Source organism: Neobacillus niacini (assembly GCF_000759675.1).
Lineage (GTDB): Bacteria > Bacillota > Bacilli > Bacillales > Cytobacillaceae > Neobacillus > Neobacillus niacini_A.
The window spans coordinates 230,685-288,355 of the sequence record NZ_BAWM01000021.1 but is presented as its reverse complement, the minus strand read 5'-3'; the positions used below and the strand labels follow the sequence as shown (position 1 = coordinate 288,355).

51 protein-coding genes, 4 pseudogenes and 1 riboswitch (1 of these 56 only partly in view) are annotated in these 57,671 nt (G+C 37.6%); of the genes and pseudogenes, 16 read left to right on the top strand and 39 right to left on the bottom strand.

What is annotated here, in order from left to right; translation table 11 throughout:
* Positions 1-382: 382 nt before the first annotated feature.
* Positions 383-1,375 (top strand): DUF3231 family protein, encoded by a 993-nt coding sequence (locus tag TR08_RS14025; RefSeq protein WP_045519042.1) that lies wholly within the window; start codon positions 383-385, stop codon positions 1,373-1,375.
* 563 nt (positions 1,376-1,938) lie between these two features.
* On the opposite strand, the gene pdxA is transcribed toward TR08_RS14025, so the two are convergent.
* From pdxA to TR08_RS14005, 4 genes are all read right to left on the bottom strand, one after another.
* The gene (gene pdxA / locus TR08_RS14020) at positions 1,939-2,934 is read right to left on the bottom strand and encodes a 4-hydroxythreonine-4-phosphate dehydrogenase PdxA (RefSeq protein ID WP_045519041.1); all 996 of its coding nucleotides are present in this window, start codon (positions 2,932-2,934) and stop codon (positions 1,939-1,941) included.
* A gap of 2 nt (positions 2,935-2,936) precedes the next feature.
* Complete coding sequence (locus tag TR08_RS14015; RefSeq protein WP_045519040.1) at positions 2,937-4,226, bottom strand: four-carbon acid sugar kinase family protein; 1,290 nt, start codon at positions 4,224-4,226, stop codon at positions 2,937-2,939.
* 188 nt (positions 4,227-4,414) lie between these two features.
* Positions 4,415-5,407 carry a 2-keto-3-deoxygluconate permease gene (locus tag TR08_RS14010; protein ID WP_045519039.1) on the bottom strand — a complete coding sequence of 331 codons (993 nt, stop codon included), beginning with the start codon at positions 5,405-5,407 and terminating at the stop codon, positions 4,415-4,417.
* 201 nt (positions 5,408-5,608) lie between these two features.
* Positions 5,609-7,297, bottom strand: a complete 1,689-nt coding sequence (locus TR08_RS14005) for a sigma-54-dependent transcriptional regulator (protein WP_045519037.1) — start codon at positions 7,295-7,297, stop codon at positions 5,609-5,611.
* Between the two features lie 243 nt (positions 7,298-7,540).
* Between TR08_RS14005 and TR08_RS31040 the strand changes: the two are divergent.
* The 5 genes and pseudogenes from TR08_RS31040 to TR08_RS13980 form a co-directional block, all read left to right on the top strand.
* A pseudogene (locus TR08_RS31040) lies at positions 7,541-7,870 on the top strand (Rrf2 family transcriptional regulator); the annotation flags it as partial.
* Between the two features lie 181 nt (positions 7,871-8,051).
* A complete protein-coding gene (locus tag TR08_RS13995) occupies positions 8,052-8,477 on the top strand; it encodes a hypothetical protein (protein WP_045519034.1) in 426 nt (141 codons plus the stop codon).
* 332 nt (positions 8,478-8,809) lie between these two features.
* Positions 8,810-9,037, top strand: a pseudogene (locus tag TR08_RS31035) (IS110 family transposase); the annotation flags it as partial.
* A 775-nt stretch (positions 9,038-9,812) separates the two neighbouring features.
* A complete protein-coding gene (locus tag TR08_RS13985) occupies positions 9,813-10,859 on the top strand; it encodes a Kiwa anti-phage protein KwaB-like domain-containing protein (RefSeq protein WP_045519030.1) in 1,047 nt (348 codons plus the stop codon).
* A gap of 26 nt (positions 10,860-10,885) precedes the next feature.
* The gene (locus tag TR08_RS13980; protein WP_045519029.1) at positions 10,886-11,506 is read left to right on the top strand and encodes a hypothetical protein; all 621 of its coding nucleotides are present in this window, start codon (positions 10,886-10,888) and stop codon (positions 11,504-11,506) included.
* 692 nt (positions 11,507-12,198) lie between these two features.
* Here TR08_RS13980 and TR08_RS13975 read toward each other — a convergent pair.
* Positions 12,199-12,966: a SurA N-terminal domain-containing protein gene (locus TR08_RS13975; RefSeq protein ID WP_045519028.1), complete on the bottom strand. Its 768-nt coding sequence runs from the start codon at positions 12,964-12,966 to the stop codon at positions 12,199-12,201.
* A gap of 319 nt (positions 12,967-13,285) precedes the next feature.
* Positions 13,286-13,395: riboswitch (SAM riboswitch) on the top strand.
* A gap of 103 nt (positions 13,396-13,498) precedes the next feature.
* Between TR08_RS13975 and TR08_RS13970 the strand changes: the two genes are divergently transcribed.
* Both TR08_RS13970 and TR08_RS31030 read left to right on the top strand, forming a co-directional pair.
* Positions 13,499-14,752, top strand: a complete 1,254-nt coding sequence (locus tag TR08_RS13970; protein WP_052427466.1) for a homoserine dehydrogenase — start codon at positions 13,499-13,501, stop codon at positions 14,750-14,752.
* Between the two features lie 705 nt (positions 14,753-15,457).
* A complete protein-coding gene (locus TR08_RS31030; protein ID WP_202964970.1) occupies positions 15,458-15,907 on the top strand; it encodes an SDR family NAD(P)-dependent oxidoreductase in 450 nt (149 codons plus the stop codon).
* Positions 15,908-16,097: 190 nt separating this feature from the next.
* Here TR08_RS31030 and dat read toward each other — a convergent pair whose 3' ends face one another.
* The 9 genes from dat to TR08_RS13920 all read right to left on the bottom strand — a co-directional run bounded on the left by dat (position 16,098) and on the right by TR08_RS13920 (position 26,407).
* Positions 16,098-16,928, bottom strand: coding sequence for a D-amino-acid transaminase (gene dat, locus TR08_RS13960; RefSeq protein WP_045519027.1), 831 nt, complete (start codon positions 16,926-16,928; stop codon positions 16,098-16,100).
* 13 nt (positions 16,929-16,941) lie between these two features.
* Positions 16,942-18,015 carry a DmpA family aminopeptidase gene (locus tag TR08_RS13955; protein WP_045519026.1) on the bottom strand — a complete coding sequence of 358 codons (1,074 nt, stop codon included), beginning with the start codon at positions 18,013-18,015 and terminating at the stop codon, positions 16,942-16,944.
* Positions 18,016-18,043: 28 nt separating this feature from the next.
* A complete protein-coding gene (locus TR08_RS13950) occupies positions 18,044-19,795 on the bottom strand; it encodes a sigma 54-interacting transcriptional regulator (protein ID WP_052427463.1) in 1,752 nt (583 codons plus the stop codon).
* A 48-nt stretch (positions 19,796-19,843) separates the two neighbouring features.
* Complete coding sequence (locus TR08_RS13945) at positions 19,844-20,809, bottom strand: ABC transporter ATP-binding protein (RefSeq protein ID WP_045519024.1); 966 nt, start codon at positions 20,807-20,809, stop codon at positions 19,844-19,846.
* A gap of 3 nt (positions 20,810-20,812) precedes the next feature.
* Positions 20,813-21,802, bottom strand: coding sequence for an ABC transporter ATP-binding protein (locus tag TR08_RS13940; protein ID WP_045519022.1), 990 nt, complete (start codon positions 21,800-21,802; stop codon positions 20,813-20,815).
* An 18-nt stretch (positions 21,803-21,820) separates the two neighbouring features.
* Entirely contained in the window at positions 21,821-22,678 is an 858-nt protein-coding gene (locus tag TR08_RS13935) for an ABC transporter permease subunit (protein ID WP_045519079.1), read from the bottom strand.
* A 65-nt stretch (positions 22,679-22,743) separates the two neighbouring features.
* The gene (gene gsiC, locus TR08_RS13930) at positions 22,744-23,664 is read right to left on the bottom strand and encodes a glutathione ABC transporter permease GsiC (RefSeq protein ID WP_045519020.1); all 921 of its coding nucleotides are present in this window, start codon (positions 23,662-23,664) and stop codon (positions 22,744-22,746) included.
* A 76-nt stretch (positions 23,665-23,740) separates the two neighbouring features.
* Positions 23,741-25,360 carry a glutathione ABC transporter substrate-binding protein GsiB gene (gene gsiB, locus TR08_RS13925; protein WP_045519017.1) on the bottom strand — a complete coding sequence of 540 codons (1,620 nt, stop codon included), beginning with the start codon at positions 25,358-25,360 and terminating at the stop codon, positions 23,741-23,743.
* Positions 25,361-25,399: 39 nt separating this feature from the next.
* Positions 25,400-26,407 (bottom strand): asparaginase, encoded by a 1,008-nt coding sequence (locus TR08_RS13920; RefSeq protein WP_045519015.1) that lies wholly within the window; start codon positions 26,405-26,407, stop codon positions 25,400-25,402.
* A 153-nt stretch (positions 26,408-26,560) separates the two neighbouring features.
* Between TR08_RS13920 and TR08_RS13915 the strand changes: the two genes are divergently transcribed.
* Positions 26,561-27,379 carry a M55 family metallopeptidase gene (locus TR08_RS13915; RefSeq protein ID WP_045519013.1) on the top strand — a complete coding sequence of 273 codons (819 nt, stop codon included), beginning with the start codon at positions 26,561-26,563 and terminating at the stop codon, positions 27,377-27,379.
* Positions 27,380-28,105: 726 nt separating this feature from the next.
* Here the strand turns inward: TR08_RS13915 and TR08_RS13910 are convergent.
* From TR08_RS13910 to TR08_RS13880, 8 genes and pseudogenes are all read right to left on the bottom strand, one after another.
* Positions 28,106-28,486: a hypothetical protein gene (locus TR08_RS13910; RefSeq protein ID WP_045519011.1), complete on the bottom strand. Its 381-nt coding sequence runs from the start codon at positions 28,484-28,486 to the stop codon at positions 28,106-28,108.
* A gap of 259 nt (positions 28,487-28,745) precedes the next feature.
* Positions 28,746-28,817, bottom strand: a pseudogene (locus tag TR08_RS33940) (YjcZ family sporulation protein); the annotation flags it as partial.
* 59 nt (positions 28,818-28,876) lie between these two features.
* Positions 28,877-29,008 (bottom strand): YjcZ family sporulation protein, encoded by a 132-nt coding sequence (locus tag TR08_RS31985; RefSeq protein WP_152597426.1) that lies wholly within the window; start codon positions 29,006-29,008, stop codon positions 28,877-28,879.
* A 154-nt stretch (positions 29,009-29,162) separates the two neighbouring features.
* A complete protein-coding gene (locus TR08_RS13900; protein ID WP_045519007.1) occupies positions 29,163-29,588 on the bottom strand; it encodes a VOC family protein in 426 nt (141 codons plus the stop codon).
* Positions 29,589-30,007: 419 nt separating this feature from the next.
* A complete protein-coding gene (locus TR08_RS13895) occupies positions 30,008-31,204 on the bottom strand; it encodes a Ger(x)C family spore germination protein (protein WP_045519003.1) in 1,197 nt (398 codons plus the stop codon).
* Entirely contained in the window at positions 31,197-32,303 is a 1,107-nt protein-coding gene (locus TR08_RS13890; RefSeq protein ID WP_045519002.1) for a GerAB/ArcD/ProY family transporter, read from the bottom strand. Before TR08_RS13890 ends, TR08_RS13895 begins: the two co-directional genes overlap by 8 nt.
* Positions 32,304-32,306: 3 nt before the next feature.
* Positions 32,307-33,875: a spore germination protein gene (locus TR08_RS13885; protein ID WP_152597422.1), complete on the bottom strand. Its 1,569-nt coding sequence runs from the start codon at positions 33,873-33,875 to the stop codon at positions 32,307-32,309.
* Positions 33,876-34,260: 385 nt separating this feature from the next.
* On the bottom strand, positions 34,261-34,473 hold the full coding sequence (locus TR08_RS13880) for a hypothetical protein (RefSeq protein WP_045519000.1): 213 nt from the start codon (positions 34,471-34,473) through the stop codon (positions 34,261-34,263).
* Positions 34,474-34,969: 496 nt separating this feature from the next.
* Between TR08_RS13880 and TR08_RS13875 the strand changes: the two genes are divergently transcribed.
* A complete protein-coding gene (locus TR08_RS13875) occupies positions 34,970-35,227 on the top strand; it encodes an aspartyl-phosphate phosphatase Spo0E family protein (protein ID WP_045518999.1) in 258 nt (85 codons plus the stop codon).
* A 60-nt stretch (positions 35,228-35,287) separates the two neighbouring features.
* On the opposite strand, the gene TR08_RS33605 is transcribed toward TR08_RS13875, so the two are convergent.
* The 3 genes from TR08_RS33605 to TR08_RS13865 form a co-directional block, all read right to left on the bottom strand.
* Complete coding sequence (locus TR08_RS33605; RefSeq protein ID WP_274521010.1) at positions 35,288-35,413, bottom strand: hypothetical protein; 126 nt, start codon at positions 35,411-35,413, stop codon at positions 35,288-35,290.
* Between the two features lie 18 nt (positions 35,414-35,431).
* Positions 35,432-35,674 carry a hypothetical protein gene (locus TR08_RS13870; RefSeq protein ID WP_052427461.1) on the bottom strand — a complete coding sequence of 81 codons (243 nt, stop codon included), beginning with the start codon at positions 35,672-35,674 and terminating at the stop codon, positions 35,432-35,434.
* An 885-nt stretch (positions 35,675-36,559) separates the two neighbouring features.
* A complete protein-coding gene (locus TR08_RS13865; RefSeq protein WP_045518997.1) occupies positions 36,560-39,463 on the bottom strand; it encodes a carboxypeptidase-like regulatory domain-containing protein in 2,904 nt (967 codons plus the stop codon).
* Between the two features lie 328 nt (positions 39,464-39,791).
* Between TR08_RS13865 and TR08_RS13855 the strand changes: the two genes are divergently transcribed.
* Positions 39,792-40,637, top strand: a complete 846-nt coding sequence (locus TR08_RS13855) for a hypothetical protein (protein ID WP_238579138.1) — start codon at positions 39,792-39,794, stop codon at positions 40,635-40,637.
* Positions 40,638-40,943: 306 nt separating this feature from the next.
* Positions 40,944-41,819 carry a sulfite exporter TauE/SafE family protein gene (locus tag TR08_RS13850; protein WP_045518994.1) on the top strand — a complete coding sequence of 292 codons (876 nt, stop codon included), beginning with the start codon at positions 40,944-40,946 and terminating at the stop codon, positions 41,817-41,819.
* Between the two features lie 220 nt (positions 41,820-42,039).
* On the opposite strand, the gene TR08_RS13845 is transcribed toward TR08_RS13850, so the two are convergent.
* The 4 genes from TR08_RS13845 to TR08_RS13830 are packed head-to-tail and all read right to left on the bottom strand — an operon-like array spanning position 42,040 to position 45,679.
* A complete protein-coding gene (locus tag TR08_RS13845; protein ID WP_045518993.1) occupies positions 42,040-42,852 on the bottom strand; it encodes an ABC transporter permease in 813 nt (270 codons plus the stop codon).
* Positions 42,849-43,826, bottom strand: a complete 978-nt coding sequence (locus TR08_RS13840) for an ABC transporter ATP-binding protein (protein WP_045518992.1) — start codon at positions 43,824-43,826, stop codon at positions 42,849-42,851. Before TR08_RS13840 ends, TR08_RS13845 begins: the two co-directional genes overlap by 4 nt.
* A gap of 15 nt (positions 43,827-43,841) precedes the next feature.
* Entirely contained in the window at positions 43,842-44,651 is an 810-nt protein-coding gene (locus TR08_RS13835) for an ABC transporter permease (RefSeq protein WP_045518991.1), read from the bottom strand.
* A complete protein-coding gene (locus tag TR08_RS13830) occupies positions 44,651-45,679 on the bottom strand; it encodes an ArsR/SmtB family transcription factor (RefSeq protein ID WP_045518990.1) in 1,029 nt (342 codons plus the stop codon). The genes TR08_RS13835 and TR08_RS13830 overlap by 1 nt, the downstream gene beginning before the upstream one ends.
* A 171-nt stretch (positions 45,680-45,850) precedes the next feature.
* Here TR08_RS13830 and TR08_RS13825 point away from each other — a divergent pair, with 171 nt between their 5' ends.
* The 3 genes from TR08_RS13825 (at position 45,851) to TR08_RS13815 (ending at position 47,364) form a co-directional block, all read left to right on the top strand.
* Positions 45,851-46,324 (top strand): GNAT family N-acetyltransferase, encoded by a 474-nt coding sequence (locus tag TR08_RS13825; RefSeq protein ID WP_045518988.1) that lies wholly within the window; start codon positions 45,851-45,853, stop codon positions 46,322-46,324.
* Between the two features lie 154 nt (positions 46,325-46,478).
* On the top strand, positions 46,479-46,856 hold the full coding sequence (locus TR08_RS13820; protein ID WP_045518987.1) for a VOC family protein: 378 nt from the start codon (positions 46,479-46,481) through the stop codon (positions 46,854-46,856).
* Between the two features lie 61 nt (positions 46,857-46,917).
* Positions 46,918-47,364: a GyrI-like domain-containing protein gene (locus TR08_RS13815; RefSeq protein ID WP_045518986.1), complete on the top strand. Its 447-nt coding sequence runs from the start codon at positions 46,918-46,920 to the stop codon at positions 47,362-47,364.
* 182 nt (positions 47,365-47,546) lie between these two features.
* Here the strand turns inward: TR08_RS13815 and TR08_RS13810 are convergent, their stop codons facing one another.
* Together TR08_RS13810 and TR08_RS13805 are read right to left on the bottom strand one after the other, a co-directional pair.
* Positions 47,547-47,972 (bottom strand): SRPBCC family protein, encoded by a 426-nt coding sequence (locus TR08_RS13810; RefSeq protein ID WP_045518985.1) that lies wholly within the window; start codon positions 47,970-47,972, stop codon positions 47,547-47,549.
* 206 nt (positions 47,973-48,178) lie between these two features.
* Positions 48,179-48,724, bottom strand: coding sequence for a cupin domain-containing protein (locus TR08_RS13805; RefSeq protein WP_045518983.1), 546 nt, complete (start codon positions 48,722-48,724; stop codon positions 48,179-48,181).
* A 160-nt stretch (positions 48,725-48,884) separates the two neighbouring features.
* Between TR08_RS13805 and TR08_RS13800 the strand changes: the two genes are divergently transcribed.
* On the top strand, positions 48,885-50,246 hold the full coding sequence (locus TR08_RS13800; RefSeq protein WP_045518981.1) for a D-serine ammonia-lyase: 1,362 nt from the start codon (positions 48,885-48,887) through the stop codon (positions 50,244-50,246).
* A gap of 354 nt (positions 50,247-50,600) precedes the next feature.
* On the opposite strand, the gene TR08_RS13795 is transcribed toward TR08_RS13800, so the two are convergent.
* From TR08_RS13795 to TR08_RS13765, 8 genes and pseudogenes are all read right to left on the bottom strand, one after another.
* Positions 50,601-51,182, bottom strand: a complete 582-nt coding sequence (locus TR08_RS13795; RefSeq protein WP_045518979.1) for a cysteine dioxygenase family protein — start codon at positions 51,180-51,182, stop codon at positions 50,601-50,603.
* 29 nt (positions 51,183-51,211) lie between these two features.
* A complete protein-coding gene (locus TR08_RS33600) occupies positions 51,212-51,346 on the bottom strand; it encodes a hypothetical protein (protein WP_274521009.1) in 135 nt (44 codons plus the stop codon).
* Between the two features lie 646 nt (positions 51,347-51,992).
* Entirely contained in the window at positions 51,993-52,370 is a 378-nt protein-coding gene (locus TR08_RS13790) for a RidA family protein (RefSeq protein WP_045518976.1), read from the bottom strand.
* A 144-nt stretch (positions 52,371-52,514) separates the two neighbouring features.
* Positions 52,515-53,318: pseudogene (locus TR08_RS13785) on the bottom strand (sulfite exporter TauE/SafE family protein).
* Between the two features lie 63 nt (positions 53,319-53,381).
* Positions 53,382-54,827, bottom strand: coding sequence for an MBL fold metallo-hydrolase (locus TR08_RS13780; RefSeq protein ID WP_045518975.1), 1,446 nt, complete (start codon positions 54,825-54,827; stop codon positions 53,382-53,384).
* 27 nt (positions 54,828-54,854) lie between these two features.
* Positions 54,855-55,436, bottom strand: coding sequence for a hypothetical protein (locus tag TR08_RS13775; protein ID WP_045518973.1), 582 nt, complete (start codon positions 55,434-55,436; stop codon positions 54,855-54,857).
* A 26-nt stretch (positions 55,437-55,462) separates the two neighbouring features.
* Positions 55,463-56,662, bottom strand: coding sequence for an FAD/NAD(P)-binding oxidoreductase (locus TR08_RS13770; protein WP_045518969.1), 1,200 nt, complete (start codon positions 56,660-56,662; stop codon positions 55,463-55,465).
* Between the two features lie 323 nt (positions 56,663-56,985).
* Positions 56,986-57,671 carry the 3' portion of an amino acid ABC transporter ATP-binding protein gene (locus tag TR08_RS13765; RefSeq protein WP_045518967.1) on the bottom strand. The gene runs 58 nt beyond the window's last position, so only the last 686 of its 744 coding nucleotides appear in the window; the start codon falls outside the window, past its right edge; its stop codon occupies positions 56,986-56,988.

The window sequence follows — 57,671 nt, the reverse complement described above, 5'->3', positions numbered from 1 at the left end:
ATAACTTTGATTTTGTAGGGGTACGGAAAAAGATAAGTTGGTGTAAACGAGCTTTCTGCAGTTTTTTATTATGAATATTAACGATTTGTGAGTTTGTGAAGAATTGTACTTAAATTAACGGAGTGCTTTAGTGTAAAAAAGGGTTGCTGCGGCAGCTCTTTTTCTTGTTCCACTAACTGGCAGTTTAGTGGAAGAGTTCTGTTTGATCTTTGTTCAGCAATCGGGCCAGATTATAGAATATGATGCAATAAAGCTCCAAATATTTTTTCTATGCTTAATTAACTTCCAACAAGCCATTCATAGAAACCTCGAATTTTACGCATAATGTTATAAAGGGAAATTATATTAAAACGAAGTTCAATCTTTGGAAGGAGAAGGGGCAATGAATAACAAGCATGAGGTCGGTTTTACATCAACAGAGATTGGGGCGCTATGGACAACTTATATTAGTGATAGTATGAACGTATGTTTATCGAAATATTTCTTAAAACACCTTAAAGATGAAGAATTAAGACCATTACTTTCTGAATCTTTGAATACCACTCAAAACTATCTCGAAGAGATTAAGAACATGTTTATTCAAGAAAAGTTCCCTGTTCCAAGGGGATATACGGAGGAGGATGTAAACTTATCTGCACCCCCTTTATTTTCCGATCCTATTTCACTTAGTTATTTATACAGTATGTGCAAGATTGCGATTATGAATGATGGCATGTTGTTGACAAGTGTAGCCCGTGAAGACGTACGCTTGTTTTTTTCAAAACGTATAACTTCTTTTTTAGAGTTTTATAATCAGTCAGTCCAGATGATGCTTACAAAAGGAATTTATGATAGGCCTCAATTTATTCCCTATCCAGATCGCATCGAATTCTTAAAAGAAAAGGGAACTATTTTATCTAAATGGTTTGTACCCAGTCGGCCATTAAATGTTTTAGAATTAACTGATATATTTTTCAATAGTGAACGTAACCTGCTTGGCAAAACTTTTTTAACGGCATTTATTCAGATTGTCAAAGATGAAAACATCAAAAATTATCTAATTCGAGGAAAGAAACTGGCCCAAAAGCAAATAGAGTTTTTAAACGATACTCTAACTAAAGATGATCTTCCAGAAAACTCAATGATTAATGCTACAGTATCTTTATCGACCTTACCCCCCTTTTCAGATCGACTCATTATGGGGATGATTACATTGGCTAATTCAACCGCCATTACCTATATCGGCCACGCAATTTCCACAGCAACGAGAATCGACTTGGCCACGCAATACTCCAAATTTCTTATTGAGATCATGATTTACGGTAAAGATGGAATAGAAATGTTGATTGAACGAGAATGGATGGAAGAACCTCCTCATACACTCGATCGAAAATAGATTGCTAAGAAATAAAAAAATTAGGTGTCTGTACTCATTCACTTGAACGGAAAGAATAAGGTATATCTCTTGAAGTAATAATCCCTATACATATGATCATTCCTGATATATCTTTATTGAATTATTGTACGCTTTTCCGGAATAGGTAAAGCGTCTTTTTGTAATGAGTTAGATTCTAGAACTTATGTTAACATGTATAAGAGATTGTGAAGGTTTCTACTTAAACTATTGGGTTCTTTATCACAATAAGGAATACAATTAAAGAGCCTAAAATATGCAAGTTTTTATGCACTATTTGCGTATTTTGGCTCTTTTTACATTCAAAAGAGATACTGCCGTTTATAGCATTTTTTAATTGCCAAATACAATATATAACAGAATCAACTTAGGATTTGAAAATGCCTTTGGTAAGTCAGAAAACTCTCCATTCAACCTTCTATTCCAACTAATTTTGGGGTAATTTAATCGGGGAGTGACAGGCACGGGAATTCAACCAAAAAGCCGATTTTCCTCTTAGGAATATCGGCTTTTATCATTTGAGCAATTTAGAACTAATTTTATTATTATCTCTTCGGTGCCAACTCAATGGCTGAACGGATTGCAGCTAACATGCTTTTTTCGTCGGCAATATTCTTTCCAGCAATATCAAAGGCTGTGCCGTGATCGACAGATGTTCGAATAATACCACCTTTTAATCCTACTGTAATATTTACGCCCTCTTCGATTCCCATTACTTTGATTGGGGCATGTCCTTGGTCATGATAACAGGCAACTACGATATCAAAATCTCCTCTTCCTGCTCTAAAAAACAATGTATCAGCAGGGAGTGGGCCCGTTACATTTATTCCTTCAGATTGTGCCTTTTCAATCCCAGGCATTAATTTTTCTTCTTCTTCTCCATTGCCAAACAACCCATTTTCTCCAGCGTGTGGATTGATTCCACAGACAGCTATACTTGGATTATGGAAGCCTGCTTTTGAAAGAGTATCGTGTGCTAATTTTATAACTTTATATGTTCTTTCTGGATTAATGCTTTCTATTGCTTTAATTAATCCCATATGAGTGGTTAAATGGATAACTCTTAAGTTCGGTGTAGTGAGCATCATAGAAAAGTCTTCGGTATCCGTCAATTCAGCAAGAATTTCAGTATGTCCAGGATATAAATGACCACCCTTATGCAGAGCCTCTTTATTCAAAGGAGCTGTACATATAGAATCGATCTTTTTCTCTTTCGCTAGATCTACTGCTTTTGCTAAATATTGAAACGCAGCGTCACCTGCAGTAGCTGAAACTTCTCCAAAAGGTAGGTCGATAGGTAAAAGATCTAAATCAATCACATCGATTGTACCGTATTCAAATTTCGCTTCAGATGGATCTTTAATAGGATTTATCTGTAATGTTAATTGCACAATAGGTTTAACTTTTTCTAAAATTTTCGCATCCCCGATTACTAAAGGATGACAATTTTGATACACTTCTTTGTGATCAAGGGCTTTAACAATAACTTCTGGACCAATACCTGCTGCGTCCCCCATTGTAATTCCGATTATTGGTTTCATTCTTAATTGACTCCCTTCAATTTGTTTAGAGCATTTATGAAAACATCGTCTGAACCAAATCCGCCAGCTTTTGTTACCACATACAGGTCATCTTTTCCTAAAAACTTAGAGATTGGAACACCGATTTCTAGTTCGTCTAGTAATTCAAACCCCTTGATATCCCATAAAGAACAAATTTGTTTAGCTGTATCTCCGCCCGTCATTGAAACACCTTTGAAATAGCCTTCTTCTAAAAGAACAGCACAAACCGTACCCATGGCTTTTACAATTTCATTGCTAATTTCAGTATGGCTAAGGCCCCTTGATGCCCCTGTCACCCATGCTTTTTCAATATCTTCTTTTTCCGCTGTGGAATAGATGACAACATCTTGACCTTCCTGTGCCTTTTGTACAGCTTCATGATACACCTTTCTGATCTCACTTGTTCTCTCTGTATCATCGGTAACTGCTTTGTAGGATTCAAAAGGGATTGCATGGACATTTGTATTCTCTAGTAACACTTTCAACTGTGCTCTAGAGTTTTTATTCACACTACCAATCACCGTAAGAATGGGAGTAGAGGTAGTAGGAATAACCAAATCATCCTGCTTTTTTGGGATTGCATAGTGGTTAGGAAGATAATTTGCCATTCCCGCAGAACCAACCCAAGTAAATTGATAGGTTAATGTTTTGGTGTAATCTAAAATTTGCTCAAGATGACTTTCTTCCGTGGAATCAATGATAATGTATATGGTGTCTTTTTCAAAATAATCGTTAAGCTTTTCTTGAACAAACTTTTCCCCTTGATTTAAGTCATCAACGGTGATGGTTCCAATAGCATGCTTTGTTTGCTCTTGTAAAAGTTCTGGCAAGTATGATGTTGTTACTGGTGTTTTTGGATCTTTTGAAATCTCTGTTTCTCCTAAAGGAACACCTTTTAAATAGTGGGTGGATTGGAATATGATTCGATTGTTTTTCGGATATCCTGGTGCAATCATGACGAAATCCGGTTTTAAAACATCGTATACTGCGTCGATTTCTGCTCCAATATTTCCTCTCATGGTTGAATCAAGCTTTTTGAAAATATTTGTAAAACCTGCCATTTTTAGAAACTCTGCTGCTCTTTTTACCTTTACGTACGCTTCTTGTTGATCGATTGAACGACTGTCCGTATCAAAAACAACTGCTTCATAATTAGATACGCTTGTTTCGTCCATATCAAATAAAACAGTCGTTTTAAGTCCGTGACGAGCTAATTGAACACCACTATCATTAGCACCCGTTAAATCATCTGCGATGATAGCTAATTTCATAAATAATCTCCTTTCGGTAACCCCATCTTTTAAAAAAAGAAAAGAGAGATGCCTCTCCCTTCTTTTGTTCAGAAATAAGAAAGTATAAAATTTTTACTTTGAGAATTGCCCAGCGCAAGCGGTCCAGCGACTAGTGTACATCGCTAACGGGCGCTTGCGCTTTTCTTCTAGCAATCTATTAACCTGATTTAACTAATTTTAGTTACAGCTGATTCAGTTTCAGGTAATTTTCCTTTTTTCTCTAATCGTTTTGCTAAAAATCCAATCACAATAGGAAGTAAAATAGCTGTTGTTACAACGCTAGCTGCAATTTGAACCGTTGCGATTTCAGCGAATGGAGCAAATGATGCATTCGCTGCAACAATTGCCGCTGGAGTTGCAACAGCGTTACCTGCCGTTGTACCTTCTGCAGCACCTACAATCGGATTCCAGCCAATCCATTTGTAAACTAAGTAACCAGAACCACCAGTTAATACCACCGTAATAACACCAAGTAAAATCCCACTTAAACCACCTTCAACAATCGCGCTAAAATTGATACCCATACCTAATGCAAAAGCGAAAAATGGAATAAGCATGTCACTACCTTTGGTTAGGAAATCCTTCATTTCAGGATCTAAGTTACCTAATACCATACCGATGATGATCGGAAGAAGGACTGCCAGGAAGGATTGAATAGAAAACATTCCGTCTACAAATCCCATCGTTCCAAATATAGATAAGGCAACCATTGTTAAGAATGGTCCATCGTTTAAAGCTAAAAGAGAATAAGCGGCTTTGTCATCTTCTTTACCATATTGACCAACAAGAGCCATATACATGCCACCATTACTATTTGTCATTGCGGCAATAATAGCTAATGGCGCCATTCCTAAAAACAATCCATTACTATCAGCGAGCCAAAAAGCAATAAGACCAACTAGAGCACCCACTACCCATTTTAATCCTAATAAAGTTGCACCTTTTCCTAATGATACACCGACACTTTTCACGCTAATTTGCGCCCCTGCAATGAATAAGAATAGAGCAATCAAGGTATTGGCACCGGTCACAAATAGTGATTCTGTAAATCCACCAATTCTTAATAGATTTGGAAAGAAAGTATTAATTGTTGCTGCTAGTAATAACGGAACAACCATCATCCCACCTGGGATACGATTTAGAGTTGCTTTTATTTTCATAACTATTACCCCTTTATAATTTATTATGAGTTCAAGCGCCCTCTAGAAAAACGCTTACATAAAATGTTTACAAACTCATAGTAAAATAGATTGTTTATAAAAGCAACAGTTTTTATAAAAAATTGTCACATTATCGTCAAATTTTATGTAAATGTTTAAAAATGCAACAGTTTTCAATAAAAAATAGCGTAAACTTAAATGTTAATCTTTAAGTTTACGCCATAAGGTTGCTCGATTGATTCCCAATCTTTCAGCTGTCTTTGATTGATTATTATTTTCTTCTTTTAATATAGCTAGTATGATTTCTTTTTCAATTTCCTTCAACGTTCCTTTTGGAGGAACGATCAGGTTAGTAGCTGTTTTTTCGTTTGAAAGAACCCTTTGGATCGTCTCTTTGTGAATCACATAATCTTTTTCATTTAATGCTATTTGTTTAATAACGTTTTTTAAATCATCGATATTATTCGGATAATGGTATTCTTCTAATAATTTTAATGCATCACTTTTTATTTTAATGGCTGTTGTACCATAATTCTGATGATAATAAGATAAGAAATATTGGCTCAATTTATCAATATCCTCTTTTCTCTCTGATAAATTAGGCAATAGAATCTTGTTCATTTTTATATCTAAAATCATGTCATTCGCAAATGGAATTTCTGAAATAATAAAGATATGAGTCTTACAATGGTTACAATCTTTAATAAATCTTTCTAATTTCTCATGATGGATTACATAGGAAACATTTTTTATTTTTATCGTACCTATTTTCGAAAGAGGTAGTTTTTCTAAATAATTGATATTAAATTCTTCAAAATCGATGGTAATGAGTATTCTTTCGTTCGATAACTCGTTATGGATATAATTCGTAATAAAGTCTTTACCAGTCCCTTTTTCGCCTTGCAAAAGAATGGGAGCATTTTTTTCATATAAAGCTTTTATATGATTTAAAATGGTTCCCATCGGTTTAGATGAAATCGTAATTGGTTCACTTATTAAATCAGTATGTTTAATAAGACCCTTTTGTTCTAATGAATCCATCGGACTCTTTTCTAAAACATATATTTTATATTGGAGGTCATTAATATGATAGTAGGATCCCGTAACATGAATGCTGTAGTCATCAATCATAAAATTGTTACTAATCGTATTCCTATTCATCATTAGGTCCGTATTCAAAATATGTAACTGCCCGTTAGATAAAGGATTAGAAGGGAAGTCTGTCAAATGCTCATACAGAATATGATTGCTGTCGTCTAGAATGATCATATTTTTCGTATCTTTTAAAATAAATTGTTCAAAAATGTTCGCCAGATTATTTTTATGATTAAGATAGCCATAGATCAACTTAGCATCTTCTATTGATTTTATAATCGATTCTTTACCGGACTGTATTAAAAAACCTTTAATTCCATAAGTAGTTGAAGTTTTTATCGTAATCACATCACCGACTATTTGTTGATAACCCAAACTTTTAAGTTTTAGTATTAAAGGAGCAACCTCCTTTGAATCACTAATGGTAAAAACATTTATTGGGTAATCTAATAATTCAATAATGGACTTAGCACCGGTGGTTATATTCGAAAATCCAACAATGGCCGTTTTATCCGTTAGATTGCTTACTAAAGTTAGCGATCGAATCATATCATATCCTGAAAGTTGCATATCGATAACAGGAATTTGCACTGCTTTTTTGATTAATTGTGCTGTTCCTCCTCTACTAATAATGACATCTGTGCCTTTTTTTTCTTCCGAACGGGCAATCTCGACGCCCGTGTTTAAGTCCCCTACAGAATAATTTATATTCAAATCTGGGAAAAGAGAGATACACTCTTTAATTATAGGTACCATAGATTCATATGGAGCGATAATATGGACTTTAATATTCATAAATGCCTACTTCCTACTCAAAAAATATGCTTCAGGTGCAAAAAGCTACTCAACGTACAGGGAGAATTTATTCTAGTATATGCAAAAAATAACGAAGGTAAAATGGAATCGACAACCTTTTCATTCTATTCTTATTTGGTAGCCTTCATTAATCATAACAAATTTTAAGAATACATACCTAGCGGGATTTATCTAAGATCACTTTTCTTGTCATAGACATGGTGTCATGAGAATAATCGCCGCGTAAGTTCTGTCCCTGGTGTAAAAGGAGGGTATAGGTTATCTAAGTCCCCAGAAGATATTTCCTTTTGGGATGTAGTTGAAGCAGTTGAAGGCCCTAAGCCAATTTTTCAATGTAAAAATATTAAAGATAATGGTTATTTGTATAGAGAAAACTGTTGTTCAGCTCCCTCCTCTTGTACCATCAATTTAGTTATGCTCTCTGCGGAAGAAAAAATGCGTGATTACTTGCGTAATAAAACACTGTCATGGTTAAATGATGAGCTTGATCGTGTCTTACCCAAACAAATACGTAAAGATACTCGGAAATATTTTTCGAAGAGCAACATATAAAATAACCTCTCGTGAAATTCCTAAATTAACAGGAATTTAGCGAGGTTTTTTGCTTAGTTCAAGGAAAACGCATCGTTCAATTTTCTATTGATATTAAAAGACAGGCTATTTGCTTAGGACGACCTCCTCCCGTTATACATACGATGTTGTGTAGTTAATAACTTAAAGGGGAGAAATTTATATGGGTAAAAATCTCACGAAATATTTTCAAGATAAAGTAATTAAGGTTGATCGAGACGGACCAGAATCCAGAATTGGGCTGTTCTTGGATGCAGGTGACGATTATATCGCCGTTTTCACCGAAGATGATGGGGTCGTTTATTACAAGACTCATCATATTAACAGTATTACAGAAAATATGAAAGGGGAGTTGGAATTCGGCGTTGAAATTCCTGAGGATTTCGAATATAATGTTGCTGAAAATTTCGAAGGACTGCTTGAATCATTGAAATATTGTTGGGTAAAAATCAATCGTAGCGCTCCTGAGACGGTAGAGGGGATGCTCTGTGAGATCGAAAATGATTTTGTTTTTTTGGTCAATAAGGAGGAAATCGTTCGCATTTCCATGCTCCACATTAAAAATGTTAGTTATGAGGTAAAAGGCTGAATCCGAAGAACATGAGTCACTTCAGAAATCAAACGATGGAAGTGAAAATAACAAAAATAACACTAAGAGACCTTTGCAAAAAAAATCTTTTGAAGATGATGTGTCAGATATGCTATCCTCATTATCCTCATTGGAATAGTTTTTACGAAATCTTTCTAAAACCAACTAAAATTAAGTTTTTTATGTTTCCACACACTGCCCGTTAGCCACCCATGCAGCGCAAACGCTGCACCACAGAGAATGAAAATTGTTTCAAACCGTCAGATTCTACGGCTGGGAGAGGAATTATTGAAGAACGTGCCAGACAACACAATCGTATTCAAAAAGTATTAGAAGGAGATATTGAACGACTAGATTCAATACCTGGCATTGCCACTCGGATGGCTGAGCAAATCCTAGCTGAAATCGGAACAAATATTAAAAAACAGTTTCTTAGTCCTCCACATTTATGTTCTTGGGCAGCACTAGTACCAGGACACAATGAAAGCGCAGGTAAAAGGAAATCATCCAAAACAAAAAAAGGAAACAAATATTTAAAATCCGCATTAACAGAAGCAGCTCATTATGATACTTTTGTTGTGGGCAGGGACTCGGACTGGACTGGGATCAACAATAACTGGCGCCCGATCGGTGGGGACTTCCCGGTGGGTTGATCTCCCTGTAAACTTCGTAACGGGATAGTGTCAGAAAATGAAGATTTACAACGTTAAGGAATTTCCAATATTAAAAGCCTAATTTCTCAATTTTAATGCTGAGAAAATAGGCTTTTTTCGTTACTCCATAAACTGGCCCGATTGTTGAAAAAAAGCTAATGACGATTGTTCAACTATACTGCCCCGTTAGCCATCCATTAAGCGCAAAAATCAGCGCTTCACCACAGAGAATGAAAATGGTTTTAAACCGTCAATACTGATTTTACGGCTGACGGAGGAAGGTCGATGAACTATGGTGCGTTAGAGCCCATCCGTTAGTTTAGGTAGGAACCTTCACAATCTCATATTTATTTCAACATAAATTTCTAAGTATCCTTAATAACACTTTTTAATTCACGTTAGATATAGGAAAACCTGTCATAGGATTGTTTGACGATTTAATTCAACCATTTTCTTTAACATAGCCTATTTATTTCATTTATGGTCTTATTTAAGAGGAAAATGGTTAAACTGTGATACTAAGGCTATCTTATTTTATTATCCGAAAACAAACCAAATAGGATTATTACAGAAAAAATTACATTGTTTGAATCTATTAAATTAATACACGCAATTATTTTAATGCTATAAATTTCTATTTATTGTAAAACAAATAGAAATTTATATCTGAAAGGAGATAAAAGTGGACATAAACGCTGCCACAAGTCCTATCAGTCAGTTAATAAGTTTTACTTCACAACAAGTAGAAGATCTAATAAAAACTGATGACTTACAAATATCTTTCTTTGTTATAAAAAAACAGAAAAATGCCAATAATTATTATCATTCACAACAGCTAGCTCTAGCTGAAGAAGTACGTTTATGGTTAGCTTCCCACATAATTTCTCAATTGAACGTTTTTAAAGAGGATGGAGATGGTGAATTCATTGTAAGCAGCTATAATTTTGAGTTTCAAAAGAATGCAAGTCTAGCAAAGTTAAATTCACTAGATGTAAGCGCTTTAGATACCAAATATAATGATTTAAAAAATTCTTTAGATACTAATGAATTATTAGCTTGGCAACGGTCAAACTTTCAAATTGTAAGGATTATTTTTAATCAAAAAACCATTTATTTTGCATTTTATAGAGCACCTAGAAAAACTACTAACAAAAAAAAGTATGTAATTTTTAACACTAATGAATGGGAATTAAGGAAAGAGCCTGAAATAGAACTAGGAGGGGCATTAGACTTCTTTGTTTTAGATAATTTCATATTTATCAATAACTTACGAAATTTCGAATATACATTTGACTATTCAGACCATATAAAGCAACAAATGGAAGCAAATCTTAATGTTATTACTTCTTTAAACTTATTTCAGGGTGATTATTCAAATAAAGAACAATTTATACAACAAAGCTCAAAATATATTTATTCACGTGCTTTAGCTCAAATTTCAAGACAAACCTTATCAGCTTTAGATAACAATTTCGAAGAAAGATGTAATGACTTACAGCAAATAAAACAAACTTACGATTCAAGTAATGATGCAGACAAAATAATACTGAAAGAGCAATTTAAAGAGATATGGCCCTTGTTCGATTTCATCGACTTAGACAATAAGCAGATTATTTATAATGAACAACAAAAACCAATTACATTAATACACTTTTTTGCAGATAAAATAGTACGGTCGTTCTTGACTAACGAGTTTAAAGTTGCAGCAACATATGAATCTGTTCTTTAATTGGTAATAGATGAAGGGGGTCAATTATGTGGTCAAAAAAAGAACAGCTTATACTCTGGCTACTTGCCTATCTTCCGCTTATCGGAATATTTATAATGAAATTTTTATTAGAGAATAAACTGATGCCTAGATCTCTAGACTCAATTTGGGATAGATTACCCCATACATCCAACTCAATAACAGAGTTGATATATGCGGTATTAATTATTAGTATATGTACTTTTTTAGGGATGAAAATTATCAAAGTCGGCTTAAATAAAGTGAAAAATTCACTAAGTATCACAAGTGAGGTATTCATCAAAAGGTATAATAAACCAAAAGCTGAGCATTATTCTTTTTTTATAGTTACAATGTTACTTCCTCTATTCTCATTAGATGTTAAATCCATTACTAACTTAACAGGAGGATTATTAATACTTATAATTATTATTCTGATTTATGTTAAAACAGACTCTATTAGCACAAACCCACTATTTTTTATATCAGGAAGAAATGTTTTTGAAGGTGAAATCCAAAACATTTCAGGAACTGGCTTAAATAAAAAGGTTTTTTTAATCTCAGAAGAAGCCGATTTAGATTTAAATAATAAATTTAAATTGCAACATTTAGCGGGTGATGTATACTACATAATTTCTAGTAATCCATAATATAAGTGAATTTAAACCGTACCAAGACATAAGGGTGAATTATATACTACCTAATAAATGTGTAGGAATATGCTATTGAATATATTAATTTTAAAGTTGGAGTTAAGATTCAATGGAGTCACTAGATGTCCAGAGGGGATGGAAGTCATTAATGAAAAGACAACCAGGACCAAAAAAAGCTCAATTACTGATTAACGAACCCCTCTTCACTATTTTCAAATGTAATAGGGTCTCCGACTGCAATTCCACGAAAGTTAACTGAAATTGTTAGGGTACAACAGCTAGTGTACCCTACAAATTAATATACATTTTACTATGCAAATTTTATGAAAAATGTTATAGAAATCGCTACACAACAACAAAAAATGAGTATCAAATTTATATACAATTTGACACTCATTTTGACTAACATATTTATGTTTGCGATATGCACCGAACCCGTTAGAAAAATTGGCAGCTCTTTTCTGTACAATTTAAAGTAATTTTGCGATTTAAGGAGTGTTCGTATGGGGGAAGATTGATAGGTTGTTAACAAACCACGAGATACACTTTTTCAGACTTTAATTCTTTACCTCTTGCGCACGGGAATTAATGAACCTAGTAAAAGGCTGCCTAAGAATTTCTCAGGCAGCCTTCAATTTAATACTTACTCATTAGATACATAGCCTTTAAGGTTCATTGTATTGAAAACATTAGATTTTAATGTCTACTTCAGCTTTTTTCTTAAGCTCTTCTACTTTTTTAATGAGTTGTTCTTGTTGTTTTTGTTGTTCAAGTTGTTGCTTGATTTGCGGTTTTACTTCTTCAAGTTTCGGAAGTTTTTGACCACCGGAACTTCCTTGCTGGACTGCTTGATCATAATAAGCTTGAATTTCTTCATCCGTTACTTCTACTACTGGAATTTCTTTTTCCATGTACTTCATATATTGAATATTCTCTGCAGTTTTATTCTTTAGTGTCGTCATATCCAAACCAGCTTGTTTCATAGCATCTTCAAATTTGTTATCATCTTTATACGATTCTTTCATTTCGGCTATTTGTTTTTCAACTTCGTCATCTGATGCTTGATACCCTTTTTTATCTGCCTCTTGAAGAATCAACGTTTGTCCCACTAAGTTATCGATGGTTTGTTCTTTCATTTGTTTTGCTGCTTCTTCAGAAGTAGGATCTTGTCCCATTTGTTGCATCTGCATTTGTAGTGAAGATAATACCATATTATAGTCACTACCTGAAACCTCTTCATCATTGATGATAGCAACGGTTTTCTTCTCCTCTATTTTTTGCTTATCTAGCTTCTTCTGCACTTCTTTCATCTGTTTCTCTTGATTTTGTGGCTGGGTTTGAGCAGTTTCAGTTTGCTCTTCACTATTATTGGATTGTTTACCTTCATCATTTGAACCACAAGCTGTTAAAGTGACAGCCATGATTCCTGTAATAAGAGTATATATAATTTTCTTCATGATCCCTCTCCTATCGTGAACTAGCATGACGATTCTCCATTCAAAAAATCATCTAGTGATCATTATATTAGACATAAACATAGAAAGAAACCTTAAGGGTCCACATCTTTTATTTTCGATCCTATTACCTATGGATTTAATAACCTACCTTTCTTATAGTCTTATTCTCCTTTTTTTATCATACACATGTAATTTCCAATCAAAAGGAGTTAGAGAAAATACATCTTAATTTGTAGGAAGCTAAGTATTATTTAAAATTTTCGTAAAATTAAGTTGACTCTGACTGTTTACCCTGATAATATTTGTATTAATTTAATATGTCTTATCAAGAGTGGCAGAGGGAAAGGCCCTGTGAAGCCCGGCAACCTTCAAACAAATGTTTGAAAAGGTGCTAAGTCCTTCAAAGTATTTTACTTTGAGAGATAAGAGACGGATTTTTTTATGGAGCCGCTCTATCTCAGTGATAGAGCGGCTTTTATTTTTCCACTTTTCGTAAAGACTTACATTTCTTTATTTTTGAAAGGAGCCAACAATGACAAGAATTAGAGTGGCATTATTAGGATTAGGTACAGTAGGGTATGGGACTTTTACCGCACTAATGAATCGAGAGGAACGATTATCTTCACTTGCGGGGAAATCATTTGAAATCATAGGTATCTTAATTAAAAACAAAGAAAAGCCTCGCTCAATTGATGAAAATGTTATGATTACGACAAGCTTCGATGAAATTATAGAAAAGGGTAATCCAGATGTAGTTATAGAGGCTATGGGCGGAATTGAACCTGCTTTATCCTATATAAAACAAGCGCTTCAGAATGGCTGTCATGTAGTCTCAGCAAATAAAGAATTAATTGCAAGTCATGGAAAAGAAATAATGGAAATAGCTCACACGAACGGGGTGAGATTTATTTATGAAGCAAGTGTTGGCGGTGGAATTCCTGTTTTAAGAACAATTAAAGAGTTGCTCGGCGGAAATCAAATTGAGAGTGTAGAAGCTATTTTAAATGGAACAACAAATTTCATTTTAAGTCATATGAGAACAACAGGTGATTCCTTTCCAAAATCCCTTGAACTTGCGCAGCAGAAAGGATATGCAGAACCTGATCCAACAAATGATATTGAAGGCTTAGATGCATTTTATAAAGCTATGGTATTAAGCGAGTGGGTCTTTGGAGAACAACCTGATTGGGCACAAGTGACCGTACAAGGAATAAAAGGTATTTCGCATGAGGAAATCTTATTGGCAGAACAACTTGGACTTCGTCTTAAGCATTTAGTACTTATTGACAGTCATTTGAATGTAGAAGTAAAGCCTGTATTTGTTGACAAGGATCATCCTCTACACGGAGTCGAAAATGTTGATAATGCCCTTCGAATAAAGACAGATTTGCTTGGATACTTGACTTTGCAAGGAGCAGGCGCTGGAGCAGAAGCTACTGCAAGTGCGATTATTGAAGACTTATTATCAATCTATCTGACAAAGGAAAACAAAAATTATCAATATTCGAGAATTACAAAGGACTCATACGAAAATGAAGCAGTAACTCAAAAAGTTTATTTATTATTCTATCAATCCACCGACTTACAAAAAGAAATAATTTCACAACTACATGCCCAAGGCGAAATTATTAAAACAGATCAAAGCTCCATCTTAAAGAAAGCTTACATTCTTTTTAAAGGTGATCTGACACACTATGAACACCCTTTACTCATAAACAAATATGAGGTTAAAATCTATAATCAAAGCACAAGTACTCTTTTAATCCAGCCGGAAAAAGTGAAATAATTATTAGGTGTCACCGTACCTGCCCATCAAGCTAACAGTAACAAATACTTGGAAAATAGCCCTTTCTCAAGCCAACTGTTGTCTATTGCAAAAAAGGAAGGCATAACAATTTATACGAACATTTTATCGAACAGTTATCCACAAGTCTAGGGATTTTATAGTTTCCTGGTGTATGAAAAACTCCCGAAGTACCTGTATGAAGGTTCTCCGGGAGCTATTTTAGATTGCTATAATATTGTTCACTTCACCAAAATCAAAATCGCCACCGTAATGATTAATGCTGCATTGATAAAAAGAATATCTTATTCGTTTTAGATAGACTGATAAGTTTGGCATTCTGTTCTTCTTGTATACGGGCAAGTTCTCCAACAAGAGTCTTTTGGCTCTGACTCACATGCAAATTAACATCATTCACCGATACTTTAATTCCCCTACCAAACAGTTAATCAAGCGGATGCTGAGCGATATTTCCTATTTAGACAGCTTCAAATGGAAAAATTCTTTCCGATATTTCAGCAAAAATGACCATGAACGAGCTGTACATGCGTTAGGAACGTTAGATCAATGAAATTTTCATATACACGATGAACCACGGCAAACGGTTGCCGACATTCGTGCAACCATCCAGAAGAAAAAACGGGAGCACCCCGATGGCGGAAATAGGTAGAATTGAATATTACTACAATAAATTAAGCATTTTTCACAATTAAATCTTCTGTTTTAATTGAATTTCCAGCTTCTCTCTTTACTGACTTTCTAAAGATTAAAGTCATTAAGATAACAATTCATCCAGGTATTGGAAAAGCAACGGCTAACTATTTCGCTCAAAGAAATTGGAATGTTATCGCCACTACGCGTTCCCCTGGAAAAGAAATGGAATTAACTGAATTGGATAATGTTTTAGTAACAAGACTTGATGTTAAGGATAAAGATTCAATCCAAGAGTCATTAGTTAAAGGAATGAAGAGGTTTGAAAAAATCGATGTTCTGCTTAATAATGCCGGTCATGGAGCTAGGGGGATTTTTGAAGCAGCAACGGATGAGCGGATTCGAAAACTATTTGAGGTAAATGTATTTGGAGTAATGCATGTGACAAAAGCCATCTTGCCTCATTTCAGAAGGAATAATGGGGGCACGATTATGAATATGTCCTAGATGGGAGGAAGGATCACTTTTCCAACTCTGTCACTTTACCATGCCTCAAAATTTGTGGTTGAAGGGTTTACTGAAGGACTTTATTATGAGTTATCATCTCAGAACATTAAAGTAAAGTTGATTCCACAGGCACCGGAATTAAAAATCAATAAATCCCCTTCGATTCAATGCCCAAAGGGGATTTATTGATTTAGATGATCTGCCTGAATCGTTCCTGTAAAGCTTTTGTAACCGATCCCGGTTTGCCGTTATTGATTTGTTTATCGTCCACGCGTGTAATCGGCGTGATTTCTAATGTTGTGCTTGTAATGAATATTTCATCCGCTTGAAACATCTCATCCGGTGTAAACTGATCTTCTATAAATGGAATTTCGAGATATTCTGCCATGTTTTTCACTGCCATTCTCGTAATTCCCGATAAAATATGGTTGGAAATCGGGGTCGTGATAATAGAGGAATTTTTTACAATGTATACATTGGAACTCGCCCCTTCGGTCACAATACCATCTCGTACTAGTATTGCTTCTAAATATCCTTTCTCATAAGCTGCTTGCTTGGCCAAAATATTGGGCAGCAGGTTCAGCGATTTGATGTAGCATTTTGCCCATCGCTCATCAGGATGAAGGATGACACTCGCTCCACTATCCTTTTTCCCAACCGGAATGCTTCGAAAAGATTTGGCAGTCATCGAAACAGATACTGGACAATCCGGGAATAGATGATTCCTCGGCGCAATCCCCCTTGTCACTTGTACATAAAGGTCTAAATTCGTTAAACCACTTTTTTGAATTAATTCCAACATGGTGTTTTTGAAGGCTCCCCGATCAGGATCAATACGTAATTTAATGGCATCCGCACTTTGATACAATCGATCCAGGTGCTCATCTATCATAAATGGTTTGCCATCATAAATTCTAATAACCTCATAAACACCGTCGCCAAACTGATGTCCTCTCTCATCTATAGGAACGACTAACTCATTAGGTTCAACAAATTTCCCATTAAAACAAGCCGTAATCAATTCAAACCCTCCTTTATGAAGATGATCCTAACAAGATATTATAAGGAATCGCCTCTCGAACTCTCCCCTTATTTCCTTCAGTAGTGGTCGCCATGCAAATAGAATTCCAAATTGCTTCTTCCACGGCATCAACAGTCATCTCAAACAGTTGGGAAATCCATATACCGTCCTCTCTCATAATCGAATAGGTTATATTTCCTTGATTCGGCGGCAGTTCGTGAGGGATTCGATGTGCTGTTGAGAATGCGATAACGATATCACCACTTCCGTGAGCCGCGTATGAACCAGTTCGGCAAAGTCCGAATGCAGCCCGTTTCGCTAATCGGCCTAGCTGTCTCTCGTTGAGTGGCGCATCTGTTGCAAGAATGATCATGATGGATCCATCAGGCATTTTTCCCTCTTCTTCTGAAAGGTGTAACAAGCCGCCACCAGGAATGCGCAAATCCTTCTTTTCACCAAAATTACTAACCACCAGTGCCCCAACGGTATATGTCTGCTCCCCAAAGGAAGCGATTCTAGAGCTTGTCCCTACGCCACCCTTGAAGCCCAAACAAGACATACCGGTGCCCGCCCCGACACAACCTTCTTCTACAATTCCTGATTTGGCAAACTGAATCGCTTGAATGGCATGCTCCGATCTGACATGTAATCCACGGATATCATTGAGGTATCCATCATTACATTCTCCTACGATGACATTAACCGTACCAGTTGTATCGCCAATTTGGGGATTTTGATCAAGGAGGTAACGTATGGTGCCTTCCGATACCGCAGGGACCGAAAGCGTATTAGTTAATAGAATCGGGCTTTCTATTACACCAAGTTCCTGTAGTTGGATCGTCCCAATAGTTTTTCCAAATCCATTTATCACATAGGAGCTCCCTAACACCTTTTCCTGAAACAGATTGTCTGAATGTGGAAGGATTGCAGATACTCCCGTTTGAACTACACGATCTCCTGCATATTTTTTAGAAAGAGTCGTATGCCCAACCTTGACTCCATGAATATCCGTAATCGCATTATATGCTCCAGTTTCATATCTTCCAATGGTTATACCAAGGTCACGAAGCCGTACTCTTTTCACCATCTTCACCACCAAAACTTCTTAATGCTCACTAAGCTTTGACCTGACTTTTTTTCGTATACATTGTTTGAAGGAACAACTCTCCTTTTCTTGAAATGGTCGTTCCTGAACGCCCTTGACGTACATTCAGTAATTCTAATTGGTTGAGGACTTCCAATCGTAATCGTAACTGTTGTTCGGATAGGATAATGCCTTTTTCCTGAAGCCTTTTCTTGACCACGTTACGGCCATAGGATACATGCTGTTTCTTGCCTTGATAAAACACTTCAAGAATCTCCAAGCTTTCTTCCAAGAAACCGTGTTCTTCAATATTCACAATCAGACCATTTAATTCACTCTCGGCCATTTCTTGCGGTTTAATAGCATCCGCTGTATTTTTTTGAAGTCTTCCCTTCATATAGAAGGGCAATAATTCTAACGTTATCTCTTTCTCTTCCAAACAGGCCATATACGAGACTGCATTAAACAATTCTTTTACATTCCCTGGCCAAGGATACTGCCTCAGAAGCCGGATCATACCAGGTGAAATAACCAAATCATCCCGATGCAAATGTGACTCCAGATATGTTTGAATGAGTATCTCAAAATCCTCCTCCCGCTCTGACAATGACGGAACTTTACAGGTTAAGGCTGTCAGATAATAGAATAGATCCTTTCGGAATTTATTTTCATCCAATGACAACGAGAGATCAGTATTGCTGGTCGTAATAATTCTTACTTGAACAGGGACTGGATAATGTCCACTTAGCCTGATAATTTGACCTTCCTCAAGCGCCTGCAGGAGTCTGCCTTGCAAAGAAAAAGGTAATTCACCAATTTCTTCAATGCACAATGTTCCTCCATTAGCCAATTCAAACAGTCCAGGAGAAATCTTACCTTCTGATTCTTTTCCGAACAACTCTCTTTCCAGCACGTCCAATGGTCTTGCCGCACAATTGATATGAAGGTAGGGTCCTGTATTAACCGAAGAATCGTTGTGCATCGCCTGTGCAAGCATTCTTTTACCCGTACCAGTTTCTCCGAAAATATGTACAGGGTCTTTCGTTTTAGCAAGCTTCCTCGCAATGTATAAAACATTCTTCATCGCCTTACTATGTGCGATCACGTCATCAAAGAAATACTTCGCAGTTTTTCCATCTATTTCCTCTGTCCATTTACTTATGGTAGAGTCAATTGTAAAAGTGGTGCCTTCATTGGATAAAGCGACAAGAGATTTCATATACCGATTGGCCAGAAAAAATTGCTGACATTCTAATCCCAACACCTCAAATATTTCAAAAACGGTTTCCAACGCAAGGACCCGGTAGCCGATATCAATTACTTTCATAGGTCCTTCTGGAACAAGCTGCATCTCTCCAGGTGTAATAACGTAATCGATTTGCTCCGGAATCGGAGTATCGGGATCATACGCGTAATAGTTATGCTCAAATACAGTCTCCTGAAGCGCTTGGATCGTTTCATCCGTGGTATGCTTTGTATCGTTTATAACCAAAATACTTTTCCCTTTAGGAGCAGAAAGCAGTTTTCTCATATTCACAAAGTTAAGTCCCCGTTTAGCTACAATGCACCTTACACCTTGCGGCAAGAATGGCCGTACAAGCGGGAGAATGAAGTTGGCTCCTATTAAAACGATTTCCCCTTCCGAAATCGTTTCCCTGGATAAATTTTTAATGGAGATTGGACGGATCCTAATTAAATCCCCAGCAATCTCTGTCATCTGTTTTGAGACCGTCGACAAATATTCATCCTGAATTGAAATAATCGTTAATACCTTATTACCCACCGTATCATTCACTCCTAACTCGTAAGAAACCAATCATTCCTATTATTATCAATATAAATGACATGCGGAAAAATGACCAGGCTCGATCTCCTTCAGTTCAGGAATTGCTGTTTTACAAATCTCCATACAAGACCGGCAGCGGGGATGAAACGTACAACCTGTTGGAGGATTCGACGGACTAGGAATATCTCCTTCAAGAATGATCCGCTCTCTCTTCATGCGTGGATTAGCTACTGGAACTGCGGACAATAAGGCCTTAGTGTATGGATGTAATGGATTTTCATACAGGGATTCCTTCGGAGCGATTTCTACGATTCTTCCCAGGTACATAACGCCTACGCGATCACTAATATGCTCTACAACACTCAAGTCATGGGAGATGAAGAGATAAGTTAGCCCGAATTCCTTTTGCAAATCCTGCATGAGGTTCAACACTTGGGACTGAATGGAGACATCCAACGCCGAAACAGGTTCATCCGCAATAATAAGCTTCGGATTTACAGCAAGAGCCCTTGCAATCCCGATTCGTTGCCGTTGACCTCCGCTAAATTCATGGGCATATCGATTGGAATGATAAGAACTAAGGCCGACATACTCTAATAATTCGTGTACTCTTTTGTCTCTCTCTTTTCTTGCCATCATGTTATGAATAATCAGTGGCTCAGCAATGATTTCTCCGATCGTCATCCGAGGATTGAGGGAAGCGTAAGGATCTTGAAAAATCATCTGTAATTCTTTTCTAGTTTCCCGCAACTGATTGTCGTTTAACTTGCTAATATCTTTCCCGTTAAACCATATTTCGCCTTCAGTTGGTGCCAGTAATCGCATCATCATTCGCCCTGTTGTGGACTTGCCGCATCCACTTTCTCCAACTAATCCCAGTGTTTCTCCCTTTTGAATGGAAAGGGAAACTCCATCGACAGCTCGAACATATGACTTTTTCTGGCCAAACAATCCTTTGCTAATGGGAAAGTATTTCTTTAAGTTCTTTGCTTCTACCAACAGCTCTGCCATTTATTACGCCTCCTTTACCATTTCACTCTGATACAGGAAACACCTACATCGGTGCCCTTCTGCGATTTTCACCAGATCTGGATCTAATTCCCTGCAAATGTCCATTGCTTGTGAACAGCGCGGAGCAAATTTACACCCTTTTGGCATTTTCGTGGGAGTTGGAACGGTGCCAGGAATGGAATCTAGCCGATTCGATTTCTGACCTAACTTTGGAATAGAGTTAAGCAGCCCTTTGGTATAAGGATGTTTTGGATTTTCAAAGATTTCAAACACATCAGCTTCCTCTACGACTTTTCCAGCATACATCACAACGACGCGGTCACACATTTCAGCTACAACACCTAGATCATGCGTAATCAGCATAATGGCTGTCCCTTTTTCTTCTTTCAGTTTCTTCATTAGTTCCAGGATCTGAGCTTGAATCGTCACGTCAAGAGCAGTTGTCGGTTCATCCGCTATCAACAGCGTTGGGTTACAAGACATTGCCATTGCAATCATAATCCTCTGCCTCATACCGCCGGATAGCTGATACGGAAACTCGTCAATAATTTCTTCCGCGCGCGGGATTCCCACTAACTTCAACATCTTTATCACATGTTCCCTAGCCTTTTTCTTGTCATACTTTAAATGGAGTTTTACAGCCTCGCTAATCTGGTCTCCAATTCTATAGACCGGGTTCAATGAAGTCATCGGTTCCTGGAAGATCATCGCAATTTCGTTACCACGTACCTCTCTCATTTCACTCTCTGACAGAGACAAAAGATCTTTTCCCTTGAATCGAATCGAACCATCTACCACCTTTCCCGGAGTATGCGCGAGCAGGCGCATAATAGAGAGAGATGTGACACTTTTTCCGCAGCCGGATTCACCTACGACCCCGAGTGTCTCTCCTTCGTTTATATACAGATCCACACCATTTACTGCAGGCACCTGAAGATCGTCTGAGAAAAAGTAAGTTTTTAAATTGGATATTTCCAAAAGCTTGTTGTTCATATGATCGCTCCCTGTCTATTAATCTTTCATCTTCGGATCGAGTGCATCCCGCAAACCATCACCCAGCAGATTAAATGCAAGTACGGTAATGAAAATGGCGAATCCTGGGAAAAATGTGACATGCGGGGCTGTATTCAAAAAGTCCCTGCCGGAGCTAAGCATCGCACCCCACTCCGGTGATGGAGGCTGGGCACCCAAGCCTAGAAAGCTAAGGCTGGCTGCCGTTAAAATCGAAGTTCCAATCCGCATCGTAAAATACACAATAATACTGGACACTGTACCCGGGAAAATATGCTTCCAAATGATACGTCGCGCCGGAGCTCCTATGGACCGTGCTGCCTCGACAAAAACGGTAGATTTAATTGCGAGAGTGCTGCTTCGTACAATTCGTGCAAAAATCGGAATACTAAAAATTGCTACTGCAATAATGACATTACCTAGACCAGGTCCTAAAATGGCAATAATACCAATCGCAAGCAGAATTCCCGGGAATGCGAATAACACATCACAAAACCGCATAATGATGCTATCAAGCCATCTTCCATAGAAGCCGCTAATTAGACCAAGGATAGTTCCACCAACAGCCCCCACGAACACGGAACTCAATCCGACAAATAGAGAAATTCTCGTTCCTTCGAGAATCCGGCTGAAGATATCTCTCCCAAAAGCATCTGTTCCCGCAAAGTGTTCCATGGATGGAGGACTCAAAATATTATCGTAGTCCGGCTCTACCGATGAATAGGGAGCGATAAAGGGACTGATAAAAGCGATAAGAAACAGTAAAATAATAAAGGATCCGGCTATCATGGCCATTCGCTGTTTTTTAAATTTCCGCCAAAACTCCAAAAACGGGGTACGTACCTTTTCCACTTCTATTTGAGTAACCTGTTCATTCGTTTGAACAATTACACCGCTATTTTCCAATTCTCTTCCCCCTCCCACTACTCATAACGAATTTGTGGATTCATTACCCCATACAGGATATCGACGAGTAAATTTATCAAGATGAACTCTAAAGCAAAGAGCAACATTTCCGCCTGAATCACTGGGTAGTCACGAAATGATACCGAATCTATCAGTAATCGTCCCAATCCCGGCCAACTGAATACGGTCTCTACAACGATAGACCCCCCCAATAAAAATCCGAACTGCAATCCTGTCATAGTAATGACGGGAATCATCGCATTTTTTAAGGCGTGCTTCCACACCACTACGTTTTCTTTCAGCCCTTTTGCCCTACCGGTACGAATATAGTCTTCCCTTAAAATATCCATCAGGGAAGAACGTGCAAAACGGGCAATGACGGCAGCAACTCCAGCCCCTAAGGTGATGGAAGGTAATACATACGCTTTCCAAGATTCACTGCCACCTGTTGGAAACCAGCCTAACTTGACGGAAAATAATTGAATCAGCATTAAACCAAGCCAAAAAGATGGTAACGAAATCCCCGATACCGCACTAAACATACCTGTGTAATCCTGCCATTTATTCCGCTTGGTTGCCGAGATTACACCAATCAGCAGCCCGAATACGATAGCCCAGACCATACTCCAAACTGTCAGCCAAAATGTAGGCATAAATCTATCAGCAATCTCATCATACACATTCCGCTTTGTTTTCATGGAAATGCCCAAATCGCCTTGGACCAAGTTACTAATATAGGTGATGTATTGTGTCACGATCGGTTTATCCAGACCAAGCTGCTGGCGTACTAGCTCCACATCTTGATGACTTGCATCCGGGCCAGCTACAAGCCGCGCGGGGTCTCCAGGTATCAAATGGACAAACATAAAAATAAAAATAGAAACAATCAAAAGAATAGGAACTACTCCAAATAAACGTTTTACAATATAACGAAACATAACCCGCCTCCTTCTGATTCTTATTTGTAAGATGTAGCGAGCGCCAATCGTCCATTAGCGCTCGCCCATTATTTTCCTATTTTTTTATTACTGCTTCTTTTGCATTCAAGGAACCGTCAGGTAGCAGGTAAACGCCTTCTAGGTAGTTCTTTTTCCCAGCCATTGTATCTTCAACGATTAGATACGCCCACGGTGCATCTTTCCAAATCAATTCCTGTACTTCAGCGTAAGCTTCTTTACGCTTTTCTGGATCTGCCGTTTGCAGTGCTCCGTTAATCAGCTGATCCGCCTTTTCATTTTGGTAATAGGCTACATTATAAGACTTCGGCGGAATAGAAGTTCCAGCCAGCAATGGACGAATTCCCCAATCTGCATCTCCAGTGGAAGAGGACCAGCCGCCATAGTAGAGGTCGACTTCTGCATCCTTCGCATCCTGAACGGACCAAATCTTATCTGTAAGTGTACCCGCTTCCATAGGTTCAACATTTACTTTGATGCCTACTTGTCCCAATTGTTGTTGCAAAAACTCCATAGCCTTCATTGCATCGGAGTTGTTTGCCCCCCATACAGTTGTTTCAAACCCGTTTTCATAACCAGCTTCTTTTAACAGTTGTTTTGCTTTTTCTGGATTATATGGGTATGGTGTTTGTTTGGAATAGAATTGGAGACCTTCTGGAATAATGGAATCCATTTCGCTTCCATACCCACGGTTTACAACCTTTATGAACGCTTCTTTATTAATCGCGTAGTTAATTGCTTGACGTACCTTAACATCATTAAAAGGCTTCTTTGTCGTGTTCATACTCATATAGCGAGCCACAATGGATGGTTTATTTTCCACAACAATACCGTCTTTTCCATTGAGGGTTTCCGCCTGTTCGGTAGGAACCGGATAAATGAAATCAGCTTCCCCTGTTTGCAGCATCGCTACACGCGCCCCGTTTTCTGGTACGGGCTTAAATTTGATGCCATCAACCTTTGGCAAACCTTTTACCCAGTAGTCTGGATTCTTTTCAACAGTCAAATGGTCACTTTGATCCCACTCCGAAAATTTGAATGGCCCTGTTCCGACAGGGTGCATGGAGACATCTTTCCCGTATTTCTTCAACGCCTCCGGACTGATAATCCTCGCCGCAGGATGGGCAAAGTTATTCAGCATGGCGCCAAACGGTTCTTTTAATGTTACTCTGAAGGTGTACTCATCTACGGCTTCTGCTTTGTCAACGAGTGCAAACATGCTGTATCGTTTTAATTTATTATCCGGATTGGCTACCCGGTCAATGTTTGCCTTTACAGCTTCCGCATTAAACGGGGTGCCATCGTGGAACTTGATTCCCTGCTTCAATTTGAAAGTGAATACTTTTGCATCATCGCTAGCTTCATAGCTCTCTGCCAATACAGGAATCATTTTCATATCTTTGTCGAAGCCAACCAGTCCTTCTAACATCGTTGATTGGATTGAACCGGACAACGTATCATTCGTGTCATGAGGGTCCATGCTTACGAGGTTACTACTGATTGCAATTGTAAGTGAGTTTCCTTCTTTTTTCGCAAGCGGTTGTGCTTCCTGTTTCTTCTCTGTTTTCGGTTTCTGGTTCGCATCAGTCGCACTAGACTTGCCGGAACATCCCGTAAGCACAAGGATTACGACCATTAAACTGGTTAGTAATGCAGTCAGATACTTTCTGTTTAACATTTTGCTTCCTCCTTGGTCATTTTTATTTACAATAGTGCTTTAGCACTTATGCAACGTAAAGGATGGAACTAGTTCACCCACAATTTCATGGCGGGCATTTTTCAGAGCAGGCCGGTAATGATGCATTAAGTTGTTGAGCTGCTCTTCATCTATAAAGCCGAGTTGTCTCAGCGTCTCTAGTGCTGCCGGATAGGCAGCTCGTCCATTTCCATCCTCAATTTTTATCGCGATCCCAATTCCAGTTTCCCTATCCCCAATCAGGTAGACAGCTTCCGCTCCTGCTTTGCCAAATAATCGACCTCTAGATGCTTTCATAAAATCGGTACAGAAGCGACCTGTTCCGCCAACCATCTCCGGATATTTCATCATGGCAGTGGTAATTCGATTCACAACTTTAGCCCGCTCCTCTCCCAAAGAATCTGGGCGAGCCATTCTAGCAAAGGCATAGGCCAATCGTTCAAGTGGCAGTGCATGGACTGGTACGCCACATCCATCTATCCCCATTTCGATCTTTTCAATTGGATAATCAGCCACATTGGAGATCACTTTTAAAATTCTTTGTTGTACCGGATGACTCGGCAAATAGTAATCTTCTAGCGTTTCTCCCATGTGCTTAGCGGTCACTAGCATACCTGTATGCTTGCCGGAGCAATTGTTATATAAAGGTGTAAGTTCCTTGCCCGCCGCTATTAATTTCTTATATGTATCCTGCGCATGGGGAATATGTGTTCCACAATGTAAAGCAGTATCTTCAATGCCTGCTCTCCCAAGTATCGCCAGTACCCGATCGGTATGTTGAGTCTCCCCGCTGTGTGAAGCGCAACATAATGATATATCCGATTCACTCAGCTCATAGAGGTCTGCAGCCCCCGTTTCCACTACCGGAATTGTTTGTAGGGGCTTCATTGAAGACCGGGCATAGGTCACCCGATTGGGATCGCCAAGTGAAAATAACAAATTGCCTTCTGCACTAACGACCGCAATATGCCCAAAATGTGAACTCTCCACCTTTCCCCCACGGTACACATCTACTAGTTTTGAATGCACGCAATATTACACCTCTTTCAAATATTCATATTTTTCAGAATCTATCATCATATTATATTATATCGCAACCTATTTCAACCTATTTTTAGAAGAAGGAAAAGCAATAAATACATAGAATTATAGATAAATAGGTTTGATTAGGAGGGAATAAGTATGAAAGTTTTCATTTCTGCAGACATTGAAGGAGTAGCCGGAGTCGTTCATCGTGAGCACACTGCTCGGGACGGGCGGGAACATGATCGGGCTAGAATGCTGATGACCGAAGAGGTAAACGCATGTATCGAAGGTGCCTTGTCGTGGGGGGCTACAGAAGTTGTCGTGAATGATTCGCATGGAACGATGCGCAATCTGATCCCAGAAGCCATACACCCTGAGGCAGAATATATTACTGGTTCACCGAAAATCCTTGCGATGATGGAGGGGATCAATCCGGAGTTTGATGCAGCTATTTTTTTAGGCTACCACTCCAGAATGGGAAATGACGGTATTTTGAATCATACCTTTCATGGAGGAGTAATCCAGAATATCAGAATCAATCACCGGGACATGGGAGAAATAGCATTGAACGCAGGAATCGCTGGGGTTTTCGGTGTGCCTGTAGTCCTTGTTACAGGATGTCAACACGCAGCCGGCGAAGCTCTGGAATTCATTCCGAATGTCGAAACCGCTATCGTCAAACACACCATCAATCGGCAATCCGCAAAAAACCTAAGCCCACAGAAGGCACGATGCCTGATCAAAGAAAAGACTATTGCATCTCTTTCACGCCTTCCGACGTTTCAGCCTGTCTCATTGCAAGGTCCATTCGAAGTCGAAATCACCTATCTACATCCAGGTCTGGCTGATGCAGCCGGAATTCTGCCGATCGTCGAAAGAGTGAACCAGACAACCCACCGCTTTGAGACTGATGAATTCATTACTGCATTTCGGTATATTCGCAGCCTGATTGCAATAGCGGGAGCACTAAACTAAAGAAATAGTGAAAACTTGAAAGTGCGAGAATTCCTCCTCTTATAGGGTAATTCAAAAATCACTGGATGGGACCTGGCACCCGATTTTGGCATAAAAAAATCTCCTCTTGTTGCTAGAGGAGATTTTCGTATATATCACTTTATGTTATTTTTCGAATCTGCCTTTAAAATCCAATGTGCTGCATTAAACACTGCCTTCTTCAGCTGATTTGTAAATATTAAGTACAAGATCAAGTGCTCTTCTTCTCATATTCTGCGGTAACATAAGGTTCTCTTTCATTCTTGATGGCATCTATGACATCAGCATATAGTGGATTATGACCAAACCCATATACATTCAGAGTATTCCTCCATTATGAAAGCATTTTCGCAATAGCTAAATGACCTTTTCGTTTAGCCCAAGCTAATGGCGTCTGATCATGCAGATGGTACACAAGGGTTGTATTCATGGGTGGAAGATAATATTACAAGACCGTATACCCTGCCTGTATTGATTGCAAAAATTCAAACGGTGATGCGAAGATTACAAAAAACTTCTAAACCTGGTAACGGCTTATTATCCTACCAAGGACATATCAATAACCTTAAACAGCCTCGCTAAAACCTCCAATACTATCTGATACAGAAAAAGAGAATATTCATTATAAAAGGAGGGCAGTTCAATATATGAACTTCCCCCTAATTAATTCCAGAACCTGATTCTCTATCCTTAAGAGTAATTTAAATGCTATTCGTTAGATTTGAACCTTTTACTAAATCGATGCAAAAAAGGAGGTATTTCTTTAAGTAATGGTTTAAATTGTTTAGAGGTTGTAACAAACATATCGATCGTTTCCATAAGCATTTCTAAATCTACGTTTTTAAGAAGATGATCAATCTGATTTAGAATGGTGTGAGTGCTTGTCGCAGGTTCTTTTCTCCTGAAGCCAAAAAACAAATCATCCTTCCGATTTGTTCTACGATCGAAAGATGATTGCTCTTTTTGTTTGGGCAATTCTTGTGAATTATTTTCGCCTTCTTTGTAAATTCCTCGGCCAAATATTAATCTTGAGAATCGGTCAATTTCTCCATACGGTACCTGTTTCTGTTGATTATCATTCTCCACCAATGACTTCTTCTTCCTTTCTTATTCTTTTAGATAAACTATGATTGTTTTTGTATCAGGGTGCGGACAAATCTACAAAGAATAAAAAAAGTCGATTACCCTGTTATTTTAACATCTCTAAATACTGAAATCGGTAGTAATGATTTATGTGCTTTAGTTTTGATTGTATATATTTTTTTACACAGAAACGCTTAGATAAGATATTTCCACGTAGCGTTTGCATTATTGCAATTGCTTTTTTTACTTTTAGAATAGTTAAGTAAACAATAATTAATAGGATGAAAAGGACCACGATTAAAGCAAAAGCAGAACCATGCCCATGACCGTCTGACATAATGTTACACCTCCTCTTGACAGGATATCTTTAAACCAATTAACCCTTTTTCGAATAGATTAGTACATGAATGAAGCCCCTACAATAATAATAAGAAGAATGAATACGATTAATACAAAGCTATTACCGCCATAATAGATTACAAAATATCTTATTCGGAAATCATGAACTAGTTGCTGTTTTATGTACATCATTAAAGGTGTTCCTCTCTCTGGTTTTTATTAGAGCTCACCTTTTGATTTTAAGGTTGGAACTGAAAATAAGTAATTTTCCAATTAAGAGCAACAAATAAACCCCTTTAGATTATCAAAGGGGTTTATTTTTATTCTAGAAAAAAATAATAATTTATTGTTGACCCTCTGTGTAAATTTGAAAGGTTACACCGAACTTGTCCGTTACAATTCCATAAGCAGGGCTAAAAAAAGCTTCCTGCAGCGGCATTTTTACTTGGCCGTCTTGCTGCAAGGATTCAAAAATTTGTTTTGATTTTTCAATATCGTTAACTGAAATACAGATCGTAACTTGATCTCCAGAACGACTGGTTTGACCTGGAAAAGTGTCTGAAAACATGAAGTCGGTTTCACCAACCTTCATCATAGCATGTGCAATCTGTTCCTTTGCTTCTTCTGGTAAAGGGAATTCGGGATTTTCTGGCATTTCTCCAAAAGTTTGGCTAAAAAGGACTTTCGCATCCAATGCTTTTTCGTAAAATTGGATCGCTTCCCTTGCATTTCCGTTCATCATTAAATAGGGGGACATTCGCATTACCATAATTTAACAGATCCTTGGTTCTAACATTACAGAGCACATGTTCTTAAAAAAACATTCATAAATTTTCGCCTCCCCACAACCTGCTATACTAAATATTAGACTACCTGAGAAGGAAAAAGGTTTTGATTCTTTATAAAAGTCTACATCATAATAAAAAAACTCCATCATTATGATGAAGGTAAATAATCTCAGACCAATAAGAAATGGAGGCATGTTAATGTCTATACTACTTCCTCAACACAGACCTTAGAATTTTATTTAGGATTTTGATTATTTTTCCATGGAGGATCACCAAATTTATGGAGCACTTTATTTAACTTATAAATTCCTAGTGGGATTAACAAAGAGAAAACTGCATTTATGAGGATGAGCTTCGAAGGAAGTCTTCCTATTATAAAGTCCCACATGGTATACCTCCTTTATTTTTGGGTTTTTATGATCGTCCCGATACTACGTGCATTGATCTTGGCATTAACGCGTATGTTACTTTTTGAAAAATAATGTGAACCACTCTCCCAATCATTTTTAATGGTTTTCCAACTATCATAGTGTTCTTGATGTAAATAGGAGCCTAATCCTAAAACATCGGCATTATATTCCTTTTGCGTTTTTTCAATCGCTCCAGCTGTTATTTTCTCAATTTCTTTTGCCACTTTTTCTTCCAATTTAGCAACCGTTTTAGGTTCAGATATATGATAATCTCCAAAATCCTCACCCAAATTACCTTCAACCACAACATCAATCGTAAAGTCTATTTGATCTTTATTGGTGACATTCGCATGTATTTTTCTTTTTGTATCACTAATTTCAAATACGACCAATTGACCATCCATAATGACTTCAATAACCCCTCCTTTTAGTTCACCTGTAATAAAATTGACTCCCATTGTTTCCATTCCATTTAAGGCTCCAATCATTTTTTTACTATCTCCTTTAAAAATGGCAGAGCCAGACAAATCTACTTTTTGACCATTCGACTTAATGAAAGGAATGAGGAAGCTGTTGATTCCCAGTAAATATTTATGGACCTTTCCAATATTCACTGGAGGTAATAACTCCCCATTTTTGAAAGCATTATCTGTTATCGAATCAATATACATAACAGGTAATCTCTCTACTTTTGTTCTTGATTCAAAAATATCCTTGCTTGTATCCTTAGTGATCATGATCTTTGTTTCTCGTCGCATTTCATGATCTCGCAAGTAAAAATCTAATACCTCAGGAAGATATCCCTTTTTCGCTACTTCGTCTGAGATTATGATCATCTTAATATGCTGGAAATATGGGGATCGTGCGATTTTTTTCGATATATTACGAACAATTTGAAACATTGTATTACCGCTGGCTGCAACATTTAGAAACGGATCTTGAATTTGACTGGACTCTCCCCCTTTACCTTGTAAAGCACTTGGAACCACAAATTGAAATGTCACCTTAAACCTCTCTTTAGCAATGGAATCCTCGGTCGCCTCTTCCTCATCTCGATCCTCCAAAGTGTCATGATCTGAAGGATCGATACCCACTCCTATCACATATCCACGTTCTTCACTCTCAACCTGATCCCAACAACCAGTTAGAAGTAAACATAAACTGACATATAATAAACCTTTATACATTCCCCTTAACCCCGCTTGTTTTAGCGATAATGAGCAATAGAGAAGGAATAATCATACTAAACACGATACCTAAATAACTGATAAATGATCCAAATTTAGATAATTCATTAAAATCCTGAGGTGCCATCGCAATTATATACATGATTGGTGTTAAGATAAAGATGAACGTTATTCTCTTTATCTTTTTGAAGATTGCACCAAGTGCCAAAAGAGTGACATCAAATGCCATTGCAGCTGTACTGAATAATGTCATAACCCATATCGTGAAGAATATGGATTCAAATCTCTCAAAAAATCCACCTGGTACTTCCACTTGTTTTGCTAATTCTGCTGTTGGGAAATTGAGATTAGCCGTAACTTCTACGCCAAACACACCAATTAATGTAAAAAACACAATCAGATATAAAAGAAAGGCGATGGTAATTCCAATTAGTGAAGCTTTCATAGTCTTTTTCGGTTGATTAATATGCACATTATAAAATAATAAAATCTCAAAGCCTAAGAAAGAGAATACTGTTTCCTTTGAAGCCTTAATGACATCGAACCACCCCGTAATAAAAAAAGGCTTGATATTTCCCATTTCAAATAATCTGATATTAAAAATGATTAAGATTAATATAATAAAAAGGATGATGGGTATAAACATAATATTTAATCGTAATAACGCAGCGCTTGGACCTGCTACTCCATATACAACCACTAACAGAAAAACGAGACAAATGACTTCGACAGGAGTGACATCAAACAGATATAGCTTGGCAATGCTCGCGACCCCCCTCATTTCATAACTAACAAAGAGCATCATATATAAGGCAAATAAAAAGGTGATACCCATTGCAACTGGCTTATTAAAAATGGACTTCGAAATGTCAAAAAGGTTTTTCTTAGGGAATCTTGTAATTAATCGTGCAACCACTCCGGTAAAAATAAGTGCAACTAATGCACCAAGACAAATGGATATCCAGCCATCTATTGATTTTGTGACATCTACAATGGCACGTGGAAGAGTAAGGATCCCAAAACCAATGATCATATTAGCGACCAGGAATATGACTTCCTTTTTTCCAATTTCCTCGTCACCATATTCAAAGGATTTCATGAGCTACTCCCCCTTTGTATCCATACGTTTTTCATCTTCCGTTTGCATAAATTTAGGTCTTCTCGATAACATGATAAGAGGAGCTCGGATAACCAAATCCACTAAATCATGTTTAAAGTTTGGTGAAAATGGCGCTGTGTAAGGCAACCCGAAGCTTTTAAGTCTCGCAAGATGAACATTGATCATTATATACGTTAAAATAATGCCATAAAGACCGAAAATACTTGAAGTAAGCATAGTTACAAAGCGAAGCATCCGAAATGCGATTCCCGCACTATAGGAAGGGACTGCAAAAGAAGCAATCGCAGTAACAGAAACGATTATTACCATAACTGGACTGACAATTCCAGCTTGTACGGCAGATTCACCAATAACCAAGCCGCCAACAATACCAATCGTCTGACCAACCGGCTTTGGTAAGCGAATCCCTGCTTCTCTTAACAGCTCCAACGTAATTTCCATCATGAATGCCTCCATTACTGCTGGAAAAGGTACACCTTCACGTGAAGCAGCGATGGAAAATGCCAGTTTTGACGGAATCATTCCCTGATGAAAGGAAACAAGAGCTATGTATAGTGCTGGAAGAAACAAGGAAATAAAAGCTGCAACATATCTTAATATTCTAATGAGAGAACCGATCATCCAACGTTCATAATAATCCTCTGGCGATTGAATTAAAGCTACAAACGTTACTGGTGCAATTAAGACAAAAGGTGTTCCATCTAAGATAATTACGACTTTTCCTTCTAAAATCGAGGCACAAGCTTTATCAGGTCTTTCCGTATGAAGAATCTGAGGAAAAGGAGACATAAAACTGTCTTCAATCCATTGTTCAATGAACCCAGACTCTGGTGCATCATCCATATCGATTGAATCCAATCTCTTTTTTACTTCCTTGACAATTTCAGGGTGAACAATACCATCGATATAGACTAGGAAAAGATCCTTTTTCGAACGCCTCCCAACCTGAAAGTTTTCAAAACGAAGATTTGGATCGCGAATTTGTCTTCGGATCAGTACTGTATTTGTCCGCACATTTTCAGTAAACCCTTCTCTTGGTCCACGGACTAATGCTTCTGAAACTGGCTCTTCAATTCCTCTGCTTGCCCAACCCTTCGTGCCAATCAGTAATACATCAGTTGTTCCCTCTACAAAAATGGCGGTTTCTCCTGAAAGAACAGCAAACATGACAGCATCGAGCGTTTGAACTTTTTTCAGCTCACCTATTGAGAGGATTTCATTCTCCAGTTCGATTACCAATTCCTTATCATTGTCTGGAATTTCTTTATTTGCTTGCACCATACCAAGTTGAATATTATTAAGAATTTGCGTATTTACAATATCCTTGTCAACTAAGCCATCAATATAAACAATCGCACAACGATGATTAGAATTTCCGATTGTAACGATTCGAATGATAAGATCATTGGGAGAATGCAGCAGCCTTTTAATTTGTTCAATATTTTCCATAAGAGTAGGAAAGATTTGATTTGGATTTTCGTGATTTTGCTTCTTTTGATTTACTTCGTGCGTCATCTGTTGCAGGATTCTTTTTTTTAAAAAGCGAAACATCACATGCATCCCCTCTAAAACGTAAAGTAACCAATTTTTAACACGAATTTTTTTTAGTTTGTGATAAATACTGTAAACTATGCAAAAAAACGCATTTGTAAAGTAAAAATGCGATGTCAAAGAAGATATAAGAAAATTAGGTTTCGAGTGATTTAAACAGTCAGAAAGCAAGTATGCCCAAGACTATGACATGTGTTTCCTTTCTTACAATAAGGATATCCAACATTTCCTCATATTCATTATTTAGCCTCCTCTCTCTAAGTTTCTAATAGATAAAAATTACACCCTTGTCTGTAGACAAGGGTGTTTGATTAATATAGTTGATTTTGGAAATGAGTGGAAACCTCAGAATTTAGTGAAGAGACATTTTAAATATTTTAGAGTATTAAGCATTTAATTTTTCCATCATTTGTTGATCCACTACTTTTTCAAAATCAACTGGTTTATTTAAAGTAATACCCCTGCGATTCATAACTGTAATGATTAATCCTAATTCATAATACATAATCTTAGAAAATATCCCTTTAATTATGTTTTGATTAATTTCATTAAAAAAATCTATTAATACATCAGTAGGTAATTTTTCATAATGAATCATCAGGTACACCTTCCCATACAAATTTCTTATTATGAATTATTTTAAAGGATATTGGAAACACTTTCAATTATATTTCAAAACCTTTTGAATTTTCCCAACAAAAAGACACAAGGCTAAAAATGTACGTGCCATAGCCTATTTTCTAATAGTTTATCGCTTTTCGCTTTTATGAATTTATAGATAGAGTTCCTGTAGTATATTTATAGAAGAAACTCGGTTTTTTTATATTGCTGACTAGCTTACTATCTACCTATTAGTTGGTGGAACACTCTTCGAATACCAGCCTTAAAGCCCTACAACTCTTTAGGGACTATCATATGCGTGAGGTAAACTGGCCCTTTTGTCGAAAACCTACAAGCCTCGTCTATTTTTGTCTCCTTTTATCTTGTTTTATCGAATCTATTCCAAATAAGTTAAAAGATGCTATAATTCAATTCAACTCTACTAGAATCAGTTTACTGAAATTTTACTGAAATTTTACGAGGTGTAATCTGCAATGAGACTAGAACAATGTGAAGCTGCTATAAAAGAGAAAAAAAACGAAATGATTAATTTAGGAATGACAAAAGGACTTCAAAATGAAGAAACCATCCATTGCAGCCAAGAACTAGACAAACTGCTTAATGATTATAATAGGTTATTATTGGACGATAAATATTCTAAACCCCTAAATAATGATATTGACTTTTTCTTTATACTTAATAAACGGGTACATATGATTTTATCGATTCCGTTCAGGTATTTTTTTATTTAGTGGCATTAGTGATATACCTTAACTTAAGTCTTTTGAAAACCATTTCTAAAGGTAATTGGATTAAACAAGGGAATGGATCCATGGCATTCTCTTGTTTTTGTCTACTTTCTTTAGAAAGCCATCAGAACGGTCACCACGGCTTCGTCGTTCCCATGGTTGTTGTTCTTCCCATGGTCTGATCTTCATCAGGATCTTCCCCGGCAGTCAAATCGATTCCGTGAAAACAGGTATATCGCGTGAACCTCCCGATGTATTCTGGACCAACTCACAAATCATTGGTGGATGCGGCGAATGTACAACAAATTCCAATAGATTCTCGTGCACTCTTTCATACGTATATTTTTGAAGGACCATATGCCGGGAATCCAGCTTATTTTGATCAAAATGAAAGTTTTCATAATAGACTTGAATGAGTACGATCAACTTATAAATCTCTTTCTTATTCATCTAAGTTAAAATCCTCCTCAGACATTCTCTTATCACTATCCTGCTTATCCCAATCCAATAATGAATCTACTGCAACACCACATCCTCATGTAATCCAATCTTGACTGTCAAACTTGGGATTATCATTACGGGACTTTCATTAATCAACAACCTGCTCATCCGGATCTCTCCTTTTTTCATTTTATAAAAGGAACCTAGGTACAGCCTTGAAATGCTACAGTCCCCCGAGTGTCTCATGTTCCCTTAACTGGTATAAAGATTTACAAAACCTTAACTTCGGGAAAGCAAGCTTTTAACAATGATTGATTATTCTATTAGTAGTGGGGATAGCATGCGTGGCTATCATGGTATTTGGCGAAGGTGGAGCCGATACTGGTAGATTAATTTTACATAGTTAAAGATTATTAAAAGGAGTGTTCTTCTTGAAAAATCAATTAGTTCAGTACAACGGGAAAAATTATTTTCTTCTTCACCGTTACTCCTCAGATTATTGCGAAATCCAAGATTCAAATTTCCGCTATAATATTCTCCTAGTTCACTACTCCGAACTTTCTTTAAAATCAAATTGATTAATCTGGACACTATTATTTGGGTCAGAATTATTATTTTATATAACGACCTCTATTATAGGACCGTTATCTTTTATGGACCAAGTCCTACAGAAATCGATTAAATCTCCAGCAAACCCTTTATACGCATACTTAATAAAACTAAAAAAACTCCCCCGCGGAATGTTCCGGGGAGGAGATTGCTGTTACATCGTTACTGATATTGAAGTAGACGGAAAGAGGCCGGGTTACTACGAATGAACCGGCCTCTTGTTATACAGCTATCTTCAAATTAATTGGTGGGGAAAAAAGCCGTCAGAACCGTCCCCCTGGCATACTATAAATTAAGGTCTAAAGTATATACTTCCTGACCGTCAACCAATAACTTTCCATCCAAAATGGTAAATTTCTTACTAAGGGAAAAGGATCCATGTTGGTAATCTTGAACATAAGCAATTTCATAATCACCATCTGGAAGCCGGGACTGATAAAAGCCATTTTGAATCCAAATATTTTCCCCCATTCCCCCAGTTTGACCTATCGAGTTGACGCCCATGTAACCTTGTATGAGCGGTTCTCCACCATAATAAACGTTTCCTGTAAAATTAATAGGAGGAACCTCGATCGCTAGTTCTTCTTTCTGTTCTCCGTTAACATATATCACACCAGAAACAATGCTAAATTCTATAAAAGGATTGAACGAGGTCCCATCAATTAGCGTTACATAGTAAACCCGATAATTTCCATCCTTCAAACGGGATTGAAATTTGCCTTCTTCATTTGCTTGGACCCAGATAGAATGTGGATAATCCAAATTCCCCCGTTCCATAATGGATATACCTCCACTAACCGGGTTCCCGGAATCAGAAAGGGCCCCTTTTAACGTAACAGGGGGAACCGAAATTTCTAGAGTTTCCTGTAGCTGCCCATTAACATATAGTTGGCCGGATACGACCTGAAACTCGATTTCAGGACTATATGCTCCACCGTCCTGAAGATAGACATTACTTACCCTATAAGTTCCATCCGGCAGGCGGGAATGAAATTGACCTTCTTCATTTGCCCAAGCCATTAACTGTATTGGGTTGTCAGCATCGTACATTTCCGTAATGTTAATCTGCCCAGCAAGTGGGTCCCCCGATTCTATCAAAATTCCTTTTAACGTAACAGGCGGAATGGATATCTCAAGAGAGTCTTGTAATTGACCGTCTACATTTAATTGACCCGAAACGATACTGAATTCTTTTTCTGTACGGAATTCTGTTCTGTCGTCCAGATGAACACTAGACACTTTATAATCGCCATCCGGCAGGCGGAAGTTGAATCTGCCTTCTTCATCTGATCTTCCCCAAAATGTTAGAGGATATCCATCATTGTTAGTTTGCGAGATAGATAGGCTACCAGTAATAGGGTTCCCTGATTCTGTCAAAATTCCGGTTAAGGTAACAGCGGGAACAGAAATCTCTAAAAGATCCTGAAGCTGCCCATTGACGTAGGTTTTTCCATCAAGGATTGAAAAATCCTGATTAATCGTTACCGATGTTTCATCCTCAAGCTGAACATTGCTAAATATATAGTCACCATCTGATAGCCGCAATTTGAACGTTCCATCCGGATTTAAGCTTCGTCCGCTGCAAAAGCTTTGGTCATTAGAACAAACCATGTAGGAACCAAACGTTACTGCCTGGTCACCTTCCTTAACAATGCCATGTAAACTAATTGGAGGTACCTGTAATTCTAGTAACTCTCGTTTTTCGCCATCAACAAATAACTGGCCATTGATGATTTCAAACTTAGTTGAGGCCCGGAACTCCTCTTGTCCATCTAATAGAGAACCGTTCCTCACTTCATAGGATCCATCCTTCAGCCGTAACGAAAAGATTCCTTTGTCATCTGTTACAGCATGGTACCATTCATAATTTTCAACATTTTGGATATCAACTCGACCTTGTACAGCCGTTCCTGAATCGATCAATTTTCCGGAAAGAGAAATCGGCTGTAGTTCAATGGTTAACGTCGATAAGACCTGACCATTTTGAACAAGTTGCCCTTCACGGATTTCGAAAGGAACGTCCACACGTGTATTACGTAACTCCTCATTAATCTCAATTATTTTATACTGTCCATCCTTCAGCCTGTATTGCAGCTCCCCTTTGGAGTCCACGACGGCATAATACATGTTATATTCTCCGCCGTCAGCTGTTTCTCCCTCGAACGTGATATTTCCATTAGAAATAGGCTTATTGCCATCCATGATGGTACCTTGTACGTTCACATCAGGAACCATCAATTTAACTAATTCAGTCTTTTGCCCGTTAATATAAATATCCCCATCCACCACTTCAAACGTAATGTGTTTCCGCGATGAGTATGTATCGTGATAGACACTTAGGGAATACAATCCGTCCGACAGTGCCCTTAAAGAAAATGTCCCTTGTTTATTCGTAATAACTTCCTGGATAAATTCATCGTATTCATTTCCTTGTTTCTCTAATACGATGTTTGCTCCAGACAATGGTTTGGAGGAATCCGCTAGTTTTCCTGCATATTTGTCGATTGGGACATTAATAGCCAGATGGTCTTCAGGTTCGCCATCTACTAATACTATTCCGCCTTCAATTTTGAAACTTAACGCATATATATAAATGCCCCCATCAACTTCTATTCCATTAAGGGAATAGTCTCCGTCAGGAAGTGAAGCCGAAAAGCTTCCATCACCCTTTGATGATACGGTATAAACATCGGCCACATATCCATTGTTATCCTTTAAGAAGACCAAGTCAGCTTTTAGTCCTTTGCTTCCTTCCTTGATCACACCATTCAAATTACCAGATTGGGCTAAAGGCTTCTTGCCATGTTTTTTTTCAGAAAGATTAATTTCTCCCTGAATTTTCCCTTCTTCCACTACAAAACTTTCATTTGTACCATAGATATTAAAACTGCTGCTTGCAATTCCTTTAATAGCGTAAGTACCATCTGTTAATTTGGTCTTAAATGTTCCGGAAGCATCTGTTCTTGTTTGGATCCAATTTGACTTTCCTTTTTCCTGAATCATAACAAGAACATTTTCTACGGGTGCTCCATTATCTTTAATGGTTGCATGTACCGCTGGTTTTGTTGAATCCGTACCATGGACTTCGGCTCCCCCTTTACCAATAATATGGGAAGCATGTACATTTCCAATTGTAAAGCTCATAAAAACTACCAATAACAAAAACAAATACAGCCCCTTTTTAACCATTCATATTCCTCCATTTTTTATCTAGGTAGAAATAGCAGTCCTCCAAAACTATTACAATCCCAGATAATTGTATTCGACTTTAATCGAGTTTTTCCTTGTAATTTTTTACATTTTTTCGAACTATTTAAAGAAACCTCTACTATTTTTGAAAAGGGAACCTTGTCTAGTGCTGAACCTTTGTCTGTCTTGAAATGTTGTTTTTCATTCTTTACCAGGTTCCGTGATTTTCCACATAGAGTACACAATTCTGTAACAACTTTCTTCAATTGACCATGTCCTTTTGCCCTCTAGATTCCTATATAGAGGGTAGAAAGGGTGGTGCATTTTTATGAATTTAAAATCAGGCAGCATTGAAGGATTTGAACGGTATTCTCAGTTTAAAAGTGTGAAGGAGTTCAATACGCATGTGGAGATGTGGTTGGCGGTGAAGAAGCAGGAGTTCTCAAAGGGGGAGCTTATCGGTTTGAAACGGCTGGTTCGTTTTTCTGTAAAAGTACCAGGAGTTTCAAATGCAAAGGTTGGAACTTTGCTAAAAGCGATTAATGATGAGTATCAAGGTAACGGAATCTCCCGCTCTACCTTTAAACGGATGATCATCAAAGCCAGAGAATTCGGAATCCTCACCATTTATGAAACAGAACGGATAAATGGATCACAGTCTAGCAACCTATATTGCTTTAATCGTTTTCCTGCAAGTGAACCACCCAAAGTGAAAAAAATGGACCAGCCTAAAGAAACTAATAATCCTTTAAAAACTAATATTAAAAAGAATAGTAAACGTAACGAAGCGCCGATTGAGTTAGATAACACTTTTGTTAGTGATAAAGTTCCACAAGCATTTGTCCAGCTCGTAAAATACTTCTTTTCCGATGCGAAGACGATTGAAGAATACTGGCATATGGTCCAAATCGCTGCTTTTCGATTTGAATGTGATAAAGAAAAAGAGGATGTTCTTGCTATCGCCATTCAGTCCTTTAAGCAGCTGATTCGTAAACTGAAATCTACCAAGTTAGTAGTAAAACCTATTGCCTTCTTTTATGGGATCTTAACCAACAAATTAAAAGAGTTCTATCTCGAACAATTGCTTGAAAATCAATATGAGAGCAAGCCGTTACGTTATGCGCACAAGACAGGCGAAGTCATGTACTATGATTGGCTGCACATGGAAGCATAATTTTTAGAATTGAACGGTACATAGACGAAATTGCAGTCATATTCACCCTAGTTTCGACAAAGTCTGCTAACAATATTTCCAATCAATCATTTGATTAAAACTGCCCTAAACCCTTTTAAAAAACAAACTTTGGGTTGTTTTCAAGAAATTTTTATGTCGAGGATTAGATCCATTTGTAAGGCAAGGTTTCAGAACTTTTATCTTACTAAAAATAAAGCGCAATGTTCTGAAAAAATAAACATTTACAAAGTTTCCTGCATACCATGTAATCCATATAAGATTACTTGGTTTTAGGGAGGATTGAATTTGAAAAAATTAATTATTTTTTCAGCAATTGGTTTTTTAGCACAGCTAGTCGATGGTTCCTTGGGAATGGGATTTGGAGCAACATCCTCCTCATTACTATTAATGTTTGGGATAGCACCTGCAGCGGCCTCTGCTTCGATTCATATGGCTGAAATTGCTACAACTGCCGCATCTGGAGCATCACACCTATGGTTTAAAAATGTAGATAAAAGAATTTTATGGAAACTAACCATCCCTGGTGCGGTTAGTGCGTTTATAGGGGCGGCTTTTCTTAGCAGTCTGCCTGGTGATAAAATCAAACCGTTTATCTCTGTTTTTTTAATATTTTTAGGGTTGTATATTCTAATCCGTTTTCTATTTTTCAACCATTTACCATCTAAGAATCAAGGGTCAACCTTTTCAAGTAAATTCTTAACTCCACTTGGTATAGCGGGCGGCTTCTTTGATGCGGTTGGAGGCGGAGGATGGGGTCCCATCACCGCTCCCGTATTGATTGCAAGAAATGGGATTTCCCCTAAAAAAGTGATTGGAACAGTAGATACAAGTGAATTTGCCATTGCTGTATCAGCGACTTTAGGATTCATCTTGTTTCTAGGAGTGGAACAGTATCAATGGCAATGGGTCATAGCGTTTATGATTGGCGGAGTGATTGCGGCACCTATAGCAGCTTGGCTTGTAAGAATCGTTCCTTCCTATATGTTAGGGGTGCTAGTGGGGGGATTTATTATCCTTACCAATTCAATGACAATTATTAAAACCGTCGCATTACCAGTTTCTTTGGCGACGCTAGCTTATGTTCTAATTATCGGATTATGGACCGTTGCTATTATATATCAATTAAAGAATCGGAAACGTTTTATAGCTGTTGATCAATAAGCAGCAACGGAACCTATAAAATTATCTGCAAGTTGGATGAACACTGTCATATTAATGGCAGCTTTTCTTTTTGTAGCCGTAGGATCGAATGTACCACCCATCTCTTTATGGGTTTATTAAGAAAAACCTAACTTACGTGCCGATTTGAAATTTACGTGCCTAAGCGATTCCACCATCACCAAAATTCACATGGATGATACCTCTCACTACAAAAACTCCGTTAAAAAAGCACCATATTGCCTGTTTCCTTTGCATGGGTTTCTGCTTTTTTTAATAGGAAAGCAGAAACTATCGCCAAAAAGGCTAGGACTCCAAAAAGGACAATAAATTGTTCTGCCAACTCAACCAATCCTTTGCCGTTAAGCACTAAATCACGAAAAATTTCAAGGACATAGGTTAATGGGAAGATCAGAGCAATCATTTTCCCCCATAATGGAAAGGCAAGAACGGGTATCCTTACACCTGAGAAAAATTGCATCGGTTCTTCAAAGATGGTAAACAGAATCCCCGCATCACGTGAGAATAGAAATACAATGTTAAGAAACCCACCCCAGACAATAGCCGATACGCTCAGTAATCCTAATCCTAAAGGTACATTCCACCAATGAATATCTCCAGCATTACCTGTAACCACCAGAACGAATAGAGTGAACCCAGTAAAAAGCCATACAGCTTCCAGAAGATTACCTGCAGCTCGTGAAAACATAACTACTATACGTGAAACAGGAGTCAAAAAAATCAGTTCAAGTGTTCCGGCTTGTCGTTCATATGACATTCCCCAAGCCGATTGAACAAGGCTCCAAAAAAAGATATATCCTAAATAGCCCGTTAATAGAAACATCGTAATTTGGTCAACGTCCATGTAAGCAGAAAGTGGACTTGAATCTGATAAGTTAAATGGTTTAAAAGAATAATAGGATGTTACAAATAAAAGCGCTGGCCAGATTAGCAGTGAAAAGTAAATGAGTTTATTATGAAAGTTATGTTGGTGACTTTTTATAGTCTCTGCTACTAGAATTGAAAGGAGCTTCATGCCAATTTCTCCTTTGCTAATGTTAGAATAGCATCCTCTAGACGAGGACGTTTCAGTTCAAGCTTTTGAATGGCCACTGATTCTTTAATGCAAACACTAATGATTAATGCTGTCGGATCAAAAGGAGCAATAATTTGCATTTCCGAAGAATCCCCTTGTTCAGAGAATTCAATGGAACAGCCTGTAAGACTTTGTTTGATTCTATTTTGCTGGGAAGTAGATAAAGCGCTGCTTTCTATTTTCACATGATAATTCTTTACGACTGATGCAGTAATATTTTCAGGAGTATCATGCAAAATTAAAGAACCTTTTTCGATGATATATACTCGGTCACAAAGTTCTTCTACCTCTTTAAGATAATGACTGGTAAGTAGGATTCCCTTCCCCTGATTTTTTGCTAAACTTTTAACCATTTCTCTAAGTTGTTTCGCAACTGGAGCATCGAGTCCAAGTGTTGGCTCATCTAAAAATAAATACTTTGGGTTATTAATGAGTCCACGGGCTATATGCAGCCTTTGCTTCATTCCTTTTGAATACAATTCTACTGGCGTATTAGAAGCTTCTGTCAACCCTACTTCCTCTAATAAATTTTGAATTTGATCCTCCAACACACCTCCTGATAATCCGTATAGCTTACCAAAGTAGCGGAGGTTTTGTGCTCCGGTCAAACGCCAGTACAACATTCTTTCGCCACCAGCAATCATGTTAACCATACTTTTGACCTTTATTGCATCCTTAACAGCATCGAGGCCATCAATAGTGATTTTTCCTGCTGATGGATTTAACAGAGTGCTCAGCATTTTAATCGTAGTTGTTTTACCAGCACCGTTTAAGCCTAGTAATCCAACGATCTCTCCTTCACCAATCGTTAAATTAAGTCCCTTTACAGCATTGACTTTCTCCTTTTCAGAGCGAAAAAAGTTTATCTTTTTCTTCACAGTATAGACTTTTCCGAGATTCTTAGCTTCTATCATAAAAATCAACACTCCTTATCCAAAATGCTTTTCTAATACGTACTTTTCCATTCTCTTTATAAAAAAAGTACCAATTGGAAAATAGATGATTCCTAGAATGATCATTTTCCATAGGTAAGGGAGGATATCGGAAAGTGATTTTCCTTCGATCCAAACCAACCTTAATGCATCCACCCCATAGGTAAGAGGCATAATCGTTCCAATCCACCTTACCGCCTCTGGAAGAAAATGGGCTGGGAACGTAATACTACAAACTAACCCCATCAAGACAAACAGGGTGTTTTGTGTAATATAGGTATCTCTGAAATAGAGCATAAATGAACCGAGCACGAGCGCCTGACTAAAGGTAGAAACAATCAAAACAAACAGAACGATAATGACACTAAGCCAATTAATATTTTGTAAATGAAGTCCAAAAAAATAACCAGTAACCGTAATGACTGCGAATTCAATACCTACACGAGTTAATCCTTGCGCCACATAACCAAGAAAATATCCTTTTCTGGAGGAAGGGGTTAGAAGCAGGGCTTCGAGAGTACCTTCTCTTAGTTCCGTGATAATCGCTCTACTTGCAATCATTAAGAGGGATACTGAAAAGGAATAGAGTAGTCCTCCTAATATCACATAGGAAAGATAATCATCCGTGCCCGCATAGGTAGAAAAGCTTACTGACAAATCTTTTTTGAAAACGTAAAAGTAAGTTAAATAGGCAAAGATGATGATGTAAAAACCGCTTAATATATGACCTAAAAAGAATGACCAAGGAAATGCCCGTTTCATCACGAGATAATTACGCTGAAACGTAGCAGAAAAGGCTAACCACATTATTTTTCCTCCTTATGGCCAATAAAAGGCTGATCAAAAAATTGGTTAAGGTCGACCTTTAATTGGTCCAACGTTTTTTCGTTTGCTTTATAAAATACAAAATATCCATGCCGTTCTCCCTTAATAAGATTTGCTTTCTCTAAAATCTTTAAGTGTTTAGAAATCGTAGCTTTTGCCAAACCTGTTGACTCTGTTAATTGCTGTGTGCAATAGGAATAATGATAGAGCAATTTAAGGATCTGCAGGCGTGACCGATCACTTAAAGCAGAAAGGATCGTTAATAAATCCTCTGGAACGGCATCTTCTATATTCTCGTCTGGAAGAGGTACCTGTAAATAAACAATGATTTCTGGGACTTCCATTCCAACAAGCAGATGAGGTGCTATAAAACTAGATGGATAAATCGTTAACCTAGTAATCTCTTCATATTGAAAGACCCATGTTTCTGCTTTGTAGAACTTTAACGTCCTGGCATCTAGCTTGAACCGGGGATGGACCGAATTCATGGCGTTCATAGGATTCTCTTCAAATTCATTCTTTATTTCATGAACCGCTTTGATTAACCATGGTTCAACCCGGAACAATTCTCTAGAGAAATACTCTTGGTGATAACAATAAAGAAAGTCACAAAGCATTTCTCGATAGTATCCTGGCTTTGAACGAACTTCCATTTCATTTGCAGTCCATTCGCTTAAAGACAAATTAGCCCGATTTCCTAGTAATAAAGAGAGAAACTCCTTTTCACTTAGTAGTTTCATTCGTTCAATGACCTCTTCAACATGTTTTTCCTCATACTGAAGAACATCAACTAAATCAAGAAAGTTTAACCATTCATTACTTAACTCACCAAAGAAACAGCACGTCTCCCATAAAGAAGGTGACATGTTACATTTTATTTTTTCCACCCATTCTAGCCTCGTCAGGTGATGGGAGGGATTATTCAAAACATGTAAACTGGTCATGAGCTCACGAAACGGCGAGTAAATAAAGCGTACATGTTTTGATAACCATTGATTTACATTTTCCATACCAATCTTCCTTTTATTTGATTCGTTAAATAGCGAATCAAATTTATAATTTTGCAAAATTATTCAATATTCTATATAGCCGCCTTGGAATTGTCAACACAAAAAAGGTTATTTTCACCAAAAGGAGAATTTATTAAAGGAGTATTAAAATTTTGATTAGAGGGAATTGAAATGATTACATTAAAAGAAGTAAATAAACAAAACTGGTTAGACATTATAAGACTTAGCAGTGCACAAGACCAACAAAACAGAGTATTCGAAAAAACAATTGCATCAAACTGTTTATCCTTAGCGCAAGCCAGTATAGAAGAGAATTGGAGAGTTAAAGCGATTTATCATGTAGATACGCCAATAGGCTTTACCATGTATGGGTATTCGGACGAACTGGCTGGCCATGAAATATGTAGAATTATGATTGATTACAAATTTCAAGGAAATGGTTACGGTAAGCAAGCATTACTCTTAGTCATAAAAGAAATGGTTAATCAATATAATTGTGACGAAATATTTATTACCTTTGTTCCCGAAAATGAAAAAGCAAAACAACTATATTTATCAGTAGGTTTTAAAGATACCGGAAGGGTAATAAAGGCTGTTGAAGATGAATTAATCTTTTCCTTTAATAGTAAAAATCATAATTCATAATACTTTTTACTCTTTTTTATGGAATATTAACGGCAAATGAAAGAATTCAATCTATACAGTAAGCCCTTTCGATTGCACTTCCATACCGTGAATCCTTGAACTAATGACATATCGAATTGTAAATATAATAAAATCCCACAAGGAGATAGAAAATATGACCAAACCACTTTTAAAGGGTATGGAAGGAGTTTTTATACCTGTTAAAGACCCTGAACTGTCAGCTAAATGGTATGAAGAAATACTGGGATTTAAAGTAATCTACATTGAAGAAGAGGCAGCTGTATTGAAGATTGGAGAACAATCTCCGACAGTAGTATGTCTGGTTAGAACTTTAAATCATCAACCAATGAAGTTTCCAGAAAATAATTTTGGGGTGGGGAAATATTATAATTTCATTCCTACGGATATAGAAGAAACCCACAAACTGTTACTCCAAAAGAATGTAAAAGTGAATCCAATTGGTGGAGAAGGAACTACAAAATTTTTTACTTTCTATGATCCAGATGATAATCCTTTAGGAGCTTGCCAATAGAATTTTTATAATGGAAGAGAACTAGAATACAAGTGATTATTAATCATTGGGAGGATTGTTGATGGATTGTAAAACAGTTAAGAAAACATTCAGAATTGTGGGCCTAAATGGCAGTGGAGCATTTGCTAATTTTGGTACTGAGATTCCAAAACTTGCCCAACAATTTCTAGATCGTTTAGATGAAATTGAAAATCATTCGGGTACTGAAATAGCACTTTTCGAACCTAAAAGGGATGACGACCATCTGGAAGGTTACTATTATGTAGGAGTAAGTGTTAATGAACCTCTAAAAAGAGTTCCAGTTGGGATGGAATATATTGAAACGACACAGGACTATGTCACTACAAGGGGAAAAATAAATAATATTGGTAAATTACATAACATTTTATTGAAGTGGGCAGATGACCAGGGGTATAAAAGGGATCTTGAATCTCATATTATCGAAACCTATCATCCAATGGAAAATGGTGAGGAAGAAGTAGAGATTTATTTACCAATCTATATTTAAAATCCCAATGCTTTAAAAACACCTTTAACGATATCTCAGCTGTTATCGAAAAACCTGCCATACAAGAATACGCTTGATGGCTTGGAGGATTTTGCAATAAAAATAAGGTGCCTGACGCCGGGTGTGTTCATTCGTAAACACATCGGCGACAGACACCTTTATTAATTTATTTTAGTGCTTTTTTAAAATGTTGTTTGCTCTGCATACTTTTTGAAATTATCTAGAATCGCCTGCCATCCTTGTTGCTGTAACTCAATTGAATTCTCAGTTTCAGCATCAAACGTTTCGATTACTTTGGTTACGTTATCTTGACCTTTAAAAGTGATATTAACTTTTCTTCCATCACCCAGTGTATACGCAATCACCTCATGTAATTTCACTTCATCATAAATTCCACCAAAATCGAAACCAAAACTGCCATCTTTCGCTTCCATTCTTGAATGGAATTTCCCTCCAGCTCTTAAATCATTCTCAGCAATGGGAGTGTGCCAGTCATCTGAAGCTGAGTTCCATTTTGTAATATGAGTTGGCTCTGTCCAATATTCCCATACCTTTTCTACTGGTGCTTGAATAGTTGTTTCTACTGTGATTTTTTTAGATGTTTCCATATCATTTACCGCCTCTCTTAATACGAATATTTTTAAGCGATTATCCACAATAGGTGTCTGTTTAAATTATAGATGATTTCGAATAGTTACGCTACTTCTTCATTGTATCCTTTTTTACACCCCTGTAATCCATTTCTCCCCATCCTTGTATCTCCGTATACTGTTAAAGCGCCAGATTGTGGAAGATCACTTTACATTTATCTACATTAAAACGTAGGTGGGGTAACTGAAAATAACACAACAGCATTTTGACTAAAATTGTTTTCCCATTTATGTTTCATATATGCTGGTATTTTCACACTATCACCAGCTTCTAATATGTGTTCTTCTTCATTCAAATGCAGCTTAATTTTTCCCTCTAAAATAAAAGCAACTTCTTCTCCTTTATGTTCCAAAAGTTTTTCAGAAGAAGCAGACTTCGGTGGAATATCCATAATGGCTGTCGCCAGATTTCCAGTAAAATCAGGTGAAACTAGCTCATAAGATAAATTTTCAATGATCATTTTCTTCCGCTGATTAGACCTAACAACTAAATCAGCTGTGTTTGTTTCTTCAATGAAAAAACTAAAGGTAGGAACGTCAAGAGTTTTAGCTAAAACCTTTAGAGTCTGAATGGAGGGATTTGCTAATCCACGTTCAATTTGGCTCAACATTGAAGGTGTTATTTCAGCTAACTTTGCTAATTCTCTGCTGCTTAAACCTTTAGCTTTTCTGTATTTTTCAACCTTCTTACCAATATCTATATTTTCCATCTTTACGTACTCCTCCAACTATATCATTAAATATTATTTAATCAAATTAAATAACATTTAACAATCTGTTCGTTTTATGTTAAATTCTATTTAACACTTATTATATTTTATTTTATTTCATTTAATTACTTGTTACAAGTCGATTAGGAGGAGTATAGAAATGATGGAATTTGAAAACAAAGATATACAAACATGGAAAGACCAATATCCCTTACTAAATAAGCTTATTTCGTTGGATGAAGTATTTTGGCTCAATCCTAATATCGAAAAATTTCAAACGGGAATTAAAAAACTCCCTCTTACTCAAGAGGATGTAAGTGATGCAGAGGAAAGATTGAATCGTTTTGCTCCATATATAGCCAAGGTTTTCCCAGAAACACAAAAGATGAATGGTATCATAGAATCTCCTTTAGTGGATATACCTTCCATGAAGCAATCCTTAGAACAGAAGGAGCAACAATATATATTAGGTAAATTATTGTTAAAGTGCGATAGTCACCTTCCCATATCAGGGTCTATAAAAGCAAGAGGAGGAATTTATGAAGTCCTCAAACACGCAGAAGAATTGGCTCTTCAACATCAATTGTTAACGATTCAAGATGACTATTCGATCCTAGATAGTGATAGGTTTCGAAACTTCTTCTCACAGTATTCAATCGCAGTAGGCTCCACCGGAAATTTAGGGCTTAGTATAGGTATCATGAGTGCAAAGTTAGGATTTAATGTGACTGTTCATATGTCGGCAGATGCAAAACAATGGAAAAAAGATTTACTTCGAAGCAAAAATGTTAAGGTTGTTGAATATGAAGCGGATTATAGTAAAGCAGTAGAGGAAGGTAGAATACAAGCAGATGGAGACCCTACCTGTTATTTTGTGGATGATGAAAATTCTCATGACCTATTTTTAGGATATGCAGTTGCAGCGTCTCGATTGGAAAAACAGTTAGAAGAGTTAGAGATAACAATAGATGAAAATCATCCTTTGTTTGTTTATCTCCCATGTGGGGTAGGTGGTGGTCCCGGAGGCATAGCTTTTGGTTTGAAGTTATTGTATCAAGATCATGTTCACTGTTTCTTTGCCGAACCTACTCACTCTCCATGTATGTTACTTGGTTTAATGACTGGACTTCATGATAAAGTTTCTGTACAAGATGTTGGTATTGATAATGTAACAGACGCTGATGGACTCGCTGTGGGAAAACCATCTGGGTTTGTAGGTAAAGTTATAGAACCTTTATTAAGTGGGAATTATACGGTTAGCGATGAACAGTTGTATAAGATGTTAAAGGAATTAGTCGACACAGAAGGAATTCATTTGGAACCTTCTGCTCTAGCAGGTATGATAGGACCTACTAAATTATATAACGAGGGAATCGATTATTTATTGAAGCATAATTTAGTGGAAAAAATGAGTAAGAGTACTCATATTGTTTGGGGGACTGGTGGAAGCATGGTTCCGGAAGAAGTGATGATACAATATTATCAAAAAGGATTGAAAGTTACGTTGGAGAAGGAGAAATAGAAGTAATTTAACACGGGGGAGTTGAACCCCGTGTTTTTTATTTGAAATTTCTTTTCTTATTAAAATATCCTTCCCTTAGTATATGTACAAACCTTTACAATGTCTTCTAAACTTTAGAATAGATATCCACTTTTCTTGGAAGGTGTTGTTCAACAATATGGCCCTTTTCTGGAATAAGCAAATAAAGGAAATCTCCTATTTTACACATTTGATGCATTTTTAGCTTCTCCTTTCACGGATAAAAAACGGAAAGGATTCATCGTTTTTTATCTTGACCTATAATAAATTTCGGCTTTAATTCTGATCCTTTAAGGTAGAGACCTAACGGAACGCACATTCTCTATTTATTCAATTCTAAGCAGAGGAGTATTCAACATGCTTTTCTTCTGCAAGATATAGCCCTTCTTCTTCTAACGGAGTGAAAACCCGAAATTTTCTCAATTGCTTTCCATAAACATGGATCGTGATTGCAGGTGTATCGCCTACCCCCTCCAGGATATGACAGTCTGCCGGAGGCAATAGCTTTCCAGTATTCTGCTCGTTTACAACGATGGAATCAGCAGGCTGTAACTTAACAATTTTTCCCTCTGATAATTCCTCTAATCGTATATAATTCGTCACTTTGACCTGACCCGCGACAACTCCTTCTGCTCCCCATGTATCATCGTGATCATGAAGAGTGGTCTTCTGGCCGGGCTTCCAAACGAGCGCGATCACTTCGAAACGGTCCTCTGGATCACAATACAACGGATGCCGCGAGTATCCCTCATCACTTGGCCTTCTCTTCTCAGCGGGAAGCCATGATTGGGATTGAATTAATTTACCAAGTAACCTTTCCGCTTCCACAACACATTCTTTATCATTCTGACTCTGTTCCACTATTACAGTCATATCATCAACAAAATTTTTGAAATCATATTCAATTACGTAATCCATCCTAATTCCTCCTCAATATTCTATATGGTTTACTTTCCTGTAAAGTCCATATCAGCCACCCACATGGGCAGGACATCCTTCACACCAAAGCGTGTCTCAAGGTCATCCCACTTTTCGCAAGCTGTTTTCATCCGGTTAATTTCCTGATCGAAGTTGTAATTCATTTCGCATCCCGCTAACTAGTTAACTACTACACCAAACTATATTGCAAAAATCATGCCAAAATAAAAATTGACCTTAAACACCCTGGAATGGTGTTGTTTTTGTTGATACAACACTGTTTGATCATTTTTATTCATTGGAATAGCCCATTGCTTTTGCTGGAGTCTTAGCAAATGCGAAAAAATTCATCTCATATCCGAAAAAAAAATCCTTCCCTGTACATAAAAGTAAAGGAAGGAAGGATGAATACATAATTGAAATACTGCAGGAATCTGCTTACTCGCGATTCTCAAAGTCACATTCCGTACCTACGATTTTATAAAATTATTTTCAAAATTGATAAAATATTACAAAAACTAAAAAGCCATTTTACCGTATACAAAATCATTAGGCTAAGAATAGTTGTAACGGTCATCCGAAGAAAGAGAAGTGCGTGTAATCTAGGGATCGACATCACAAACAAGGCGGCAATGGAGCATAAGATCCAAAGAAAATGATACGATAACGCTTTCATTTAGCCCTGCCAAGGAGTCTTGAAGAAGGAATTATATGCGATCGTAAAGTTTCATAGATTACTTAGGCAGTACTCGATACTAAAAAATTGGCCAAAGATCACCTATGTTCAGGAATCGCTGATCACTACAAAAATTATTTCTTCGCGATCGCCTCTATTTCGATCATCACATCTTTAGGAAGACGGCTTACCTCCACAGTGGATCGTGCAGGGTTATGCCCCTGCATAAATTGACTGTACTCTTCGTTAATAACAGGGAAATCATTCATATCTTTTATAAAAATAGTCGTTTTTACGATATTAGTAAGTGAATAATCTTCCTCTTCTAAAATGCCCTGAATATTCTTTAAAACCTGTTGAGTTTGAAGTCTAATATCCTTTTCAACTACCCCTCCCGTATCGGGATCCAACGGGATCTGCCCCGAAAGAAATAGAAATCCATCCACACGAATAGCCTGCGAGTATGGTCCAATCGCTTGAGGTGCTTTATTAGTTGAGATAACTTTCATCATAGTATGAACTCCGCCTTTTTCAAATAAATTTAATTATCATATTTCCACCATGAAAATGATAGAAATTAGCTATACTTTCACAATAAACTAGAAAAATATGATTGTGAAACCTATTCCTTTCGGTTGTCTCTACCAAATACAGATTCATAAATTCAGGGCGTCTGCATTTTTAATGATCATATAAATGGCTACGGTTATGACAACAGCAGAGAAAATATAATTAAGGGCTTGTCGTTGTTTGCTTAAACGCTTTGCAACGATCGTACCAAAGATCCCCCCTATAAATCCGCCGCAAACAAGTGCCAGCACTACGAACCAATTAACCAATCCAGAAAGGCTGTAATTTAGTGCCGTTGTGAGCCCAAAAGTTCCTACAGAAAACAAGGATGTACCGATTGCTTCAACGATAGCCATATTTGTGGCTGCCAGTAAGGAGGGAACAACCAAAAACCCACCGCCAATGCCAAAAAAGCCTGATGCCATTCCTGTCATAACACCGAATAGGGTTAATTTTTTTCCATTAAATTTATCCATTTAACTCATACCTTCTGTTTCTGTATTTACTGCCTGTTTTACAGTCTTTTTAGGCAGGATTATTTTAATGGCCATAAAAATCATAAGTAAGGCAAAAAGAAACAGCAATTGCTTGCTCGGTAAAAGCTTGCCAAGATAAGAACCAAATATGGCTCCAACTACACCTGGTATAGCAAATACGATTGCCGGTCTCCAATGAACATGGCCTGCACGTGAATGAGGTATAAGATTCAAAAAGGCATTAAGTGAAACAGCAAGGGCTGTACTGCCGATAACAATATGCGGGTCTTTCACCCCGACCACATAAAGCAAAAGAGGAACTGCTAAAATGGAACCACCACCGCCAATAAGTCCTAAAGTAAAGCCAATAATTCCGCCTGAGGCAACTGTGAGAAACCATTGTAGAATTGTCATTCCATAACTCCTTTTTACATTCCACGATGCGCTAGTTAATATCGCAATATTGGTGTTGGCTTATCATCTTTTTCCTTTAGCAGTAAGCTCCGTGGAATTTAATGCTTTATTATTCTCTTTTTTCCATTTATCAAACCCGCCTGTTAAATTAAGGACACGGTCAAACCCATTTGCTTTCAATAGACTAACGGCAATCGCCGATCTTGCGCCTGATTTACAATTTATAAGAATTGGTTTTTCGCTATGAATCTCGTTCATTCTTTCTTTTAGATGTCCAAGCATGATATGGTGAGCCTGCGAGATATGCCCGGCCATCCATTCACTGTTACGACGAACGTCAAGGACATAATACTCATCAAGCTTATCCATAATCTCTTTCGGTTCAACTGCTTGATAATCCGCAACATCCATTTCGTTCCATTCGAGCTGTTCAATGAACGTGCTATCCATTGTAGCTTTAACCTGATCAAGTCCAATCGATCGTAATGCTTTAAGCGTTTTCGCTTCATCTTCCCCACTTACCAATAAATAGATCGGCTGATCATATTCAAGCAGCCATCCGGCCCAAGTCACAAAGGATTGATTGTAGGGTAGGTTGATGGTTCCCGCAATATGTTTTTCCGCAAATTGCTTCGCCGGCCGGGTATCCACCACAATACCGTTTTGGGTCCATTCCTGAACGACGGTTAACGAAGTTTGTGCATGAAGGACAGGCTCAAGATTTTCGATTAGGGTCGTCCCTTGTTTATTTAGTCGTTTCATGATTCCGAAATATTTTGGCGCCTCAGGCTGCCCGGAAAGTAATGCTTCGATAAATAGATCTTCCTCATCATATTGCAACGCCCAGTTAGCTAGCTTTTCATATCCAACCGTTGTCGAAGGCACTGCCCCCAGTGATTTCCCGCATGCACTCCCTGCTCCGTGCGCCGCCCATACTTGTAAATAGTCTGGGAGCTGTTTAAATCGCTGCAAGGATTTAAACATTTTTTTTGCCAACGAATAGGCCGAACCATTTACACCTGCAGCTTTTTCCAGTAAGTCAGGACGGCCCACATCTCCGGCAAAAACAAAGTCACCTGTAAAGAGGCCAATAGGAGCTTGGACTGCTGCGCCGCCGTCTGTCAATAAAAATGAAATATGTTCCGGTGTATGCCCTGGAGTATGAAGAACTTCAAAGGTTAATTTCCCAATTGAAAAGCTATCCCCGTCTTTGAGCAATTGGGAATCATACTGATCGAAAAACTGATACTTCCAATCGGCATCCCCCTCATCTGACAGATAAAGTTTAGCCCCTGTTTTGGAAGCCAGCTCCTTTGAACCAGAAATATAATCGGCGTGAATATGTGTCTCCGTAACACCTGTAATCGATAATCCATTGGCCTGCGCTGCATTCAAGTAAGAATGGACGTCGCGGGAAGGGTCAATCACAATGGCAGCTCCCTTAGCTTGACACCCGACCAAATAAGAGGCATGAGCCAATTTCTCATCATAAAAATATTTAATTAACATGAGATTGAACACTCCTTTAGAAGTCGATTATTTTAATTTAGGTTCAGAAGCAATAGTTAAAAGTGCTTTAACAAAATGAATACTCCGTTGAACGGCAGGCTCTTTGATTAATTTGAATACGGTAAAGATGGTCACAGGTGAATGGTCTTTGTCCGCTTCTTTTTTTGCCCGCTGAATCAAATCCCAACCATTTTCAACCTTTTGCTGGATCGGACCTGCGATTTCTTGTGCCCCCTTATATAAATAATCAATGGACTCTTGATCACGCGAAGTCGATAATAGGAATTCCATAATTGGTTCTACCATTGACAAGTATTTAGTATATTTCGGAAGGTTATGGACCAGTGCCATCAATGCTTCCAATGAATCTTTAGTGGGAATGTATTTACCGATTTCATCTTCTAATCCCCCCAATAAATATTCCGTCGATTCTTTATCATTTAGAACGGATTTAATAAAAGCGATGTTTCGTTCTAGGGCAGAATACTGGTCAACAAGTTCGGGCAGTTTTTCCAGTGTTTGGATTAAACTGTTTTGTGTTTCCTTCTGACTCAATAATGAAAGTAATGGTTGGAGATCCGATAAGTGATCAATGGTTGTTTTCTGCATAATCTTCCTCTCACTAACACGTTTTTTTATAGCAGGCCCTTTAGCATTCCGTTCCAATATAAAATGGGGAGTACCTGCTTCTTTAATAAATACATACTGTATCTTTCCTTGGCCTGATCAAAAGGAAAGCTCTCATCCGGCTTAGAGTCATAATCAAACTCTGCTAAAACTAAACTTCCATATCCTGTTACGAGCGGGCACGAGGTATAGCCGTTGTACTTTTGCAACCCTGTTTTTTGGTTCATTAGACATAACAAGTTCTGGACAAGAACCGGAGCTTGTTTTCGAATAGCGGCGCCAGTTTTTGATGTTGGTAAATTGGTACAGTCTCCTATTCCAAAGACATTTCCATATTTTTTATGGCGTAATGTATACGGATCTACATCCACCCAGCCAGTATCTGCAGCTAATGGACTGTTCTTAATGAAATCAGGCGAACTCATCGGCGGAACGACATGAATCATATCATAGGATACCGTTACCAATTCATCCGTCGAAAGGCTTTTAAAAACTGCCTTTTTTTGCTGTGCATGTATTTCCACTAAATTGTGCTGATAATGCGTTTCAATTCCTTTTCTTTCAATTACTTTGTTTAATGTATCTGCATATTTTTCAACTCCAAAAATACTGCCCGCTCCAGAGAAAAAGTGGATAGTAGAATTCGAGCGAACCCCTGATTTTCGAAAATAATCATCCGCCATATACATGATTTTTTGCGGTGCACCACCACATTTAACAGGTGTATTCGGATTTGTAAAGATGGCATTCCCGCCGTCAAAATTGCGGATACTTTCCCAAGTACTTTCGACATAATCGAAAGAGTAATTACTGCAAACGCCATTCTTGCCAATGCTCTCTTTTAAACCTTTCACCTTGTGCCAGTCAATTTGTATACCTGCTGCCACCACTAAAAAGTCATAACTCAGTTTGTTGCCCGAAGCCGTTACAATTGATTGTTCATCTGGAAAAAACGCTTCTACCGCTTCTTTAATCCATGCAATGCCATCTGGAATTAAAGAGGACTGTTCTCTTTCTGTTACCTTTTTATCAACAACCCCGCCGCCAACCAGTGTCCACAGCGGCTGGTAATAATGTTTTTCAGCAGGGTCAATAATGGCAATTTTCCCATAAAGAGTCCGTGATTCCTTTAATAGACGAGCTGCCACTGTAATACCAGCACTTCCGCCGCCTACAATAATAACTTTGTAGTCTGTCAAATCATTCATATAAACCCTCCCTTTAGTCACCTAAACCTACGTAGATTCAAAATCCATATTTTTTAAATTGGCTCCACCTCTCTCTTACGGTTTCTTATTATGCAAGTACTGTGCCAAAATAAAATCATTGTTAATTCATCATTCCTGCTTCCAAAAAAAACGGGAAATTTTCATTTCCGCTATGAATATAGTGAAAACCTACTGTTCAGTACTGTTTTTCGATTCTCAAATTTGAGAATATTTTTTTAATTATTCAAAAATATCCTTCCTTAGAGCTAAAAAAGATTGCAAATGAAATTGCAATCTTAAAGCAGAGGGAGACTGGCCCTTCCCTATGAACACAGTTTATTTAGGAATTGTAATGTCCGTTCATGCCCTGTATGTTCAAAAATTTGTTGCGGTGTTCCTTCTTCAACGATTACACCTTTATCAATGAATACAACTTTGTCCGCCGCTTCACGCGCGAAATTCATTTCATGAGTCACTACAACCATAGTCATTCCTTCTTTAGCAAGTTCTTTCATGACCTTAAGTACTTCTCCTACTAGCTCTGGATCTAACGCGGAAGTAGGTTCATCAAAAAGCAGGACTTCAGGTTCCATTGCCATCGCCCTCGCAATTCCTACACGTTGTTGCTGTCCACCAGATAGCTGAGATGGATAATGGTTCGCCCGTTCCGATAATCCTACCTTTTTCAGCAATTGAAGAGCCTTCGTACGTGAAAGTTCCTTGTCTTGTTTACGAACGTAAACAAGACCTTCCATAATATTTTCAAGTGCGGTCATATGAGGGAACAAATTGTAACCCTGGAAAACCATACCCGTTTGTTGACGGAACTTAATCACCTTATCTTTTGAAACTGGTTTTTTATCCTGAAAATCCAAAGAAAATTTTCCAAGCTTAATGGTCCCTTTTGTAGGCGTTTCCAATAAATTCAGACAACGTAATAAAGTTGTTTTCCCTGAACCCGATGGCCCAATAATACAAACTGTATTGCCTTCCTCAATTTTTAGATCGA

What these genes read in the sequence shown, in the direction of transcription:
- TR08_RS14025 (WP_045519042.1), top strand. Translation starts at nt 383, where the DNA reads ATGAATAACAAGCATGAGGTCGGTTTTACATCAACAGAGATTGGGGCG.
- pdxA (WP_045519041.1), bottom strand. Translation starts at nt 2,934, where the DNA reads ATGAAACCAATAATCGGAATTACAATGGGGGACGCAGCAGGTATTGGT.
- TR08_RS14015 (WP_045519040.1), bottom strand. Translation starts at nt 4,226, where the DNA reads ATGAAATTAGCTATCATCGCAGATGATTTAACGGGTGCTAATGATAGT.
- TR08_RS14010 (WP_045519039.1), bottom strand. Translation starts at nt 5,407, where the DNA reads ATGAAAATAAAAGCAACTCTAAATCGTATCCCAGGTGGGATGATGGTT.
- TR08_RS14005 (WP_045519037.1), bottom strand. Translation starts at nt 7,297, where the DNA reads ATGAATATTAAAGTCCATATTATCGCTCCATATGAATCTATGGTACCT.
- TR08_RS13995 (WP_045519034.1), top strand. Translation starts at nt 8,052, where the DNA reads ATGGGTAAAAATCTCACGAAATATTTTCAAGATAAAGTAATTAAGGTT.
- TR08_RS13980 (WP_045519029.1), top strand. Translation starts at nt 10,886, where the DNA reads ATGTGGTCAAAAAAAGAACAGCTTATACTCTGGCTACTTGCCTATCTT.
- TR08_RS13975 (WP_045519028.1), bottom strand. Translation starts at nt 12,966, where the DNA reads ATGAAGAAAATTATATATACTCTTATTACAGGAATCATGGCTGTCACT.
- TR08_RS13970 (WP_052427466.1), top strand. Translation starts at nt 13,499, where the DNA reads ATGACAAGAATTAGAGTGGCATTATTAGGATTAGGTACAGTAGGGTAT.
- TR08_RS13955 (WP_045519026.1), bottom strand. Translation starts at nt 18,015, where the DNA reads ATGGTGAAAAGAGTACGGCTTCGTGACCTTGGTATAACCATTGGAAGA.
- TR08_RS13945 (WP_045519024.1), bottom strand. Translation starts at nt 20,809, where the DNA reads ATGGCAGAGCTGTTGGTAGAAGCAAAGAACTTAAAGAAATACTTTCCC.
- TR08_RS13940 (WP_045519022.1), bottom strand. Translation starts at nt 21,802, where the DNA reads ATGAACAACAAGCTTTTGGAAATATCCAATTTAAAAACTTACTTTTTC.
- gsiC (WP_045519020.1), bottom strand. Translation starts at nt 23,664, where the DNA reads ATGTTTCGTTATATTGTAAAACGTTTATTTGGAGTAGTTCCTATTCTT.
- gsiB (WP_045519017.1), bottom strand. Translation starts at nt 25,360, where the DNA reads ATGTTAAACAGAAAGTATCTGACTGCATTACTAACCAGTTTAATGGTC.
- TR08_RS13915 (WP_045519013.1), top strand. Translation starts at nt 26,561, where the DNA reads ATGAAAGTTTTCATTTCTGCAGACATTGAAGGAGTAGCCGGAGTCGTT.
- TR08_RS31985 (WP_152597426.1), bottom strand. Translation starts at nt 29,008, where the DNA reads ATGTACATAAAACAGCAACTAGTTCATGATTTCCGAATAAGATATTTT.
- TR08_RS13900 (WP_045519007.1), bottom strand. Translation starts at nt 29,588, where the DNA reads ATGGTAATGCGAATGTCCCCCTATTTAATGATGAACGGAAATGCAAGG.
- TR08_RS13895 (WP_045519003.1), bottom strand. Translation starts at nt 31,204, where the DNA reads ATGTATAAAGGTTTATTATATGTCAGTTTATGTTTACTTCTAACTGGT.
- TR08_RS13890 (WP_045519002.1), bottom strand. Translation starts at nt 32,303, where the DNA reads ATGAAATCCTTTGAATATGGTGACGAGGAAATTGGAAAAAAGGAAGTC.
- TR08_RS13885 (WP_152597422.1), bottom strand. Translation starts at nt 33,875, where the DNA reads ATGTTTCGCTTTTTAAAAAAAAGAATCCTGCAACAGATGACGCACGAA.
- TR08_RS13880 (WP_045519000.1), bottom strand. Translation starts at nt 34,473, where the DNA reads ATGATTCATTATGAAAAATTACCTACTGATGTATTAATAGATTTTTTT.
- TR08_RS13875 (WP_045518999.1), top strand. Translation starts at nt 34,970, where the DNA reads ATGAGACTAGAACAATGTGAAGCTGCTATAAAAGAGAAAAAAAACGAA.
- TR08_RS33605 (WP_274521010.1), bottom strand. Translation starts at nt 35,413, where the DNA reads ATGAAGATCAGACCATGGGAAGAACAACAACCATGGGAACGACGAAGC.
- TR08_RS13870 (WP_052427461.1), bottom strand. Translation starts at nt 35,674, where the DNA reads ATGAATAAGAAAGAGATTTATAAGTTGATCGTACTCATTCAAGTCTAT.
- TR08_RS13865 (WP_045518997.1), bottom strand. Translation starts at nt 39,463, where the DNA reads ATGGTTAAAAAGGGGCTGTATTTGTTTTTGTTATTGGTAGTTTTTATG.
- TR08_RS13855 (WP_238579138.1), top strand. Translation starts at nt 39,792, where the DNA reads ATGAATTTAAAATCAGGCAGCATTGAAGGATTTGAACGGTATTCTCAG.
- TR08_RS13845 (WP_045518993.1), bottom strand. Translation starts at nt 42,852, where the DNA reads ATGAAGCTCCTTTCAATTCTAGTAGCAGAGACTATAAAAAGTCACCAA.
- TR08_RS13840 (WP_045518992.1), bottom strand. Translation starts at nt 43,826, where the DNA reads ATGATAGAAGCTAAGAATCTCGGAAAAGTCTATACTGTGAAGAAAAAG.
- TR08_RS13835 (WP_045518991.1), bottom strand. Translation starts at nt 44,651, where the DNA reads ATGTGGTTAGCCTTTTCTGCTACGTTTCAGCGTAATTATCTCGTGATG.
- TR08_RS13830 (WP_045518990.1), bottom strand. Translation starts at nt 45,679, where the DNA reads ATGGAAAATGTAAATCAATGGTTATCAAAACATGTACGCTTTATTTAC.
- TR08_RS13825 (WP_045518988.1), top strand. Translation starts at nt 45,851, where the DNA reads ATGATTACATTAAAAGAAGTAAATAAACAAAACTGGTTAGACATTATA.
- TR08_RS13820 (WP_045518987.1), top strand. Translation starts at nt 46,479, where the DNA reads ATGACCAAACCACTTTTAAAGGGTATGGAAGGAGTTTTTATACCTGTT.
- TR08_RS13815 (WP_045518986.1), top strand. Translation starts at nt 46,918, where the DNA reads ATGGATTGTAAAACAGTTAAGAAAACATTCAGAATTGTGGGCCTAAAT.
- TR08_RS13810 (WP_045518985.1), bottom strand. Translation starts at nt 47,972, where the DNA reads ATGGAAACATCTAAAAAAATCACAGTAGAAACAACTATTCAAGCACCA.
- TR08_RS13805 (WP_045518983.1), bottom strand. Translation starts at nt 48,724, where the DNA reads ATGGAAAATATAGATATTGGTAAGAAGGTTGAAAAATACAGAAAAGCT.
- TR08_RS13800 (WP_045518981.1), top strand. Translation starts at nt 48,885, where the DNA reads ATGATGGAATTTGAAAACAAAGATATACAAACATGGAAAGACCAATAT.
- TR08_RS13795 (WP_045518979.1), bottom strand. Translation starts at nt 51,182, where the DNA reads ATGGATTACGTAATTGAATATGATTTCAAAAATTTTGTTGATGATATG.
- TR08_RS33600 (WP_274521009.1), bottom strand. Translation starts at nt 51,346, where the DNA reads ATGAATTACAACTTCGATCAGGAAATTAACCGGATGAAAACAGCTTGC.
- TR08_RS13790 (WP_045518976.1), bottom strand. Translation starts at nt 52,370, where the DNA reads ATGATGAAAGTTATCTCAACTAATAAAGCACCTCAAGCGATTGGACCA.
- TR08_RS13780 (WP_045518975.1), bottom strand. Translation starts at nt 54,827, where the DNA reads ATGTTAATTAAATATTTTTATGATGAGAAATTGGCTCATGCCTCTTAT.
- TR08_RS13775 (WP_045518973.1), bottom strand. Translation starts at nt 55,436, where the DNA reads ATGCAGAAAACAACCATTGATCACTTATCGGATCTCCAACCATTACTT.
- TR08_RS13770 (WP_045518969.1), bottom strand. Translation starts at nt 56,662, where the DNA reads ATGAATGATTTGACAGACTACAAAGTTATTATTGTAGGCGGCGGAAGT.